The sequence below is a fragment of the Phenylobacterium sp. genome, assembly GCF_041691455.1.
Taxonomy (GTDB): Bacteria; Pseudomonadota; Alphaproteobacteria; order Caulobacterales; family Caulobacteraceae; genus Phenylobacterium.
Map to the genome: position 1 here is coordinate 1 of NZ_JBEPUO010000014.1, position 56454 is coordinate 56454.

54 protein-coding genes (1 of these 54 only partly in view) are annotated in these 56454 nt (G+C 65.9%); 11 read left to right on the forward strand and 43 right to left on the reverse strand.

Annotated elements, in window-relative coordinates:
* Both ACESMY_RS15510 and mobQ read right to left on the reverse strand, forming a co-directional pair.
* The coding region (locus tag ACESMY_RS15510; RefSeq protein WP_372785516.1) for a type IV secretory system conjugative DNA transfer family protein at positions 1–1625 on the reverse strand (1625 nt) is incomplete at its 3' end.
* A gap of 15 nt (positions 1626–1640) precedes the next feature.
* Complete coding sequence (mobQ, locus tag ACESMY_RS15515; protein ID WP_372785517.1) at positions 1641–3137, reverse strand: MobQ family relaxase; 1497 nt, start codon at positions 3135–3137, stop codon at positions 1641–1643.
* A gap of 235 nt (positions 3138–3372) precedes the next feature.
* Between mobQ and ACESMY_RS15520 the strand changes: the two genes are divergently transcribed.
* Positions 3373–4077: a hypothetical protein gene (locus ACESMY_RS15520; protein ID WP_372785518.1), complete on the forward strand. Its 705-nt coding sequence runs from the start codon at positions 3373–3375 to the stop codon at positions 4075–4077.
* On the opposite strand, the gene ACESMY_RS15525 is transcribed toward ACESMY_RS15520, so the two are convergent.
* The 8 genes from ACESMY_RS15525 to ACESMY_RS15560 all read right to left on the reverse strand — a co-directional run bounded on the left by ACESMY_RS15525 (position 4078) and on the right by ACESMY_RS15560 (position 11793).
* A complete protein-coding gene (locus ACESMY_RS15525; RefSeq protein WP_372785519.1) occupies positions 4078–4926 on the reverse strand; it encodes a cell wall hydrolase in 849 nt (282 codons plus the stop codon).
* Positions 4926–5432 (reverse strand): S26 family signal peptidase, encoded by a 507-nt coding sequence (locus ACESMY_RS15530; RefSeq protein WP_372785520.1) that lies wholly within the window; start codon positions 5430–5432, stop codon positions 4926–4928. The genes ACESMY_RS15525 and ACESMY_RS15530 overlap by 1 nt, the downstream gene beginning before the upstream one ends.
* A gap of 278 nt (positions 5433–5710) precedes the next feature.
* Positions 5711–6742 (reverse strand): ParB/RepB/Spo0J family partition protein, encoded by a 1032-nt coding sequence (locus tag ACESMY_RS15535; protein WP_372785521.1) that lies wholly within the window; start codon positions 6740–6742, stop codon positions 5711–5713.
* Between the two features lie 12 nt (positions 6743–6754).
* Complete coding sequence (locus ACESMY_RS15540) at positions 6755–7960, reverse strand: AAA family ATPase (protein WP_372785522.1); 1206 nt, start codon at positions 7958–7960, stop codon at positions 6755–6757.
* Between the two features lie 309 nt (positions 7961–8269).
* A complete protein-coding gene (locus ACESMY_RS15545; protein WP_372785523.1) occupies positions 8270–9235 on the reverse strand; it encodes a replication initiator protein A in 966 nt (321 codons plus the stop codon).
* Positions 9236–9400: 165 nt separating this feature from the next.
* Positions 9401–10207 carry a type IV toxin-antitoxin system AbiEi family antitoxin domain-containing protein gene (locus ACESMY_RS15550; RefSeq protein ID WP_372785524.1) on the reverse strand — a complete coding sequence of 269 codons (807 nt, stop codon included), beginning with the start codon at positions 10205–10207 and terminating at the stop codon, positions 9401–9403.
* A 145-nt stretch (positions 10208–10352) separates the two neighbouring features.
* Positions 10353–10718 (reverse strand): single-stranded DNA-binding protein, encoded by a 366-nt coding sequence (locus ACESMY_RS15555; protein ID WP_372785525.1) that lies wholly within the window; start codon positions 10716–10718, stop codon positions 10353–10355.
* 853 nt (positions 10719–11571) lie between these two features.
* A complete protein-coding gene (locus tag ACESMY_RS15560) occupies positions 11572–11793 on the reverse strand; it encodes a hypothetical protein (protein ID WP_372785526.1) in 222 nt (73 codons plus the stop codon).
* A 448-nt stretch (positions 11794–12241) separates the two neighbouring features.
* Here ACESMY_RS15560 and ACESMY_RS15565 point away from each other — a divergent pair, with 448 nt between their 5' ends.
* A complete protein-coding gene (locus ACESMY_RS15565) occupies positions 12242–12901 on the forward strand; it encodes a hypothetical protein (protein ID WP_372785527.1) in 660 nt (219 codons plus the stop codon).
* A 48-nt stretch (positions 12902–12949) separates the two neighbouring features.
* Here ACESMY_RS15565 and ACESMY_RS15570 read toward each other — a convergent pair whose 3' ends face one another.
* The 5 genes from ACESMY_RS15570 to ACESMY_RS15590 form a co-directional block, all read right to left on the reverse strand.
* Complete coding sequence (locus tag ACESMY_RS15570; protein WP_372785528.1) at positions 12950–13882, reverse strand: DUF2493 domain-containing protein; 933 nt, start codon at positions 13880–13882, stop codon at positions 12950–12952.
* A 345-nt stretch (positions 13883–14227) separates the two neighbouring features.
* Entirely contained in the window at positions 14228–15193 is a 966-nt protein-coding gene (locus ACESMY_RS15575) for a nucleotidyl transferase AbiEii/AbiGii toxin family protein (protein ID WP_372785529.1), read from the reverse strand.
* Entirely contained in the window at positions 15186–15782 is a 597-nt protein-coding gene (locus tag ACESMY_RS15580; protein ID WP_372785530.1) for a DUF6088 family protein, read from the reverse strand. The genes ACESMY_RS15575 and ACESMY_RS15580 overlap by 8 nt, the downstream gene beginning before the upstream one ends.
* A gap of 87 nt (positions 15783–15869) precedes the next feature.
* Positions 15870–16754, reverse strand: a complete 885-nt coding sequence (locus ACESMY_RS15585) for an ArdC family protein (RefSeq protein WP_372785531.1) — start codon at positions 16752–16754, stop codon at positions 15870–15872.
* A gap of 124 nt (positions 16755–16878) precedes the next feature.
* The gene (locus ACESMY_RS15590) at positions 16879–17199 is read right to left on the reverse strand and encodes a JAB domain-containing protein (protein WP_372785532.1); all 321 of its coding nucleotides are present in this window, start codon (positions 17197–17199) and stop codon (positions 16879–16881) included.
* A 162-nt stretch (positions 17200–17361) separates the two neighbouring features.
* Here ACESMY_RS15590 and ACESMY_RS15595 point away from each other — a divergent pair, with 162 nt between their 5' ends.
* The gene (locus ACESMY_RS15595; protein ID WP_372785533.1) at positions 17362–19665 is read left to right on the forward strand and encodes a nitric-oxide reductase large subunit; all 2304 of its coding nucleotides are present in this window, start codon (positions 17362–17364) and stop codon (positions 19663–19665) included.
* A gap of 58 nt (positions 19666–19723) precedes the next feature.
* Here ACESMY_RS15595 and ACESMY_RS15600 read toward each other — a convergent pair whose 3' ends face one another.
* Positions 19724–20944, reverse strand: coding sequence for an NnrS family protein (locus tag ACESMY_RS15600; protein ID WP_372785534.1), 1221 nt, complete (start codon positions 20942–20944; stop codon positions 19724–19726).
* A 69-nt stretch (positions 20945–21013) separates the two neighbouring features.
* Between ACESMY_RS15600 and ACESMY_RS15605 the strand changes: the two genes are divergently transcribed.
* Positions 21014–21568, forward strand: coding sequence for a lipocalin family protein (locus ACESMY_RS15605; protein WP_372785535.1), 555 nt, complete (start codon positions 21014–21016; stop codon positions 21566–21568).
* Between the two features lie 171 nt (positions 21569–21739).
* On the opposite strand, the gene ACESMY_RS15610 is transcribed toward ACESMY_RS15605, so the two are convergent.
* The 7 genes from ACESMY_RS15610 to ACESMY_RS15640 all read right to left on the reverse strand — a co-directional run bounded on the left by ACESMY_RS15610 (position 21740) and on the right by ACESMY_RS15640 (position 30904).
* The gene (locus tag ACESMY_RS15610) at positions 21740–22108 is read right to left on the reverse strand and encodes a RadC family protein (protein WP_372785536.1); all 369 of its coding nucleotides are present in this window, start codon (positions 22106–22108) and stop codon (positions 21740–21742) included.
* Entirely contained in the window at positions 22084–22497 is a 414-nt protein-coding gene (locus ACESMY_RS15615; protein ID WP_372785537.1) for a hypothetical protein, read from the reverse strand. Before ACESMY_RS15615 ends, ACESMY_RS15610 begins: the two co-directional genes overlap by 25 nt.
* Positions 22498–22652: 155 nt before the next feature.
* A complete protein-coding gene (locus ACESMY_RS15620) occupies positions 22653–26918 on the reverse strand; it encodes a strawberry notch-like NTP hydrolase domain-containing protein (protein ID WP_372785538.1) in 4266 nt (1421 codons plus the stop codon).
* Between the two features lie 103 nt (positions 26919–27021).
* Positions 27022–27447 (reverse strand): hypothetical protein, encoded by a 426-nt coding sequence (locus tag ACESMY_RS15625; RefSeq protein WP_372785539.1) that lies wholly within the window; start codon positions 27445–27447, stop codon positions 27022–27024.
* A gap of 6 nt (positions 27448–27453) precedes the next feature.
* Entirely contained in the window at positions 27454–27720 is a 267-nt protein-coding gene (locus tag ACESMY_RS15630) for a type II toxin-antitoxin system Phd/YefM family antitoxin (protein WP_372785540.1), read from the reverse strand.
* 163 nt (positions 27721–27883) lie between these two features.
* Entirely contained in the window at positions 27884–29875 is a 1992-nt protein-coding gene (locus ACESMY_RS15635; RefSeq protein ID WP_372785541.1) for a ParB/RepB/Spo0J family partition protein, read from the reverse strand.
* 30 nt (positions 29876–29905) lie between these two features.
* Positions 29906–30904 (reverse strand): toprim domain-containing protein, encoded by a 999-nt coding sequence (locus tag ACESMY_RS15640; RefSeq protein ID WP_372785542.1) that lies wholly within the window; start codon positions 30902–30904, stop codon positions 29906–29908.
* A 383-nt stretch (positions 30905–31287) separates the two neighbouring features.
* On the opposite strand from ACESMY_RS15640, the gene ACESMY_RS15645 reads away from it, so the two are divergent.
* A complete protein-coding gene (locus ACESMY_RS15645; protein WP_372785543.1) occupies positions 31288–31650 on the forward strand; it encodes a hypothetical protein in 363 nt (120 codons plus the stop codon).
* A 278-nt stretch (positions 31651–31928) separates the two neighbouring features.
* Here the strand turns inward: ACESMY_RS15645 and ACESMY_RS15650 are convergent, their stop codons facing one another.
* The 17 genes from ACESMY_RS15650 to ACESMY_RS15730 all read right to left on the reverse strand — a co-directional run bounded on the left by ACESMY_RS15650 (position 31929) and on the right by ACESMY_RS15730 (position 45162).
* Positions 31929–32315: a DUF302 domain-containing protein gene (locus ACESMY_RS15650; protein WP_372785544.1), complete on the reverse strand. Its 387-nt coding sequence runs from the start codon at positions 32313–32315 to the stop codon at positions 31929–31931.
* A 34-nt stretch (positions 32316–32349) separates the two neighbouring features.
* Positions 32350–32898, reverse strand: a complete 549-nt coding sequence (locus tag ACESMY_RS15655; RefSeq protein ID WP_372785545.1) for a Spy/CpxP family protein refolding chaperone — start codon at positions 32896–32898, stop codon at positions 32350–32352.
* A gap of 135 nt (positions 32899–33033) precedes the next feature.
* Positions 33034–33357: a hypothetical protein gene (locus tag ACESMY_RS15660; RefSeq protein ID WP_372785546.1), complete on the reverse strand. Its 324-nt coding sequence runs from the start codon at positions 33355–33357 to the stop codon at positions 33034–33036.
* Positions 33350–33817, reverse strand: a complete 468-nt coding sequence (locus ACESMY_RS15665; RefSeq protein WP_372785547.1) for a mobile mystery protein A — start codon at positions 33815–33817, stop codon at positions 33350–33352. Before ACESMY_RS15665 ends, ACESMY_RS15660 begins: the two co-directional genes overlap by 8 nt.
* A 110-nt stretch (positions 33818–33927) precedes the next feature.
* Positions 33928–35430, reverse strand: coding sequence for a helix-turn-helix domain-containing protein (locus ACESMY_RS15670; protein WP_372785548.1), 1503 nt, complete (start codon positions 35428–35430; stop codon positions 33928–33930).
* A gap of 377 nt (positions 35431–35807) precedes the next feature.
* Entirely contained in the window at positions 35808–36059 is a 252-nt protein-coding gene (locus ACESMY_RS15675; protein ID WP_372785549.1) for a DUF2274 domain-containing protein, read from the reverse strand.
* A complete protein-coding gene (locus tag ACESMY_RS15680; RefSeq protein WP_372785550.1) occupies positions 36022–36396 on the reverse strand; it encodes a hypothetical protein in 375 nt (124 codons plus the stop codon). Before ACESMY_RS15680 ends, ACESMY_RS15675 begins: the two co-directional genes overlap by 38 nt.
* Positions 36397–36408: 12 nt before the next feature.
* Positions 36409–37656, reverse strand: coding sequence for a TrbI/VirB10 family protein (locus tag ACESMY_RS15685; protein WP_372785551.1), 1248 nt, complete (start codon positions 37654–37656; stop codon positions 36409–36411).
* A gap of 1 nt (position 37657) precedes the next feature.
* The gene (gene trbG / locus ACESMY_RS15690) at positions 37658–38650 is read right to left on the reverse strand and encodes a P-type conjugative transfer protein TrbG (protein WP_372785552.1); all 993 of its coding nucleotides are present in this window, start codon (positions 38648–38650) and stop codon (positions 37658–37660) included.
* A gap of 2 nt (positions 38651–38652) precedes the next feature.
* A complete protein-coding gene (trbF, locus tag ACESMY_RS15695) occupies positions 38653–39339 on the reverse strand; it encodes a conjugal transfer protein TrbF (RefSeq protein WP_372785553.1) in 687 nt (228 codons plus the stop codon).
* A gap of 18 nt (positions 39340–39357) precedes the next feature.
* Positions 39358–40638: a P-type conjugative transfer protein TrbL gene (gene trbL / locus ACESMY_RS15700; protein ID WP_372785554.1), complete on the reverse strand. Its 1281-nt coding sequence runs from the start codon at positions 40636–40638 to the stop codon at positions 39358–39360.
* Between the two features lie 21 nt (positions 40639–40659).
* Positions 40660–40923, reverse strand: a complete 264-nt coding sequence (locus ACESMY_RS15705; RefSeq protein WP_372785555.1) for an EexN family lipoprotein — start codon at positions 40921–40923, stop codon at positions 40660–40662.
* Positions 40923–41642, reverse strand: coding sequence for a conjugal transfer protein TrbJ (locus tag ACESMY_RS15710; protein ID WP_372785556.1), 720 nt, complete (start codon positions 41640–41642; stop codon positions 40923–40925). Before ACESMY_RS15710 ends, ACESMY_RS15705 begins: the two co-directional genes overlap by 1 nt.
* The gene (locus tag ACESMY_RS15715) at positions 41635–41991 is read right to left on the reverse strand and encodes a hypothetical protein (protein WP_372785557.1); all 357 of its coding nucleotides are present in this window, start codon (positions 41989–41991) and stop codon (positions 41635–41637) included. The genes ACESMY_RS15710 and ACESMY_RS15715 overlap by 8 nt, the downstream gene beginning before the upstream one ends.
* Positions 41988–44456, reverse strand: coding sequence for a conjugal transfer protein TrbE (gene trbE / locus ACESMY_RS15720; protein ID WP_372785558.1), 2469 nt, complete (start codon positions 44454–44456; stop codon positions 41988–41990). The genes ACESMY_RS15715 and trbE overlap by 4 nt, the downstream gene beginning before the upstream one ends.
* Before the next feature lie 81 nt (positions 44457–44537).
* A complete protein-coding gene (locus ACESMY_RS15725; protein ID WP_372785559.1) occupies positions 44538–44804 on the reverse strand; it encodes a VirB3 family type IV secretion system protein in 267 nt (88 codons plus the stop codon).
* Position 44805: 1 nt separating this feature from the next.
* A complete protein-coding gene (locus tag ACESMY_RS15730; RefSeq protein WP_372785560.1) occupies positions 44806–45162 on the reverse strand; it encodes a TrbC/VirB2 family protein in 357 nt (118 codons plus the stop codon).
* Between the two features lie 336 nt (positions 45163–45498).
* Here ACESMY_RS15730 and ACESMY_RS15735 point away from each other — a divergent pair, with 336 nt between their 5' ends.
* From ACESMY_RS15735 to ACESMY_RS15745, 3 genes are all read left to right on the forward strand, one after another.
* Complete coding sequence (locus tag ACESMY_RS15735; protein WP_372785561.1) at positions 45499–46845, forward strand: APC family permease; 1347 nt, start codon at positions 45499–45501, stop codon at positions 46843–46845.
* Positions 46846–47056: 211 nt separating this feature from the next.
* Entirely contained in the window at positions 47057–48280 is a 1224-nt protein-coding gene (locus tag ACESMY_RS15740; RefSeq protein ID WP_372785562.1) for a hypothetical protein, read from the forward strand.
* Positions 48281–48457: 177 nt separating this feature from the next.
* Positions 48458–48838: a hypothetical protein gene (locus tag ACESMY_RS15745; RefSeq protein WP_372785563.1), complete on the forward strand. Its 381-nt coding sequence runs from the start codon at positions 48458–48460 to the stop codon at positions 48836–48838.
* Between the two features lie 34 nt (positions 48839–48872).
* Here ACESMY_RS15745 and ACESMY_RS15750 read toward each other — a convergent pair whose 3' ends face one another.
* The 3 genes from ACESMY_RS15750 to ACESMY_RS15760 all read right to left on the reverse strand — a co-directional run bounded on the left by ACESMY_RS15750 (position 48873) and on the right by ACESMY_RS15760 (position 53310).
* Positions 48873–49550, reverse strand: a complete 678-nt coding sequence (locus tag ACESMY_RS15750; RefSeq protein WP_372785564.1) for an L-2-amino-thiazoline-4-carboxylic acid hydrolase — start codon at positions 49548–49550, stop codon at positions 48873–48875.
* Positions 49551–49621: 71 nt separating this feature from the next.
* Positions 49622–51952 carry a heavy metal translocating P-type ATPase gene (locus ACESMY_RS15755; protein WP_372785565.1) on the reverse strand — a complete coding sequence of 777 codons (2331 nt, stop codon included), beginning with the start codon at positions 51950–51952 and terminating at the stop codon, positions 49622–49624.
* 209 nt (positions 51953–52161) lie between these two features.
* The gene (locus tag ACESMY_RS15760; RefSeq protein WP_372785566.1) at positions 52162–53310 is read right to left on the reverse strand and encodes an alkene reductase; all 1149 of its coding nucleotides are present in this window, start codon (positions 53308–53310) and stop codon (positions 52162–52164) included.
* 328 nt (positions 53311–53638) lie between these two features.
* On the opposite strand from ACESMY_RS15760, the gene ACESMY_RS15765 reads away from it, so the two are divergent.
* The 3 genes from ACESMY_RS15765 to ACESMY_RS15775 form a co-directional block, all read left to right on the forward strand.
* A complete protein-coding gene (locus ACESMY_RS15765) occupies positions 53639–54487 on the forward strand; it encodes a slipin family protein (RefSeq protein WP_372785567.1) in 849 nt (282 codons plus the stop codon).
* A 77-nt stretch (positions 54488–54564) separates the two neighbouring features.
* A complete protein-coding gene (locus ACESMY_RS15770; RefSeq protein ID WP_372785568.1) occupies positions 54565–55044 on the forward strand; it encodes a hypothetical protein in 480 nt (159 codons plus the stop codon).
* Positions 55045–55491: 447 nt separating this feature from the next.
* Positions 55492–56454 carry the start of a GH36-type glycosyl hydrolase domain-containing protein gene (locus ACESMY_RS15775; protein WP_372785569.1) on the forward strand. 7584 nt of this gene lie beyond the right edge of the window, so only the first 963 of its 8547 coding nucleotides appear in the window; its start codon is at positions 55492–55494; its stop codon lies beyond the right edge, outside the window.

Sequence of the window (56454 nt, forward strand, 5' to 3'; positions counted from 1 at the left end):
ACGTCCTCCTCGGAGAGGATGTAGCGCTGCTGCTCCGACTGGGAGGTCGAGCGGTTCGCGCGCCCAAAAAGGCTGCGCGGATCGCTGTAACTTTCGCGCATCTCCAGCGCCTTGCCCGCCCGGCGCGTCACCTTGTCGATGCTGGTCGGCTCCGAGGTCGCGAAGCAGGCGGTGATGTGCATGTTGTCGAACAGCGGCGTCTTGTCCCCGTACTTGGAGAAGACGTCATTGAAGCTCTGGCAGATCAGGTGGGCGGTGATCCCGTAGCCGGCCATCTCGCCCATGGCGTTTTCCAGGAACGGAAGACTGCCGAGCTTCGGAAATTCGTCGAGCAGCAGCAGGAGCCGGTGCAGCTTGCGCCGGCGACGGCTGTCGAAGTGCTCGTGCTCCATCAGGCTGTTGATGGTCTGGCGCGTGAACACCCGCACCAGGAAGGCCAGGCGGTCGGCATGGGCCTGCGGCGTGATGATGTAGAAGGACACCGGCGCCTCGGAGCAGACCAGGTCGCCGATGGAGAAGTCCGACCAGCTGGTCGCGTACTCCACCAAAGGATCCGCCCACAGCGACAGTGAAGCTCGGCAAGTAGCCAGGACGTTGGATTTCACGCGCTCGTCCATGGTCGAGAGCGCTGTCGCCCCCAGCAGGACCTCGGGGTGGATCTCTGGGATCGGCGCGCCCTCGGCGTCGCGCGCGAGCCCGTCGGCTGCCTGATAGTTCGGCCGCCAGCGATGCTGGGTGTTCATCATCGCGTGCAGAGTCGGTTCGATGTTGATCAGCAGCCGGCGGACATGGGCCAGGTTCTTCTTGGTGTCCTCCTCGCTGTAGAGGACGTGCAGGATGATCGCGGTGAAGAAGTCCGTCGCGCTCTGGTCCCAGAAGTTCAGGTCGCCGGCCTTGCGGCCCAAGGGATCGACCAGGATCCCGACCACGTTCTGGATATCGGCGATCTCCATCGGCCCCTTGCGGACCTCGAACAGCGGATTCCACCGGACGGTGTTGGGGTCGGTCGGGGAGAAATAGAAGACGTGACTGAACGTCTTCCGGTGATCGGCGGTGATGTGCCAAAGCTCGCCCTTGCGATCATAGATGAAGGCGCTGTGCGGCCAGGCGATCAGGGTCGGGACCACATGCCCGGCCCCCTTCCCGCTCCGCGAGGCGCCTACGATGATCGCGTGCTCGATCCCGCCATAGGTCAGGTATCGACCGTTGAAACGGCCGAGCACGCGGCCGCTGATCTGACCGCTGGATTGTCCGCCCGGGCCAAAGAGTTTGGCGCGCCGCACGTCATCGACGTCGGCCCAGGCGTCCCGGCCAAAAGCCTTGGGTTCACGCTGCGATCGGCGGGTCAGCAGCGCCGCCGCCATCACGGGCCCCATCGCGACGGCCAAACCCGCCAGGCCCGCCAGATCGAACGGCTTCGGGTAGCTTGGCTGGAAGCGCATGTACCAGCCGGCGAATGACCAGGGCGCGTAGACCCGCACCGCACCGAGGTCGAAGGCGCCGGCCCCGAACTCGCGCGGATAGCCGTAGGTCTGCGCCACCATCTGGGTGGCCAGCGTCAGGCCAAGAAGGATCGACAGGGCCGCCAAAGGCAGGATGATCGAGGCGCGTGTTAAACCGTTCATGGTCCCTCCGCCGCCCTAAAGGCCCGGAATGAAGCCACGTCCGATGACGCGCCCCAGTCCTCGGTTGAGCCGCTCGACGGCCTGTTGACGGGCTGGCGCCGGGAAGCCCATCACCGCCTCCCGCGCAGGGCCGCCGATGTCGCGGATGAAGCGGGTTTCGTCGGGGACCTTGGCCGGCACACGAAGCTCGCCCTGCCCCAACGCCTGGGCAACCCGCAGGTCGTTGAACGTCCGCGTGGCGCCCGCGATCCGCTTGTCCGCGCGTTTAACTTTGCGCTCCAGGGTCCGCTTGCGACGAGCGACATCGGCGGCGGTTTCCAGCTGCGGGCCCCGGCGCGCCGCCACATAGGCCTGGCCCTGCGGCGAACGCGCCCAGGCCGCGCGAACCTCAAGCTGCAGGTCAGCCTGCCGGAGCGCCGAGCGCGCCCGTGCAATAGCGTTCAGCTCGGCGTGTTTCGCCCAGATCATCCGGGCCGGATTGCGCACCCATTGGACCAGGTTCAACCGCTTGGACCGCACCCCGGCGACGCGCCCTTCGACGCGGGCGAGCCGCGCCTTGGCAACCGCGCGCTCACGCGCCGCCTCCGCCGTCAGGGCCCGTTCTATCTGGCCGGCGGTCTCGATCTTCGGCCCACCCAAGCCTGCCCGCTCAGCGGCCCAGCCATCCCGCTCGGCGACCATGCGCACCCGCATCTGCTCGGCCTCCTTGACCAGTTTGGCGACCGGAACCGAGATCAGGGGCACGGCTTCAACAAGCCGATCGGCGGTCTCCTGAAAGTCCCGCCGAAGCTCAGCCCGCTTGCGGTTATGGGCGGCCGTGTCGCGGTTCTGCTCGCCCCGTTCAGAGGCGATGTTCTTGCGCTCCAAGGCCGAAGCCGTGGGTCCAAGGTGGACGCCCGGCTCGCGATCAACACCCCGCTCGGCGAGGGACCGATGCGAGACCTGCGGGGCGTCTGGGCCAAGGTGCCGACGCAGGTGCTGGTTCTGCGTTTCGGCCCACGCCGCGCGCCACTTACGCACCGCCTGCGGGCTCCACCATTCCGGCGGCTTTCGCCCGAACCCCGAGGGTCCGACAGAGCGCGTCGTGACCAGCACATGGGCGTGGAAATTGCGCTGATCGCCCTCTTTTCCGGGCCGGTGCATCGCCACATCAGCGATCATCCCCTGCCCCACCAAGTGTTCTGAAACGAAGTCACGGACCAGCTCGCGGCGTTGGTGGAAGTCGAGTTCATGGGGCAGGGAAAGCAGCAACTCCCTCGCGGGCACGGCGTCCTTGCGGCGCTCCGCCGCCTCGGCCGCGTTCCACAATATTTGACGATCCTGGTAGGCGGCCGGCGCGTCCGTCGGCGTCATGATCGCAGCAAATTCGATGTCGGCCTTCGCCCCGAAATCGAACTCCATCGCCAGGCGATCATCGACCAGCCGGTCACCTGACCGGTAGGCGGCAGCGGCCACGGCCGAACGACCGGCAGCGCGCTGGATGGTCTGAACTGCCAAACGGTACTGAGCCACGCTAACCCCCTTTGACCGCCTGGCGGTCGGATCGCTAAGGGCCCCGGCCCTTGGCTCGAACCCTCGGCCGGCGCAGGCCGATCTGGGGTTCGAGGGTGTCGGGCGGAGCCTGACCGCGGGGGTCGATGGGCGTAGCCCAAACGACCCGTAACTGCGCCATTGTCCGTAATTACTGTTCTGCCATGGATAGACCATGACGGGCGTTATTGATAGGTTTCGGCCGTTAGGGGCTTTTATGACAACCACGGTGTTCGCCATGACTACGGTCGATAAGCGTCGAAGAAACACTCGCCCGTCGAAATATCGCCCGCGAACCGAGGCGCAGAAGGAGCAACGGCGCGAGCTTTGGATCGCCCGGACCGAAGACCGCGAGCAGGGTCGGCGGGTCTCAGAAGAAGACGCGCTGAAGCTCCGATTGGACGAGCTGGAAAACGCGCTTCGCGATGCCGGCCATGACGGCGTGCATCGCCGCCGCCACGCCACGCCGCTCGAAGATATCGCGGACGACGAGCAGCGTTTCCTGGTGCTCAAGGCCCGCGTCGAACGGCTAGAAGCCCTGTGGTCGATCAACCAGCGCAAGCGGGAAACCCGCGCCAAAATCATCATCGGCGGCGCGCTATTGGCCGAAGCCGGCGACGATCTCCTGGCCGGTGACGCCGAGCTCCTCGCACGCCTGGTCGACATCATCGACCGTCGCGTCGAAGGCATCCGCGACCGCCTCACCGTGCGCGAGCTGCTGGGCAATGTGCCGCTATCGCTGCGCCCCGGAGGCGACGTTGAAGAGAGCCCCGAGAGCGCCCTCCAGGCCGAAGGTGCGACCCTCCCAGACTTCGATCTGATGGCGCAGTCGGCGATGGCCGACGAGCCGGTCACGAGCTTGCTGCCCAGCGACGTCGATGCGGACTATGCCGACCTCGATGGTTCCTGGCAGGCCGCGTGATCACTGCCGCCACGCAGTCACGGTCCCGTCCTGCCGAACGAAGATCGCTCGGGCGCCATCCGCCGGTTGAGGCCGGCGATCACCGCCCTCGCCTGCCCCGTCCGGAGTCTCCGTAGGCGCCGCCACGGCGGCAGCGACAGGCGCCACGAGGGCACGGTTCTCGCCCGCGAAGATCGCGCCGCCGGCGGACTGCCAAGGGTCGGATGCCGCACGGCCACGAGGCGCCGCGGCCGACCGCCCGGCGCCAGGCGTCGAGCCCCCTCCCCTGCCCGCTTCCACATAGAAGCTATGCGCGCCAATCACTGCCGAAGGCGGGGCGCCCCCGAAGTTCACCAAGCCGGCCGAGACCTCGCCGCGGGCAGCCCGTCCGGCCACGATCTGCGGATTCTGGAAGAACCTGGCGCCATTGGTGGGGTCGGGTAACCGGCCCTCCAGGGCCAGGTTGATGATGGTGTCGATCCGCGCCTGCCGGGCCTCCGAAACCGTGGGCAGGCTGCGCCAGCTGCCCCCCGCACGCATCACCGGCTCGAACTGGCGCCGAGCGTTGACGACTGCCTCGACCGACCCGCCCCAACGGCCATCGGCGAGGCGGTTGATGATCGTGTAGACGACGCCCGCCAGGCCACTGTCGCCCTGGTTCGCGGCCTCGGCATAGGCGACCCGCGCGATGGCCTCCCGGGCCTCGGGCGAGGAGACCAGCGTGGCCAGGGACCGGGCGGGCGGAGTGGCGCCCGCAAACGGCGTGGCGGGGGCATACACCCCTGGACAGTTCACGCCGGTTGGGACGGGCTGAGCCGTCTCGCCCCGGGTCAGCAGGGCGCAAAGAGCAGCAAGGGCCGCTGGATCCATCATCGGTCTCCAGAGGAGTGGGTTGAGGGGCTCAGCGGCCGGAAGACGCCGAGGATCTCGCGCGTCGTCACCGGCCCGAAATAGCGGCTGTCGAAGCTGTTCGGGATGCGTGTCGAGAACACGAAGAACTCGCCGCGCGCCAGCGCGCGGCAACCGGCCCAACGGGGCAGACCCACACCCCGGCTGTCATGGGTGAGCACCGGCGCACGACGGACCCCGTTGATCGTCAGCGCCCCGCCATCGGTGCAGACGTGATCGCCCTCCCCGGCGGCAATCGCCTTCAGGATTGGAATCCGGCGCAGGTAATCCATCTGCCCATCGGCGTAGGGAAAGGCCGGCGCGGGCGCCTGAAAAGCGATGATCGCGCCACGCGCGGGAGGGCCCAGGGTGCGGACATAGAGCCCCAAAGGCTCGCTTGGGCTGCGGTTCCAGAGGAGCGCCGGCTGCGGCAGGCTGGCGCCGAGGACCGCCGCTGCGGCGACAGGAAGAATCGCCCACGCCGCCAAGGCGGGGGTCAGCCCCCTCGCCGGGCGGACGGACGATTTTCTCATGATGACTTGGCCTTGCCTTCGCGCTCGCAACCGAGCCACAGGCTCGTCAGCGCTTCAGGCCAAGATGTGGCTCATGCCCGGTGTTTGTGGGCTTCGGACGCCCTCTCGGGCGCACCGGCCGGTCACTGATACCCCGACGATTTGCAGAAGTTGCCAATTGGCAACTCGGCGACATTGGAGGGGACGAGGCACCCGCTTAGGGGCCGGAATCCCGAAGTTGCCAATTGGCAACTTCAGCCCTTGGGCCGCATCCGGAGCAGCTCGCGCTGGAAGGCCTCGGCGAAATCCGCGTTGCTGGCGTCGGCATCAAGCGCCAGTTCCAGGACCACCTTCTTCGACCCCTTGCGCGCCAGGGTGAACAGGGTCGCGCCCGCTGCGTTGATCACCGCCGTGACCGGCTTGCCCGCCTTGGCCGCAGGTTTCGCGTCACCAGCCGCGGCGCGTTTCAGGAGCGCCAGGACCTTCGGGGCGTCCAAAGGACCCTGGCCTTTGGCGATCATTTCCGCTTGCTGAACCCCCAGGCGCTTGGCCTCGGCCATCACCCGAGGGCGCGACGCACCGTCAGCCAGGAGGGGTTTGATCTCGCGGGCATGGTTCTCGCGGAGCTGCCGCACATCGCCGAAGGCCTCGACGACGTCGGTCGGCAGCTTGGCGAGGTCGAGAAAGCGCGACAGCCAGGCCTTTGGCACTTCCAGCCGCTCGGCCATCCGCTGTGCGGTGCCGCCGTAGAAGGTTTCAACGGCGTGGCGGTAGTCCAGGGCCCGCTCGTAGTCGCTGATGTCCTTGCGTGACCGGTTCTCGACATCGGCGAGACGGAAGGCCTGCTCATCGGTGAGTTCGCGCTCCTCGACGAGGTAGCGGATATCGCGATGCTCGACATTCTTGAGGTAGCTGACCGCCCAGTGGCGGCGTGCGCCACAAATGACCTCGAAATCGTAGTCCGGGTCGCGCTCGACCCGCCGCACGATCGCGGGAAACTCCTGCTCCCCCTGGGAGCGAAGGCTCTCAAGGAGATCGCCGCAGACGCTCTCGTTGAGGAGGTCGTAGCGGCGATTGTGCCGCTCCCACATCCGGCATCGGGCCGGATCGACCAGCTTGAGCGTCTTTTCCTTGATGTCGCCGGCTGTGACACGGGCAAGCCCGGTCAGCCGCGTGGTCAAGCGCTCGGTTGCGGGCGCCCCGCGCTCCAGCGTCGGGGTTTCAGTGACCGCTGGGGCCACCAGGCCCGCGAGGATCGAGCGGTTCTTGCCTGTGGTGGATGCCATGACCGCCCTCCCCTACCCTAAGCCCAGCCGGCGAAGGTCCGGCCTATGGCTGGGCCACGCCTTGCGGATCAGAAGCTCGATCTCGCCATTCAGGCGGTCGAGGTTGTTTCGGCAGCGCTCATAGGTCTTCGTCGCCGGACCCGTCAGCTCATAGACGGTGCGCAGCTGCACATTGGCATTGTCGATCTCGGCGGAGTCGAGCAGCGAGGCCGACAGCATGTCGGCGCCAAACACCGCCTCCATCATGTCGCGGATCTGGGTGTGGGCGCTCTTGCCCTCATCGACCTTGGTCGCGACGACGCGGAGGAAATGATAGCCCCGCGCGCCTAGATGGTTCTGCATGACCTCCAGGGTCTCCACGATCATCCGCAGGAAGTGGGCGGTCGAGGCAAAGTCCACGGTCGAAGGCGGCGTCGGGATCAAAAGGGCGTTGGCGGCGCGCAATACCGCCAGCGACAGCATCCCCAGCGCCGGCGGCGGATCCAGTAGGACCACGTCATAGTCGACGGCCATACCCTCGACGCCGCGACGCAGGCGATCCAGGGCGTCCGGATTACCGCGAAGACGCGCCGCCGCCTCATATTCCGCCTGGTATAGCCCGAGGTTCGCGGGGATCAGATCAATGCCCGGCCAAGCGGTAGCCCGCAGGCCATACTTGAGGTCCGGTTCTCCGCCGTGACGGAAGAAGGGGAGGAGGGTCTCCTCGTCGTCGATATCGATGTCGGGATTGAACCCGAAGATGGTCGTGGTGCTCGCCTGGCTATCGCAATCGATCACCGCGACCCGGTAGCCCTTGAGCGCGAGGTACTGCGCCACATGACAGGTGAGGGTGCTCTTGCCGACGCCGCCCTTGAAGTTCTGAACCGCCAGGACGATCGGCGGATCCTCGGACCCACGACGTGGCCGGGTCCCAAAGACATCACGCATATGGTTGATCTCGGCCAGGCTGTAGCCTTCCCGCCGCCTCGAGGCGCTAAGCCTGGGGGCGGGGAGGCGGCCATCGGCCTCGGCCTGGCGGATCGCTTCAGAGGTCCGGCCCACCATCTCGGCGGCCTTGGTGATCGTGAACCGCAGATCGACGATCTTCTCTTCACCGGGCGCGAACACTGTGGCCCGCAGCCGGGTGATGACGTCATGGGCCCGGTCGCTGAGCGCGGTCATGGCGTCGAGGAGGACGGGTCCCGAGGCCGCACTTTCCGCGAGTGCAAGTTTCGCCATGGCCTCCTCCTTTGCAAATATCCAACGAGATAGCTGGAATTTGCCAAGTTTTCGGTCAGATACAATGAAGAATGAGTTAACAGCGCGCCGAGCTTGAACCCTCATGGTTCAAAGCGACGGCAAGCCAGCCTGTCCGCCGCGCCCCGTTAGAGAATTTCTTAGGGACAAAGTTAGACAGAGTTAGAGGCCGCGAAATGCTCAGGAAACCCATACGATACAGGGGTTTCTGAAAAGCCTCGGTCACCAATACCCCGAGCCGAAGGTCACTGATACCCCGTGTCTCGGGTCACCGTTCCCCCGTGGAATAGGTCACCGATCCCCCGAGGGTGGGACCTTGCGCTTCTCAAACATGCCATCGACGGCGAGCGCGCGGGCATCCTCGCGGGCTCGGCGCTCCGAATCAGCGGCCAGGCGCGCCAGATCCGCCTTAAGCGCGGCGCGCTCGACGGCGTCACGGCGGATGAAGTGGACGGCCGGCGAGTTGTCCGCGGCGTTGACGAAACTGACGTCGTATTCGGGCAGGTCGTTGGCGGCGACGATCCGCTTGAGCAGGTAGTTGAACTGCTTCAGCGGGCTCTCACTGCCGGTCTTTTCGTGCAGCACGCTAACCCGGCACGTCCAGCCCGACGCCTGATCGCCGGCGTGCTTGCGGGCGATCCGATAGATGGCCCGCTCGACACCGCCGGAGAGCGCGAAATAGTCAGCGTGGAGGGTCAGCAGCGACCGATCCTTGATGACCCCCTCATAGACCCAGTTGGACAAGGTGAGGGTCAGGCCCTTCGGGGCGCCGGTGACAGCGTCCGACTCCAGCATCCATTCGTCGAGCCAGCCAAACTGCGCTTTGGTGTTGCGCTTGGTCCCACGGATCGAGGTCTGGATGGTCGTCGCCTCCAGCCGCTGAAGGGCGGCCTGGAGTTCCCGATAGCCCTTGCCGCCCGTGTCGCGCTTGATCGCCTTGAGCAGATCATAGGTCGTGGTGTGCAGGGTCCGGGGCAGGTCGTTCTCGCCGGCCTCCCGCATCTGATTGATGCGTGAGGTCGCCCAGATCAGGATGTCGGCGTCCCAGATGGTGGCGATGCCGAAAGCGGGATTGGCGCTGACGTGGACCCAGACCTCGCCGTCGGGGCTGGTGTATTCGATCGGCTTCAGGCGCTTGCGCTTGGACAGCGAAAAGAACGGCCGCTCCATGACCTCGCGCTGATCCTTCAACGGCAGGCTGTTCATCCGAGGGACGAACAGATCGAACTCCTGCTGTCGAATCGCGCGCTTAGACATCACCAACCCCACCACGCGAGACGATCTTGGGGAAGGGCAGGGGCCTTGACCCCAGAAGTTGCCAATTGGCAACTTCTTCGAAAACGCCCGCCACGGGCCTCGCCCGACCAGCGCCTTCAGGCGCCCTGCCGACGTGGTTCTGTGGGCCTGAGAGGACGACGGTAGTCATACGTCCCCCATCTCGCGCGGCACGGTGATGTTGTAGGTGCTGTCGAGGCGCCCGCCGGGCGCAAGGACGCGCTTGCCGCTGCCAAGGTCGATGGCGCCGCGTTCCAGGCGGCTCGCCCAGGCATGGCCGTGGCGATCGGCGAACCACAGCGCGAGGCGCTTGACCTTAACGCTGCGACAGTCGGCCAGAAGCGCATAGAGGCGCCGTGGGCTGAGCGAGGACAGGCCCTGCATCAGGACGTCGGCCTCGTGGAAGGAGGCGACCTGCGGGACGAGGTCCAAAACCTCCAGCAGGGCTCGCTCTGGCGTCGAGATGATGAGCTGGGTCTCCAGCCCCCCCGCCGAAGGGTGGGTGAAGTGTCGCTCGAACCCGCCGGCTTGCGGATCGTCGGCAAGAAGCGGGTCGGCCGTGAACAAGGTAGGCCGGTGATAGACCAGCCGGGGCCCCAGGAGCCTGCGGGCCCAGACCGGCGGCGGCGCGCGGCCGCAGAGGTGGAACGGGGTCGGCCCGTCAGGAGCGCCATAGTGGCCGAGCCCCAGCAACTCCAAAGCCGTCCGGCCACAGATCGCGAGGAGGGGAGGGCGCAGCCGCTGGAGCGACAAGACGACCGCTATGGCCGAGAGGGCCTGGTCGGATGTGTCGCCCGCGCGCTGATAGGCCCCTCGGACGGGCGCCTGAAGCCAGCCGTTTTTGACATACTTGGCCACCAGGCTTCGTGAGTAGCCATGGCGCTGCAGCCAGCGGGCGTCCGCCAGGAGGCCATCGGGCAAAAGGCGCTGAAGTTGGTTTAGTTTTCCGTCCATTCGCCAACCCACAGTGCGCGCTTTAACGACATTGTAAACCCACCGAGTTTGACAAGCGTCGAATTCGCCAACTCAAGGTGAGCGACTTACGCCGATTCCGAACCAGAGCCGAAGCCCGCCCGGCGAACCGGACGGGCTGTTGGCTTTAGGCTGCCTCGGAGACAGCGGCTTCCTGGCGATCGAGGGACTTCAGCTCATGCCGCGGCGTGGCGACCACGACCTTGGAGAAGAAGCGTTCCTGGCCGTCCTTGTCGGTGTAGCGGTCGTGCCGCGTCTCACCCTCAACGAAGACCTTGGAGCCCTTCGGCAGGCCACGGCTTTCGAGCCAACCGACCGTGCCCTGGTTCCAGATCTCGACCTGGTGCCACGTCGTGTAGTCCTTCCGCGTGCCTTCCTTCTTCGTGTAGCGGCTGGTGGCAACCCGCAGCGTTGCGACCTTCTTGCCGCCCGCCGTGGTGCGGATTTCCGCTTCGGCGCCGGTAAAACCGATGAGTTGGACCTTGTTCAGCATCGTCTTTCTCCATCTGCCGCCAAGAAAAGCCCCGGCGGCTCGCGGTCCCTGCCGCGATCACGCGACCTGCAAGGGCGGGGAAACGGTCCAGGACAAAGCCCGGGCGGGTTGGAAACCGGTCTGCACGAAGCGACAGCGAAGGAAGGCCGGAGGGTCCGCACCCGCCCGCCTCGCGCCAGCGGGGTCGGCTTTGACCTGGATCGCCCCGCCCTAGGTTGGCGAGATTGATCGCGCGGACCGCAGCCGGCCCGGGCTCCTCCAAGGCGCTGGAGACCGAGCTGAACCCACCACAATCAAGGACACCGGCCCAAACCCGCCATCGGCAAAGGCAAGAGCAGGACCGCGCGTCACACGGTCCACCTGAAGCTGGAAGGGGAGGGGCGTAACCGCCAGGGGACCAGGGCCATGACCGACCAGAGAAACAAGTCGGATTTGGCGACAAGACGACAGCCTGCCGCAGGATCCGCCGACGCGGAAGGGGATCTGCAGCGACACCATCGCACCGAACAACGGCTGGATGCGCTCGCCGACGAGGGTCAACATCGATCATGCGGTGATTGATCGACGAACCCCTTCCCACCAGCCTCGCCCCGCCCGTCGGGCGCTGGGCGTCGCGGGCTCGGAATCGGCATCAGTTTTCCATGAAAACTGACCGCGCTGAGCACCGACTGGCGCGCTCTGCGGAACGAATCACCAACCCCAAGCCTGAGTAGCCGCCGGCCCACCTGGCACTAGGGCTTGGACTTCGTTCGGCGCCTGTTCCGCCGGGCGTGCCTGAGCAAGGGTCGACACCCGCCGCCTCGCGGCGGAAGGGGAGGGGAGGGGCGCCCGCCGAAGCGGGCGTTTAGTTGGGCTAGTGACGCGTGCTCTCCGTCCGCGCGTGGATCATCTGGTGGAAGTGGGCGATAGCGGCCGTGTCGAGCTCGAAGGGGATCGCGCTGATCTCCTCCTGACGGTCCAGCTCCTCGGCGATGGCCAGAAGGTCCCAGCATTCGGCGACCACATACCAGCTGCCGGTGTCGTAGAAGTCGTGGGCGTGTTGATAAACCGCTTGAGCCATCCCCATGCTGACCATCTTTCGTCTCCCTCTTGCGCTGCCGGATCTGCGGGCTCGTTCCCGCGATCTCGCGACCGCCCAGGGCAGGTGAAAGGGAGGGGCCAAAGGTCGAATCCCCGTGGAAACCGGCCTGCAGCGCAGCGAAGGTCGGAGGATCCGCAGGGGTTCGCCTCGCTCAGGCGAGGTCGCCTTTGACCCTGACCGTCCCGTCCTAGGTTCGTGAGTTTGATCGCGGACGAGCTCGCCCCGCAGCGCCCAACCCGGGAGACGACTGACGGCTTGGTGCTGGCGCCAACATGCGGATCACCACAGCCAGACCCCTGACAACCTCAGCGCCTTGGGCGCCCCCTTGCGGAACCCATGCGCCGCTGCCTTTCGACGGGATTTAGGTGGAGGTCGATCTCGCTGATATGCGGGTATGAGGCGGTCAAGCACTGGCCCGAAAACACAGAATGGACCTTCACCGATGAGCGACATGCGCAAGGATGCCGCCCGTCCAGACGCCGCGCGGGTAGCCGCGACGGAGCTTTGGTGTGGCCTCTCGGCTGATCAGCTCGGCACTGCAACACCCGACCTGATCGTCTTTCCCGAACGTGTCAGCCAGCACGAAATCGACCAGGCAGTCGCCCGTTGTCCAGACGCCATCATCGCCGGCGCGATCTCCACGAAGGGTTTCATGCGAGGGGTGATCTGGCATCAAGGCCGCAACCAGATCGACTATCTCAAGGTCGGCAATGATGGACGCCCCGGCTCCTCGCCGTCACCGAGGCGAGAACAGCCGACCATCTACGAAAGCCATGACCTGGCGGTTGGACTCCTGATTTGCATGGACTTCGATATTCCGGCCGTTCGAGACGGGGTCATCGAGCAACTCCATCGCTCGGCGGCGCCGTTCAAAGTGCTGTGCGTGCCAGCAGATATGTACAGCGCTTGGTTTTCCACAGAGCCCATCACCCCGCCAAGGTTGGACGGAATCCATGTGGCGGTGAGCAATGGACTGGTTCATGGCGACAACCGGCTTCGGAGCTTCATCACCGATCGCAAGCGGATGAAGGATGCGAACGCGAAGCAGGTCGACAGAGAGCCAATCAGATTGTGGCTCGGTGATAACCGAGGCGCCCGATAATCCCTGACCGACGATCTGCGGCGGCCATGGGCCGCCGCAGACAGGCGCCTATGCCCGCGTTCGGATGACGACGTGGCGCACGCCCTTGTCGCCGGCCTTTTGTCCGAGATTGAGAGCCGGCCCGAAGGGTTGCAGACCCGCGCCGCGCTCGGCGTTGAGCGTATTGGCCAGAGTCAGGACGCAGACCGGATCGAGTTCGAGCATCTCGTCGTTGGCCCGGAACGGGGCGGCCCGTCCGTGACGGTCAAAATCGGCCTTGGCCAGGACTAGGGTCACGTTCTTGGACTTCGCCCACTTGATCGCCAGCTTCTCGGCGCCCTTGGCGCCGGTCGTGGCCAGGGCCATTTCCGGCCACTGCTCGCGAGCCCAGTTGAGAGCATCGAAGATGCGGCCAGCGTCCTCTGCGGTGTCTGCGAGCGGCGATCCACGGAAGGCGATGATGGTCGCCCCGGGGTCGGCGGCGGAGTGCTTTCGGGCCTTGGCTGAGCGGATGATATCCCGGGCCTCGATCTGTGCCGCAGTTGTCCGCGATGCTCGGACGTTGCCCTTCCAGGGGCTCCAGACCTCACCGGTCGCCGTCGTATAACTGGCCGCTGCGGCGTCTCGGACGAATTCGAGGGCCATGGTGGCGACATCTGCAGCGCGGGCCTTGCGGGTAGCGGTCTGGAGTTCGGTGTCAGCGATCTCCGAGCCGTCGAAGTCCCGGGTCAGTCGGTTGAGGTCATCCCTGGTGCGGTCGGCTTCGCGTTCGATCCGTTGCGCCGCCGAATGGAAGGCCCCGATCAGGCTCTCCGAAGCGATTGCCTGGAAATCCTCCAGGGCCGTGTCGATGAAGACATCGAGCACCTCGTTCATCAGGGCGTGGCCGAGTTGGATAAGCGCCTCTTCGTGAGGATGAGGGCGGGGGTCGTCGAGGGTCAGGGCCTGGGCCTCGAAGTGGGTCATCGGGCCGGTCAGTGGAGCGTGTGGAGAAAACTGCATTGCGAGACATCCTTTCGGAGTGGGGTGTGGAGCCTGTCGGCTCGACGACCGTCTCGCGCCGACGGCCCGAGGCCCCCCACAAGGGCTTTGAGCGCAGCGTCCCTTGTGGGGGGCCTCGGACGGTGGCGAGGTCTCAAGAGCCAAAGGGCTTCAGACCGCCACGCAGCTGTGTCTCGTGTGGATTTCGCGCACGTCGGGCAGGCCAAGGTGTCCACGAAGGGCCAGAAAAGGCCTGCGTCGAAAGACCCCGGACCTCCAGGTGCTGACGCGCCGCCAACACCGGCCCCTATGGGGCGGTGTGCGTGGCCGCATTGATGCGGCCCTCAAGCTCCAGGCAATGGGCCATCAGCTGATCGAAGGGTTCGGCGTCATCGAACAGCAGGCCGTCAGCGACCATGGCCTCATAGTCTGCCCCGAGGACGGCGCGGGCTTCGCCGTCCGGCGCCAGATGGATCGCGCCATGCACGGCCGCCTGATAGTCGATGACCATCTTGCCCGCGTCCTTTTCGACGAAGAACATGGCCTTGTGATCGGCGACCGCCTGGGCCAGCGCCTGGTCGGCGATGGCAGCTTCGGCAAACCCGCATCATCGAGCCGCGCCAGGTCATGCCAATGCCGAGCGAAACGGTCACCGCGCAGCCGGCCCTGGGCGCAGAAGACGTGGATGGCCGTCGCCTTCTCCCAGAAGGTGCGCTCAGCCCGCATCACCATTGGACTTGCGGTTGGAAAGACCACGCCTTCGACGAGTCCGGCGGCGTCGCAGACGACGTCGTGCAGCGCGCTGGGTTCGCCCGTGGACCGGGCGCCAAACTCCAGCATGACTGCCGGCGCGACATAGCCCGAGCCGGTAGCCAGAGGTTCGTATTCGACAAAGACCTTCTCGCCTTCGAGCCGCAACCGCGCGGGCGCCCCGTCGACCACAAATCTGGCCTGGAGGGTTGGCAGGACGTGATCCTGCACCCATTGCGGGAGCCGCTGGCCGACCGCCTTGGTCCAGCGCCGCTCTTCGCCGCGTGACGCCGGCAGGGCGTCGCCGGTCTCTCCCACCAGGTCCGGCGCGAGCGCGCGGATGTCATAGGTAAGATCGACGTCTTCGGAGAACCGCCGGATCACGCCGTAGGCCTTCGACAGCGATGTTCCACCTTTGAAGACCAGATGCTCGCCAAGCGGCGACGAGAACAGGGCGTCGAGCGCCCAGACGACCCAGATGTCTTTCTCTAACAGGTGCGCCGGCCGCCCGGACGCGGACGCGGCGACCGCCAAGGCTTCACGCCGCTCGTCGGCCGAAAGTGCAAGGAAGGCCTCAGACATGGGCGAACGACTGGCTCACCTGCTGCGCGAGCCAGGTCGGAAGCAGAGGCGCGGCCTTGGCTAGCGCCTGAAAATCCGAGGCGGGGAGGGTGCGCCGCAGGGTAAGCATTGCAGCCTCGGCCTTCGAGGGGCCAAGCCACGCCAGGGCGCGCAGGATCTCACCTCCGGGCCGCCCGGCCAGCACGAGTTGCCAGGCCGGAGCGTGCCGCATTTCGACCGATTGGCGGCCGAGCCGCAGCTTCCGGTTCGGACCCGAGGTCAGATAGACGCTGCGCACGGGCACTTGCGAGGTCAGGCCCAGGGCATTGGCCGCCGTGGCGCCGTGCGACGCGACAGTTTCGCCGCGCAGCTCGGCCAGGCCCGCCACGACCTTTTCCGTGGTGGGCGCGCGAGCCCCAAAGCGGCTCTCGACGGGCCGGACATAGAGGCCACGCCCGGCGCGCAGCAGTTTGCCCCGCCGGGCGAGCCGCGACAGCGCCTGGTCGACAGCCGCGCGCTGGCCCAGGTGCAACAAGCCCTTGGCGGTCAGCAACGCGCCCTCCGGCACGGTGCGGCTGTGTTCGAGAATCTCTTCCGTCAATCGTTGCATGGGTCACCTTATTGTCAGAAAACATAGGATCGCTTCTGACAGTTAGCAACCCGCGAGTTAGGGAATGGTTTTCACGGCTGACCGAACTCACGCCGCCAGGGATGTGGCGACCGCATCCACGCGGCTGAAGGCTTCCAAGTGGTCGACCGCCCGCTGCGCGTGGCCTGAAGCCTCCAGCAACGCCGCCGGCCGCTCCTTCAAGATCGACGCCCAGTGGGCCAGATAGGCCGCATGGCCATCCAAAAGCTGAGGGCGCAGGCCGATCCGCAAGCCCAACGCCGCCGCCCCGATCTCGGCCACCAGCTCCTCGAAAGCGTAGGCCTCGTCGCCGAACCTTGCCCCGAACTCCCGGTTCAGCCGATGCGGCGCTCCACTCCAATGGACGGCCTCATGGGCGAAGGTCGCCTGGTAGTCGTCGACCGTGTCGAACGCCTCGGGCGCCGGCAGACAGATGACGTCGCGGGCGCGGTTGTAGCAGGCCACGCCGCCGCCGAGTTCGATCTTGGCAGGAATGGCGTCCAGCAACGCGCTGCGCGCCGCGGCCCGAACGGCGGGATCGATCTTCGGAGCCCGAAGGTAGGGCTCCGGGCAATCGTTCAGCTGCTCTGCGTTGAAAACCGCGTAGGCCTTCAGGTAGTGCAGCACCCTCGGATCGTCCTCGGACGCCGCGGCCTCACCGCCGTCGAGAACGCGGGTCTTGTAGAGGATCGCCGGCGCGCTCTTAGCCCCCTTCTTGACCGGCGCCCCGATGCTCAGCGCCTGACGGAAGGTCAACCAGTAGGGCGAGGCGTAGCCGCCCACGGCGCCGGCGAACGACAGCAGCCAGGCATTGCTGCCGGTGAAGGGCTGGCCGTCGGAGCGCAGCGGCAGCCTGGGATCGGTGCAGCCGACCCACGCCTGCCTCCAGGGCGGAACACCGCGTTCGATACGCGCGATGAGATCGGCCATCATCGGCTCAAGGGGATTGGTCATGGCATCCTCAGGGGTTTTTGCGCCGGGGCTTTTCCCGGATCGCTCAACACTTTCGGTCCCTACCTTTGTCCTTTCCGGCTCAGCCGGCCGACCCGGTGCGGCGGGCTCAGTTGCGACGGAATGGCTAGATCAGTCCTAAAGCCTTGAAACTGGCGACGTCTGTTCGCCCGACGACCATGTGGTCATGCACCGCGATGCCCAGGGTCCTCGCGCCTTCGACGACCTTCCTCGTCATCTCGACGTCCGCAATCGACGGCGTCTTCGACGCAGTGTCCGGGAGGAATCTGGTTGGCAACTTACGATTGGGAGCCCGCAAAAAGTGGCCGTCCCGTGGGCCAGTCGGATCGTTGTTCACACCAGACCGGAAACACCGCCTTGACCTTGATCTAGCGCAAAGCGGGCGAAGCAAAGCTGCGGCAATGAGATCGTGGGGCGCAGTCCGCACCTAGCGATCAAGCTCGAGGCGGCAGCCAAGCCATGATGATCGCCGCGAGCGTCTCGGCATTCAAACGCCAAAACGTGTAGATGTCGGCTCATCGCTAGAAGCGCCGGAAGCGTAAATGACCGCACGGCAACGTGTGGTATAAACCATATATAGGCGGGCCACATGTCAGATTATTCGCGCGAGTTCAGCGTCAAGCGGTTGTGGATTATTTTCGCAATCACAATGATCGTGATGTTCGGCGCGCTGATTTATTTCGGACAGCAAATATATCAGACCAAGCCGCCGATCCCCGTGGCGGTGACGACCCAAGCAGGTCAGGTCCTCTACACGAGCGCGGATATCGAGCACGGCCAGAACGTGTGGCAGTCGATGGGGGGCATGGAGCAGGGCTCGATCTGGGGCCATGGCAGCTATGTCGCTCCTGACTGGAGCGCGGACTGGCTGCATCGCGAAGCAGTCGCTCTTCTGGACATCCTCGCCCGCGATGAAGGTCGAGGCGCCTATGCGACCCTGGCGGCGCCGGAACAAGCGCGCCTCCAGGCCATGCTGCGTCAGGAGATGCGCACCAACACCTACAATCCCGCGACAGGTGTCATCACCGTGAGCGCGCCGCGCGCGGAGGCCATGGCCTTGGTCGCCACGCACTTCTCAGATCTCCTGCAGGGCGGCTCTCCGCAGGGAAGGTCGCTGAGAGTGCAATACGCCCTGCCAGTGCACGGGACGATCTCGGCGACGGAGGCGCGCGACGTCGATGCCTTCTATTTCTGGACCGCGTGGTCGGCGACGACCAACCGGCCCGGCGAGACCTTCACCTACACCAGCAATTGGCCGCACGAGCCGCTGGTGGGCAATACGCCGACCGGCGGCGTCTTCATGTGGACGTTCATCTCGATCTTCGTGCTGCTGGCAAGCATCGGTGCGCTGGTCTGGTACTACGCCCGCGAGTTCGACGTCTGGCGTCAAAATGGCATCCCCGAGGGCGGGTTCTCGACGGCCGACTTCATGGTCGGGGCGGTGATCACGCCCTCCATGCGCGCGACCCTCAAATACTTCATCGTGGTGGTCGCTCTGTTCGTCGCCCAGATCGGGCTCGGCATCGTCACCGCCCACTATGCCGTGGAAGGCCAAGGCTTCTATGGCCTGCCTCTGGCGGATTATTTCCCCTACGCCGTCACCCGCACCTGGCACACCCAGCTGGCGGTGCTGTGGATCGCCACAGCCTGGCTGGCCACCGGCCTCTATGTCGCGCCGCTGCTCGGGGGTCGTGATCCGAAGTGGCAGGTGTTCGGGGTCAATTTTCTCTGGGTCAGCCTGCTGATCATCGTCGTGGGCTCGTTTGCCGGCGAATGGCTGGCGATCAACCGCTTCATCCCTGACCTGAATCTCAATTTCTGGTTCGGCGATCAGGGCTACGAATATCTCGACCTCGGCCGCTTCTGGCAGGTCTACTTGTTCGTCGGCCTGCTGCTCTGGGTCGTCCTGGTGCTGCGCGCCATGTGGCCTGCGATGAAGGCCAAGGAGACCAAGTCGCTGCTCTACCTGGTGGTGCTGTCGACGGTCTCGATTGGATTGCTGTTCGGTGCGGGGCTCGCCTATGGCCAGCACACGCACATCTCGATCATGGAGTACTGGCGCTGGTGGGTCGTCCACCTGTGGGTCGAGGGCGTATTCGAGGTCTTTGCCACCGCGATCGTCGCGGCGCTGTTCGTACGCATGGGTCTGCTGCGGGTGTCCGTGGCCACGACCTCAGTGTTGTTCGCGACCCTGATCTTTCTAGGCGGCGGGGTGTTGGGCACGTTCCACCACCTCTACTTCAGCGGCACGCCGACCGGCGTCATCGCGCTGGGCAGCGTGTTCTCTGCGCTTGAGGTTGTGCCCCTCGTCGTCGTGGGATTTGAGGCCTACAGCCGCGCGCAGCATTCGGCGGTTTCGGACTGGCAGAAGGCCTACCACTGGCCGTTCATGTTCTTCGCGGCGGTACTCGTCTGGAACCTGATCGGGGCCGGCCTTTTCGGGTTCATGATCAACCCGCCCCTGGCGCTCTATTACATGCAGGGGATGAACATGACGGCCACCCACGCCCACGCCGCGCTGTTCGGCGTCTATGGGATGCTCGGGCTGGGGCTGGTGCTGTTCTGCCTGCGCGGCCTGACCGACCCGACGCGCTGGAACAACCGGTTGCTCGCCATCAGCTTCTGGTCGCTGAACATCGGGCTGGGCATGATGGTGTTCCTGTCGCTGGCGCCCCAGGGCCTGTTGCAGACCTATGCCAGCTTCACCGAGAGCTACGCCTACGCGCGCAGCGCCGAGTTCATCCACAGCCCGGCCATGCAGTTCCTGGTCTGGGTGAGGGTGCCGGGCGATCTGGTGTTCAGCGTCGGCGTGTTCGCGTTCGCGGCCTTCCTGGTCCAAGCCCTGTGGTCATCGCGCGCGACCGCTGCGCCGAAGCTCGCGCCCGGCAAGTAGGCCTGCGGGGGGCGGCCGTTCACGTCTTGTCTGTCGCCGAAGGCACCTCCTGCCCAGATCAAGAGGTGAGCGGCTTGGCCGTCGTGAGCATGCGGCCGTAAACGATGGCGAAGCCCGCAAACGCGCATGTCCAGGCCAGGCCCGACGCAGAGAGCAGCCAGGCGTGGGCCGCGCCGGTGAACGGCGCGGCGACGCGTAGCAGCGCAGCGAGATTAATCGCCAAGTAGATCATGGTCGTCGCGCCACCTGCTGTGAGCGGACGGCCAGTATGGCCGCGCGTTGCCCGGGTCATAACGGCCAGCGTCATGACGCCGACCGCGCCCACCGTCACAGCGTGGATCCCGGCGGTGAGCGGCACGAGCGCCGGATCAAGGACTGCCGCGCCCAGCAGGAGAAGGCCTGTCGCGAGCCAGCCGTAGCCCAGATGCAGGATCCAGACGAGGGGCTCGCGCGCCGCAGCCCAGCCGCGCCAGCGCGCCAGCCGGAAGAGATTGGCCGCACCCGCGCCCAACAAGGCAGCGCCCGTGAGCAGGACATCGGGAAAGGCGACCCAGGCTGCTGCTGCGAGGCCGGTCAGGATCACCACCCCGGTGTCAAAGATCGACGCGGCGGCGGGCTCCCGGAGGATCTTGCGGGCATGCAACCAGTTGCGCGTGAAGCTAGGCGTGAGGCGCCCGCCGATCAGGGTGATCAACACGCAGGCCGAGCCTAGGGCGAGCCGCACACCGAAGTCGTTAAGGCCGTTCGTCTGCCGCAAGTGGAACGCCACATTTGCCAAGGCAAAGAGACTGACCAGGACGCAGACTGGAAGGTTGCGCCAGTTCCGGCCGGCCAGCACCTCGCGCCAGACGATGGCGGCAAAGGCGACCAGGAAGGCGCTGTCGATGACGGAAGCGAGGGGACCGAGGACTGGCGCGTAGAGCATGGAGGCGCGCCCCGCCACCCATAGTGCGACTAGGCCGCCCAGCGGCGCGCCGATGACCGGCATGCGGCCCGTCCAGTTGGGGATAGCCGTCGTCAGGAACCCAGCCATGACGGCGGCCAGGAACCCGAAGATCATTTCATGGACATGCCAGTCGCGGGTGAAGGCTTCCGGGCCACCGTGCAAGAAGCTGGAGAGCCACATGGGAACGACCAGGGCGCTCCATAGTGCGCCCAACAGGAAGAAGGGGCGGAAGCCGAAGCTGAAAAGGGCTGGGCCGGCGTAAGGGCGACGGGTGGCGGCGGTGGACATGGCGACGCCATGAGCCCGATCTTGGCCAAGCGCCTTGATGCTCATCAATCCGTGTCGGCGGGGCCGGCCAAGAAGGCGCGCGGAACCAAGGCGAGGGGAGGCTATTGTGGAGCTATGAAGTCCCATCGCCCGCTCGCCGCTCTGGCCCTGATCTCCCTCGCCGCCATGAGCCTGGCCGCCTGCGCCTCGATAACGGCTGGTCCCGTGGGGAACCCCGCCGTGCCGCAACCCGCCAAACCCGTCGATCTGAAGCGCTACGCCGGCCTTTGGTATGAAATGGCGCGCTACGAAAACCGGTTCGAACGCAACTGCGACGCCGTAACCGCGGCCTATCGCGCTCTGCCAAACGGCATGATCGAGGTCCTAAACAGTTGCCACAAAGGGTTTGTCGGCGGACCGCTGAAGGTCGCCAAGGGCCGCGCCAAGCTGGTGGCGGGATCGCAAGACGCCAAGCTCAAGGTCTCGTTCTTCGGACCTTTCTTCGGCGACTACTGGGTGCTCGATCACGCCGACGACTATAGCTGGTCGATCGTCGGCGAGCCTTCCGGCCGCTATCTGTGGATCCTGACCCGGGCCGCCAAGCCCGACGCCGCAACGCGAGATATTCTTCTGAGCCGGGTGAAGACGCTCGGCTACGACGTGCGCCTTATCCGCCTGACCGCGCACTAGGAATCGCCCTACGGGCGATGGCTGCTCCGGCGAAAACAACGAATTCAATCGTCAGCGGTAAGGTTGGTCGAGCGCAATCAAGATAGTGGCTGTCGTCACTCGCGACCAGTTCGTAACTCCAGCTATTGAGCCTGGCGACATGCCCACATGATCGACGCGGGCCCGCGGCTGTCACAAAAGTCCCAACGCCTTGAAGCTGGCGACGTCTGTTCGCCCGACAATCATGTGGTCATGCACTGCGATGCCCAGGGTCCGGGCAGCGTCGACGACCTTTCTCGTCATCTCGACGTCCGCCGCCGACGGCGTCTGGTCGCCGGATGGATGATTGTGCACCAGGATCAAGGCGCTGGCCGACAGCTCCAGCGCCCGGCGTATGACCTCCCGCGGATAAACGGGGGCATGATCGACGGTGCCGTGATTCATGATCTCGTCCGTGATTAGCTGGTTCCGTTTGTCGAGGAAGAGCACCCGGAACGCCTCGCGTTCGTAGTGAGCCATAGTTAGTTTCAGGTAGCTTATAAGGACTGACCACGAGGACATGACCGAGCGTCCCAGCAGCTCCGACGCGGCGAGGCGGCGAGGCGGCGAGTGGCGTCGTAGATCAGCTGCAGGTCGAGAGCGACGCCGGCGTCGACGATCTTGCACAGAGCGGCGAAGTCGGCGGCCAGGACCCTTCGCAGACAGCCAAAACGGCCCAGCAGCGCCGCGGCGTTGGCCGCAGCGCCGCAAGGCATGGACCGCGAGAGCAGGAGTTCGAGCGTCTCAGCATCGTTGAGAGCAGCAAGACCGCCGGCTTCGGCTCTTGCCCGAAGCGATGCGGTCGAAGTGACGGCGCGCGAGGGGCCGGCACAGCGCGCGGCCACCTCGCCAACGCCTGGAAGGTCGCCGAAGAGATCGGGTGCCTGACGATGAGGGGAGAGCTTGGACATGGAAGCCTTGGGTCGTCGGCGCCGGACCTTTTCCCGGGTCGCTCAACCCCCTCGGTCCCTGCCTTTGTCCTTTCCCGGCGCAGCCGGTTAGCCGGCGTGCCGACGCCAGGCGCAGGAGGGCCGCGACTCCCAAAGCCCACGGCCCCCAAAGTCACTCAGGCGGCGGCCGGGAGCAGCGTCTGCGGCGGCCACTTCGCCAGCAGCGCCGACAGCACCTGCGGCTTCTCAACCGGCACGAAGACGCGCGGCGTGTAGTTGATGATCTCGACGAAACAGCCGAGCAACGTGAAGGCCGAGCGGTCTGCGGCGGCCCCCACCACCTCGATCCGGTGACGATCCATCACCTTGGCGCGTCTTAGCCAAAACCCGCCGGTCAGCATGATCGAGGTGTTTTCAGTCAGGACGAGGTGGGCGGCATTCGAGCCTTCGCCGACCACGCTGGCCACATCACTCAGGCCCAGCGCGATCTTCAGGCCCGGAACCTGGCCGGCGTCGAGCACCCGGCCGAGCCAACGGCGACCGTCCGGCGCCTTGAGGCGCCGGACCGAGGCTTGCTTGGCGGGCAGGCTCTCCCACACCGGCAGGAGGAGGCCGGTCACCAGCACCAGCTCGCGCGTGATCCAGGGATCGGCCGCGGCGATCTCCGCGTCCCAGGCAGCCTGCCAGATCGGTTCAGGCACGATCTCCCAGGCCGATTCCTCATAGATCTTGAGGGGCGAGACGCCGCGCTTCTCCGGCCGGATGATCCGCACCGCGGGCACCAGGCGGTCGTCATCGTCGGTCGTGGTCAGGCCCTTCACCACCAGGCCGGCCCGGCCCGAACGGGCATTGACCACATACTCCAGAGCCTCGGGGTTCAACCCGTGCAGCGCCTCTCCGGCGCTGGTTAGCACCCGCCGCGTGCGAACCTCGAAGGTCATGATCTTGGTCTGCGCGCCGGTCAGGGTGTCGGTGCGGATCACCTCCTCCGACTTGATCGCGAGGTCGTCGGCAACGATGTCCTCCATCCCCCGGTCGAGGGCACCGGAGGCCGATGCCCGTTCGAGGATGCTCGCCAGGATCTCGTCGAAGGCGGTGAAGAGACCGTTCTGGTCCTCGATCCGCAGCGCCAGCAGGCGATTGAGGAAGGTGTTCATCGCCGGCATGTCGTCGGATTTCTTGAGATTGCCATCGGTATCCAGCAGCTTCAGCCCGGTCCTGGTCTCAAACGTCTCGCGGCTCATGGCCTCGACCGACCCGAAGTGCAGGGCCACGAAGAAGGCCTGCAGAGCGCGATGCGCCCACGGGCTTTCCAGGTTGTCCGCCGGCCGAAACAGCCCGTTGCCCGCCGAACGACGCTCCCCACGGGTCAGGGCGCCCAAACTGTCGAGCCGCCGAGCGATGGTGCTGAGGAACCGCTTCTCCCCATGGATGTCGGTCGTTACCGGCCGGAACAGCGGCGCATGGGCCTGGTTGGTCCGGTGCGAGCGACCAAGGCCCTGGATGGCGCCGTCCGCGCGCCAGCCGGGTTCGACCAGATAGTGGGCCCGTCGCTGCTGGTTCGCCGTACCCAGGTCGGCGTGGTAGCTGCGCCCGGTGCCGCCGGCGTCGGAGAACACCAACACCCGCTTCTTGCCGGACATGAAGGCGTCGGTCTCGGCCTTGGCCGCCGAGGCGCCGCGACGCTCGACGACACGCCGGCCGCCGCGCAACACGACCCGGCGCGCCCGGCCGGTGATCTCGGCCACTGCGTCGGTTCCCAGCGTGTCGAGGACCGCGTCCAGCACCCCGCAAACGGCCGGAAGGCACGCGAGGTGGGTGACGAGTTCTTCGCGCAGCCGCAGCGCCTCCTGGCTGGCGACCGGCACGCCATCAACCATGACCGGGATCATGGTGACATTGCCCTCCTCGTCCTCGATCGCCTGCATGGCGGTGACCGGAAAGGCCCCCATCAGATAGTCGAGAACCTGGTCCTTCGGCGTCATGTCGATGGTCAGGTTGTTCCACTCCTCCGGCGGAATCTCGGCCAGCCGGCGTTCCATCACCGCCTCGTTGGTCGAGACGATCTGCACCACGGAAGAGCGGCCCTGCGCCAGATCGGTCCTGATCGCGGCAATCAGGGTCGGGGCTTTGAGGCCCGCGAGCAGGTGCCCGAAGAACCGCAGCTTCGCCCCCTCGAAGGCCGAGAGCACCGCCGAAGCCGCCTGACCATTGGTCGCCTTGCCGTCCTCGGTGAGGCCAACCGCCTCCAGGGCCGCCCGCAGATTCTGATGGATCAGCTGGTAGGCATCGGCCCAGGCGTTCCAGATCTCGATGTCCTGAGCGGCGAGGGGGTGGCGCAGCGCCTCGTACTCGACGCCGTCGAAGGACAGGGAGCGAGCGATGTAGAGCCCGAGCGCCTTCAGCTCACGCGCGATCAGCTCCATCACCGCCACACCGCCCTTGTCGACGGCCTCCATGAAGGCGTCGCGGGTGTTAAACGGCGCCTCCGGCCCGCCCCAGAGCCCAAGCCGCGCGGCATAGGCGAGGTTCTCCGGCGTCGTCGCGCCGGTCGCCGAGACGTAGAGGATCCGGGCGCCGGGCAGGCGGTTCTGCAACGCCAGGCCGGCCATGCCCTGCTGCGAGGCCCTCTTCGGCCCGCGCGAGCCTTTGCCGCCGCCGGCGGCGTTGGCCATCGCGTGCGCCTCGTCGAACACGATCACACCATCAAAGTCCGCGCCCAGCCAGCTGACGATCTGATCGAGCCGAGACGGGCGATCTCCCCGGGCCGGCTGACGCAGGGTCGCGTAGGTGGTGAAGAGGATGCCGCGGTCCAGGCGGATGGCGTCGGCCTGCTTCCAGGCGCTCTGCGGCGTGATGTCGGAGCCAGCGCCGCCGATGGCGTTCCAATCGCGCCGGGCGTCCTCAAGCAGGGCGTCGTTCCGCGAGAACCACACGGCCCGAACCCGGCCCTGGGCCATGTTGTCGGCGATGACCCCGGCGATCTGACGGCCCTTGCCGCAGCCGGTGCCGTCGCCAAGGAAGAAGCCGCGCCGAAACTGCACCGCGCCCTGGGTGCCCTCGGCCACCAGGTGGACCAGGTGGGCGGCCTCGCCGAGCACCCAGGCGCCCGGCAGGCTGCTCGCATGAGCCTCGCCGGCATAGATGATGGTCTCCATCTGGGCGTCGGACACCAGGCCGTGCTCGACGATCCCGGCCGGCAACACCGGGCGATAACTCGGGGCGGGCGGAGAGACCGAGGCCATCGGCCCGGATTCCACGAGCGGGGAGGGGTGCGGCCGCGCCTGGGCCAGATCGACCCGCCCGAGCGCGTAGGCCTGATAGAGGCCGACATCGTGGCCTTCGCCGGACCAGTCCTTCACCGCATAGGCGACCGGCGCCGTGGTCGACAGGAACCCCAGCCGTGACGAGGGTGTCGCCAGCGCCCGGGCCCGAGGCGTCAGGAAGGCGACGTTGGAGACGGCTCGAAACTGGCGAGGCTGAGCCGTGGGGCGAGCAGCGACCCCCGCCGCCAGACGGGCGGCGTCGGCCAGGGTCTCGCAAGCCTGAACCGGGCAGGGGGAGGGGACGCTCCCCTCGGCGCGGTCGATCACCAGAAGCCCGGTCTCGACCGAGGTTCCGTGCTTGGCATAGGCCCGTTGCGGGAACACCAGCATCGCGATGAGGCGGCCTCGGCGGCCCAGAGCCTGCATGGCGCCGGCGTCCTCGAAGAGCCGGGTCGGCACGATCGCCGAGAGCCTGCCGCCTTCGGCCAGGCAATCAAGCGCGGCGTGCAGATGGCCCTCCAGTTGCTGAAACGGCGGATTGGCGATGACGGCATGGAAGCTGCCGGAGCCCGGCAGGATGTCCTTCAACAGGACCGCGTCGTGGCGCGTGCGCGAGGCTCCGGGAAAGAGCCCGTCGAGAATCTCGGCCCGCCCCGGGGCCAGTTCGTTGAGGTCGAGCACCGCGCCGCACGCCTCGGCGACGATGGCGAGCAGGCCCGTCCCGGCCGACGGCTCAAGCACCCGGTCGCCGGGCCGGATCTGAGCGGCGGCCACGGCCAGGGCGCTAAGCTCCGGCGGCGTGGAGAACTGATCGAGCGCCACCTGCTCTTCGCTGCGCCGCGTGTGGGTCAGGGTCAGCTCGGTAACGCTGGCCAGTAGAGCGACGATCTCGGCGGGCGCGTCCTCGAGCCGGCTGATCTGCGGCGCCAGGCGGCGCAGCTGCAACACCACGGCGGCTTCCATGGCGTCGTAGGCATCGCGCCAGCACCAGGCGCCGTCGGCGTCGGAGCTCCCGAAGGACATGGTCATCACCCCCGCCACCAGCTTTCGGTCGAGCGCCCGCGAGCGGTTGAGATGGGGAACCATGGCCCGCGCGGCGGCCAGGATGTTGGCGGCCTTGTCAGAGGCGGAACCAGAAACCTGGGCCTGGGCGAAAAGCGGAAGGAAGGCGTTCATGGGAAAGCGTCCAGATCACCCGCGGCGGAGGGCTCCTCCCTCCCGTCCCGTCAGGCTCACCTGACGCCTCCCTCCCTCCATCCTTTGGGCAGGCAGATGATCGTCAGCGAGGGGTCCGGCCCAACGCTCCCGCCTGCGCGCATTCGAGCACGCTTAGGCGAATTTTCTCGTAAAGCTTCGGCGGCAGGTGGCCGTAGGCGATCTCGCCGCCTGGGTCGGGGGCAAGGTCGAAGCCCGGCCAGGCAAACTCGTTGACCTCATCGACAACCACCCAGGACCTCGCATCATCGAGGCCCAGATGCTGCTTCACGCGGGGCGGAAGTTCCACAGCCTGCGTGTCCACAGTGGGCTCGGAATGCGTGATCGGCGCGACAAGGACCAGGGTCAGACCATCAGTCGTGCGGTGATGCGACAGGACGATCGCGCAGGGCCTGGGATAGCGAGCGTTGTCGCGCCCCAGATCATGTTCTCGTTTCCAGAGGTAGTTGAAGCGAATGACGAGGCCAGCTTCTGGATCCGGAATAGCCACGCAATCCTACTCGTCCATCAGGTCATTGAGATGGTCGTGTCGAGGATCCATCCGCGCCGTGCTCAGGGCGTGAATCGTTTCGGTGCTCAGTTCGTGAGCCCAGAAGGCCCGGGTCGCCAAGCTCTTGAGGCGAATGTAATCATCGTAGTCGTGCTTGGAAATCAGGACTTCGGTGACACGGCTATGATGGGTCACCGCGACAGGCTCACGCTGGGCGGCCTGGCGGTATCGTGAAAAGCGTTTGGCGACCTCAGTCGCGGGAACTTCCAGCATAGCGGCCTCCAAGGCCCGTAAAATGCGGATTTTCCGCACTATTGCAACCATAATTTTTGCGCACGAGCGTTCCTGGCCCCACGTGCAAAGCGGCCCAGATTGCGAAAAGCCCCGCCGGCTGGCGCCGACGGGGCTCTCTGGTTCAGCGTTGACGATCAGCCGATCAGGCCGCCAGTTGTCCCTCCGAGGGCTGGGCCGTTTCCGGCGCCTCGGAAGGCTCTTCGTCCGCCGCCGGCTCCTCGACCTCGTCCTCCAGGGAAGCGTGGCTCTCCCAGGACAGGGCCGACGGCGCCCATTGCCGTTCTGCGGCGGCCTGGGCCACGAAGCAGACCAGCTCGTCCTTCTTCAGGGTCCGCGCCCGATCGTCCGAAGCATCCATCTCCTCAAGCAACGCCATCAGCTGCTTCTTGGAGTGAACCGCCAGATAGCCGGCGTCCGGCGTCCAGTGGCTGGCGATGTCGGACCCGCAAAGTTCGGCGATCTCGGCCGCCTCGGCGCGGGCGGCGTGACGGATCGAGCTGGTGCGCGCTTCGCGGACATCGAGCGAGATGGCCACCAGCTCGGCCAGCAGCGCCATCTTCTCCCCGTGCGCCAACCCCTCGATCCAGGCGATCGGCCGAAGGCCAGAGGTCTTGTAAGCCTCGCGACGCGCCTCAAGCCTGGCCCGCACCTCACCGTCAAGCGCCGGAATGGCCGGGGTTTGGCCACGGCGATAGCCGCTCGCCGAGACCGTCACCGCTGACGCCTCGGCCGAGGCCCCACCGTGCAGCGCCAGATGCTTGAACAGCTGGGCCAGCAGGGAGGTCAGCGCGACGCTGGGGTTGTCCGCCAGATCACGGATCAGGCCGCGCGTGGCGACGTCGGTGCGAGTCTCGTGGAAGACGTGACTGGCGCCTTCCACATCGACGTCGGCCTTGGGAAACTCAACGTCGGGCTGGCTGCGCCCATAGCGTCCGTCGAGACCCCCGCCTTCGCCGGTCTCCGCCTCCTCATCGGCCTCGTCCTGGGCGACTGCCGGATTGGAGAAGAAGCTGGCGACGACGCCGACCTCGGCATCCGGAGACAGGATCACCGCTCCGATCGTGCCGCCCTCGAGCGAGGCCGCGGCCAGGCGCCGCTCGGCCTGCAGCAAGGCCAACAGGCTCTCGATCTCGTCAGCGGCCAGATCTGCGCCGGCCAGGGCCTCGTGCGCCTCCCTGACAACCTGTTGGGCTTCCTTGTAGGTAGCTCGGGCGGTCTCGCTCATCCCCGCGACGTGGACGTAGGGCAGGTTGAAGAAGCCGTCGGGCGCGCGATAGCCGCGGCTCTGGCCGATGAACACGAACAGGCCTTCGGCCTGCAGCGCGGTCACCAGCGGCTCCGTGCGCTGGCGCCAGAGTTCGGTCAGCGTATCGGGGTCCAACAGGACGTCGGGAAGCTCGCCGAACAGGTCGGATTCGACCCGCCCGCCGATGGCCGCGTAGCGCTGCGGCCCCACCAGGGCGAAGCGCGGATCGTTGACATCGGTTCGGCCCCGCTCGACGCGGGCGGCAAGCTGATAGTCCTGCAAATAGCCATCGAGGGCGGTCTGGGCGATGTCGGCCTGCTCGTCGGCGTCGGTGATCCGGGCCAGCTGACGGGCCTGTTTCAAGGTGATCTTGCCCAGACGCAGGGCCTTCAACGCCTTGGCGTGCAGCCCGGCCAGGGCCGACAGACGCTTGATCTCCAGTTCGTCATAGCCGAGCGCGCCGGCGATGGCGGCTGTGTCCATCTTCGACTTGCGCAGCTTGCCGATGGCGACGATCACGTCGGCGATGTGAACGGGCGTGCGCTCAGCAGCGGTGAGGATGGTGGCCGCGGCCTGGCCTTCGCGGGTGGAGAACACCTCGCACTTCACCGGCCAGTCCGGCGCGATCCGCCCAGCGTCCAGGAGCTTGCGGAGCGCCAGCAGCCGGCGGCGGCCGTCCAGCACCATGAAGGGCCGCTCCTTCCTGGCGCCGGGTCGCACGCACAGGGGCACGACGACGTCAGCCTTGAAGATGGTTTCGGCTAGCCGATCGATCTCGTCATCGGCCGGCTCCTTGGCGCGAAGATTCTCCGGCGCGATCTCAAGGTCACAGAGGGGAACGAACTGGGTGTTGGGAACGCCAGCGGGGGTTTCAGCAGCGGGGGTCATGGGGATCATCTCCGGCGTCAGAGGCGAGGGTCATCCTGCCCCTTGGCGCACCCCCTCCAGCCCTCCCTCTCTCCTTTCAGCAGGCAGCAGGTCTGACCCTGCCGCCGGCGGGCGGGGTGCCGACCCTGGCGGCGTCACCGGCCCTTCAGCCTCCGCCTCGTTCCAGTCGCCGAAGGCGCCCGGGGGAAACTCGACCCAGGCCTTCAGGCCAGCCCGCACCAATTTGGCGCGCAAGTGCTCGGCTGAAGCCTCGCCATCCTTGCCGCGATCCGCGGCGATCAGCACAGAGCGCACGCCGGGCGGCGGGATCCAGCTTCGCAGGTTGCGGGTCGACATCAGCGACCAGGCCGGAAGCGAGAACCGCTCACTGGCCGACAGCGTGGTGAAAAACCCTTCGGCGACCAGCATCTCCGGCGCCGCCTCATCGATCCGCACCGCCGCCCCGGCGGGCACGGCGCCAACCGTCTTGCGGTTCAGGCGCAGGTCCGCCGCCCGATGGGCGTTGGGCGCGAGATAGGTCACCTCGACGGCCGTGAACGCGCCCGTTGCATCACTGACGCCCACCAGGAGGGCGGGCCGATGATGGCGGCTCTCAGCCGCATAGGCCGAGACCGGCGCATGGCCGCAATGGCGAAGCACCTGCGGTCCTGGCAGGGCGCGCGTGATCGCCCGCAGCCGGCAATGGCGTTCGGAAAGGGTGTTCGGCACGGCTTTCCCAGCCTCCCATATCCGCCGCGCGGCGTTCAATCGCTCGATCGTCGTCCCGGGGTTCGCGGCCGCCGAGACCCGGCGCGACTGGCTAAGGGTGGTGGGCGCATTGTGGGCGTCTACCAAGCCCTCGCCGCGCAGGTGATCGAGCACCGCGCGCCAGTCGCCATCCCCGAAGGTGTGGACGATGATCCGCCCCTCCTTCAGCAGCAGCGAGACGGACCGGTCGGCGGCGCTGTGGCCCGGCGCTGGAATGTTCGCCCTCTGGCCGCGATCGTAGAGATCGCCGCCCAGGGCCTGGACGATGGGTCTCAAGGACATGGCGACCTCCCGGAACTGCCTGACCAAAGTTCACCCACCCCAGGCCTGCCTCCGCCCTTTCCGTCCGCGGCCGTCGGCCGCTCGGGATCTGACCCTGGGGGGCGTTGCGGGGGCATCCCCCGCTGGTGGGGGTAGGGGCAGGCCGCAACGCCTGCGACTCAGGGGGAGGGCGCTCCCCCACCAAATCCACAGACAGACCCTGATCCTGGCCAATCACTCGCCGAACCGGACGTCGCCCCACGGCATCGCAACTCACAGGCTTGAAATTGAGGCGGTAGCCCGGGAAATGGCGGCGCAAAATCGTCACAGGCAACGATCAGGAGGGCGACAGCCATGTGCTTTTATAGCAAGATAAGCCCATCATGAGTTTGGGGCATTCCGTGATGAACACTGATCAGATCGCGGGGGACGAGGGCCGGAGCGAAGAAGCCTGGGTCATCGGCGCCAACCCTGAGCTGGCCATCCGGGCCCGCAATGTCTCGATGTACCTTGAGCGCGGCGGCTCCCTGAAAGAGGTCCGGCTGACCGAGAGCGAACACGGCGACTGGAGCGTCTGGCTGCGCCTAGCCGGTCGCACCGGAGAATACCGGCTCACCAAATTCAAGTCCGACGCCCCCAAGCTCTATCGCGACGTCAGCCTGGCGGTCGCCGCCTGCCGCGATGATTTCGGCTATTTCGGACCGATCATCCTATCGACCGACCGCCATCCGGCTGACGCGCCCGGGCAGAAGCTGGGCGCCGCCTAAGTCATGTCCTCATGAAGCTGAGGGCGTTCGTGAGGTCGCGGCTGTGAGCCGGGCCTGGGGCGAGGACCGATAAGCAGACGGCGGGAATGTACACTATGAGTGGTGGAAAAGGGACGTTCCGCTCGCCGTGTTCCAACGACTATTACGCGCCAGAGGCGGTCCGGTGGAGGCTGTCACTCGCCAACGGTTCTCCGCATCCGGTCTGGAGCCGAAACTCATAGTCAACTGCGCGCGGTCAGGGGCGTCGGCGTCAAAATCATCCCCGACCGGCGAGGCTTCTACAAGCGTTCGAGCGCCGCCTTCAGCTTCTCACCGACGATGGTGGCCTGCGCCTTGAGCGCCTGGTTGTCGATGGACTGCATCGAGGCGGCCGGATCAATTGCGGCGACTTCAATCATGCCGTCGTCCGCTTTTTGCACGATAACATTGCAGGGCAACATCAGGCCTACCTTGTCCTCCAGTAACAGGGCCTCGTGGGCCAGGGCTGGGTTGCAGGCGCCGAGGATGAGGTAGGGACGGAACTCGACACCGATCTTGGCCTTCAGCGTCTCGCGGATGTCGATCTCGCTAATGACACCAAAACCCTCGTGGGCCAGCGCCGCCTTCACCTTGACGACAGCGTCATCGAAAGGCGCGTCAAGGGTCTTGGAGAAATAGTAGCTCATGGCAGGTCCGATCAACTGGGATGCGGCCGACGATCTAATGCGCCATCCCGCCACAAAGGCTTTTGTCGGCCATGACCCGCTGCTCCGGGGTCAAGACACGATATAGGCCTGAGACCGCCACCCGAACCTTTTGTAGCGCCTTCAGGTGATCCTTCATCATCATCTCATGATGCGCGAGGCGCTCAGGGAGTGGCTTGGACATCATCGCCGCCATCATGCCGCCGCCGCCCATCATCCCCGGCGTCGCGTCCGGCTTCATGGGCATCTGCATGCCGGCGGGCATGGAGTGCGCTCCAACGTTCCCGGCCGCCGCGAAGGCGTTCCAGGCTCTGAGTTGCCTGTCGGAGATGTTGAGTTCAGCCTTCAGGCCTGACAGGCGCTGCTCGGACAGGCCCATGCAGTGCATGGGCCCCATGTCCATCATGCCACCCTTTGCGGCGGGGCCGGCTGGTGCGGCAGGCGCAGTAGTCTGGTCGGGAGCCGGGCTGTGATCGTGGGGCGGCGCGGGCTGTTCCGCAGCATAGGTCGACGTGGCCAACCCGAGGACTACGACGAGCAACAGGGGCTTGAGTGACATGGACATGGAACGTGGCTTTCTGGACCAGGATGGACCGATCAGCGCAGTATTCACAGACCTGTCCCCGCATCCTTGATCTGTCGCAAACCCTCCGGTTCAGTCCTTTGACACTCAGCCCAGCTGGAAGCCGGCCGACGCCGCCTATAACCGCGCGAACGCCACGAGCGGCTCGAGGTCAAATCCATCGGCGACCTTGAGGGCGGCGATATAGTCTGCGCGGGTTTCGCCCGGGTCTGTCAGTTCGGCACGGCCCCACGTAAACGCCTCGCGGCCCAGCCGCCCCGCCAAAAAGGTCGGCCGACAGACGGCGTGGCGTACCCAGCGCAGGCCGGCGGCGATGTTGGCCCGCTCCGCCCGGTTGAGATCGTCGCCGGTGACAATCCAGGTCGGGATCAGCCCGACCCGCTCTTCCGGGGTGCGGTTGGTGGCGGCATCATCGCCGCCGTGCAGATCGTCCTCAGTCAAGGCCGGCTCGCCAGACCTCACGGGGATCGAGCTCGTTCTCGATGAATCGCCGCAGGCGATCATCCTCGTCGGCGTCGTTCACCGACTGGTCCTCCAGGGCCATGGAATAGCTGATTGCCGCAAGCTCCCGGCGCGCCACCTCGCGCGCCGCGCTCTCATAGGTCCGCGCCAGCGGCTCGCGAGGCACAAAGGTGTAGACCAGCTCGCAGTTCAGGGCCTCGGCCACACGGCGCAGACTGCTGAGCTGGATCGTGCCCTCCCGTTCGGACCGTTCAAGCTTCTGGACGGTCGGCTGGGAGACCCCCAGACGGCCGCCCAGCTGTTCGGCGGTCATGCCGAAGGCGTCGCGGATAGCCCGGATCCAGCCTCGCGCAGGGCGCATCGAATTGAGCGCCCGATAGGGCGCCAGCACGCGGTCGAGCGAGCGACGGGCCTCGGCGGAAGATTGACGACGGTGCATAATATACCCTGTGGGCTGTTCTAGACGACCACAAAACCACCCTATAGGCTATTTATCAACGACTCGACTATAGCCTGTGGGCCATACGCTTGCCGCCGGCTCGATACTGATCATCGCTTGCGCACCGTGAGCACGACCCGGTCGACAAAGACGCCGACGGTCCCGGCGGCAAGCTTGATGGCATCGACATAGTCGCGCTTGATGCGGTCGGCGGCGATACCGGTCGGGGTCGATAGGGTGATCACCCCGTCGCTGATGCCGTGGAAGCCGATGGCGCCAAACCAGCTGCCGTGAGCACCCATCCTGATCAGCCTGAGGATCTCGGCGTTGATCTCCGGCCACGGGGCTTCATCGGCGCCCGGCGCGAACATCAGCGGCAGCGGCGCCGGTTTTGGGGCCGCCGTTACGTCTGGCAGCGGGATTTCCCCCTTCACCCGCATGATCCGGGCAAGGTTCAGGCGCAGATCGGGCGCGCCCTGGGCGGTTCGGGTGACCATCCAGCCGAAGTATTTGCAAGGGCTCTGGATGGCCGGGTCTTCCAGCGCGATGGCCAGCATCGCGATCACGCGTGGCCCGTGGCGGGCCCAGCCCCAACCGACTGACAGGGCGTTGTTGCGTTCGATCTCAGGAAGCCAGGTTTCCGCCGCCGCGGCGATCCGGGCCACATCGGCAGGCCCCGCGCTGGCCGGGTCGGCGAGGATATGATCCCCCACCAGTGAGGCCAGCCTGGGACAGACCTGTACGGCGGCCCTGAGCTCCTGGCGCACCATTTCCGCCGCCGCGGAGGGTGCAGATCGCGCGCCGCCCAAGCCGCTTGCTCCCTCCGGAGAGCAAATGGCGCTGGACGTGCCGTCGCTGTGGTGTTGGCCCGAGGATCCTTTGCGGTTGCCGGTCGCGGGAGGCGCAGCCGGACGCGCGAAGGAAGAACTTCGCGGCGAAGGCGCGTCCTTATCCTGTACAGAGGAACTGTCGTTCTTATGGGACTGTTCTAGGCGCCGGGTTATAGGCGCCTGGGCGGCATATCTCTGCGCAAACACCACGGGCTCAAGATACTGGGCTCTGCGAGCTTGCGCCGCCTCGCGGAACGCGGTGTCAGCAGCCTCCATTTCGTCCAGGCGCACCACCAGCGGGGCCAGGTCATAGGCTTCGACGCCGGCGGGGCGGTTAGCGCGATTGTAGTCGCGAACCATATAGCCGGCCGCCTCCAGGCCGCGCCGGTTGGCCCGCGCCGTGCTCTCGCTGCAGCCGAGGTAGTCGGCGATCAGCGCCGTGCTCGGCCACACGCAGGCGACGTCCTTCTCCAGGCGGTCCTGATTGAGATGCTCGACATAGAGCAGCAGGGTCATCCGCTGCTGAATGGTGAGCACAGGCGTGCCCTTCAGCACGGCCGCGGCGATGCGGGCTATGCTTTCGCCCGGGCTCCAACGCCAGGCGCGGGCCTGCTCGCAGACCGCGTCGAAGTTGGGGGCTCGCTTGGCGAAACCTGGTCGCCAGTCGTCCTCGGATAATGCGCTTTGCATGTCGTCCCTTCGTGCTGGGACGAGGCCGTTTCGACGGTGCGAAACCGGCAGGCAGAAGACAACAGGTCTCCTATTCGGGCCTTGACGACGCAAAAAGCGCCTTCTAGGTTGGTCCCGATCAATCAAGCCGCTACCACACGGCGCCTGCGATTTCCGAAAGCCTCCAGCGTCAACTGGGGGCTTTCGCCGTTTTCGGGTCTCGTCTAGGTCAAACTGAATTCCTGAAGTGCGACGGGGCGCGCGCAGAGGATCTGGCGCGCGACTCAGTCGGGCTCAGCGTTCAGTGAGTCTGGGCGAAGCTGAAGGCTTGGAATTGCACCATTTCGACCAAAAAGGGCCGATTCGGGCGGTTGACGGATATTCAGAAACGAGTCCATGACAACCGACTCGGGGATCTACCGCTTGTGGTCAGAGGACCTCACGGGGCCAGCCGTGGTAGGTCGACGGCGGCGATCGGCGCGGGACCAACGCTACGACGTCCCGCTGACCGGGTTCGCCTTACGCCACGCCTGGAAGCCTCGATCCGCCTCCATGAAGGTCGACAGGATGTGGGGCACGAGTTGTTCGCGCGCGATGTCCTGGGCGTTGCTCTGGGCGTAAGCCCGCTGATAGTCGACCAGATCGACGGCAAGCTTGCCGCGCAGCCGCAGGCGCAGGTCCGTCACCTTCTCCTCGAGGTCGAGCTTAGCCAGAGACAGGGTAGGCTTGGCGGGTCGCGTCATGGGCGTCTCCTTTGATGGACTGAAGGAAGCGGACGATCGCGGCGAAGGCGAAGTCCGTCAGCTTGAGATTGAGACCGTCGGCGTGCCTGCGAATGCGCTCGCAGAGCGGCCGGGACAGACGCACCGACACCCGGTCCTTGGCCCCGCGCACTGCGGGGAAAGCGATCTCGACGCCGCTCTCCAGCGCCTCCACCAACTCTCGAAACGCGCGCTCATAAAGGAGCCGCACACAGCCGCGAGGATTCTTGCGCGTATTCAGTCGTTCGGCGGCCGACACCATGTCCTGGTGCAGGCCTTCGGACAGGAACAGCCCGAGCTTCTCTGCGGTCTGGGTCACTGGAACTCTCTCTTACGGGTAGGGGGCGAGGATCATGTCCTTGTTGACGATGACCTGGAGGGGCCAGCCAGCGCGCACGGTGATCGTGGCTTGGCGGTTCAGATCACGCTCAGTGATCTTTTGACCGGTCTGCTGGGCCTGGTTGGAGATGCCGCTCGCGGCGCTATTGACCACCAGGCCGCCAGAGCTTCGGGCGCCGGCGTCCTGGGCGGACGCCGCGCCGATGCTGAAAATCGTTGAAAGCAGGATGCCGCGCGCCAGCTGGCCGAAGTGCCCGTCCGTGCGGTCGCGAAGGCCGCTGGCGCCGGCCAGGTCGGCCCCGGTCATCGAGCCGATATTGATCGAGCGGCCGTCGGGCATAACGATCCGGTTCCAGGCAATCAACGCCCGCTCCTGACCGTAGGCGACCTGGCTGTCATATTGACCGATCAGCCGGGCGCCCTGCGGGATCAGCACGGTGCGCCCGGTGACGTGGTCGTAAACCGGCCGGGTCACCTGGGCGATCACCTCGCCCGGCAGATCGGAGTTGATCGCGGTGATGAGGGCGGCCGAGATCAGGGTTCCCGCCTTCACCTCCCACGGACTGAGCGGCGGTAGCAGCGGATTGGCCAGGTAGTCTTCGGACCGGGAGCCGGCCAGAAACTGGCGTTTGGCGCCCTGGCCATTCTGCGGCTGCACCTCCGCCGCCCGCTCGGTCGCGCCCTCGCTCCGGGGTGCGGCCCGGCCAGCGAACCCCGCCGCGGGCGCGGCCACATCCCTATCGGCCACCTGCGTCGGCTGTCCGCCGAAGAAGGGGCCGGCGGCGCGCGCTGCGTGGACCTGATCGCGAGCCTCCTGAACGGCCGGGTCCACCGGCGGCGCAGGCGGCGCGGTAGCGACGCCGGCCGCCGGCTGTCCCGCGATGTCCCCACCGGCCGGGGGCAGGGTGGCCATGCCAGGCGCGGAGGCCTGCAGGCCCGGATCGCCGTATCCCCGCGCGAAGCGGTTGGCGATCTCGGGACGCTGCGGCGTCTGGGTGTCGGCCGCCGCTTGCGGATCCTGATCCTTGGCCGCCCGCGTGTGGGAGCCGCCAAAGCCGAGATAGAACCCCAAGGCCACGACGCTGGCCAGCGCGGCGGAGCCGGCCAGCAGGTATTTGCGATTCCAACGGGTCACTGGCGGACGTGGGCCGGTCAGCACGCTGGCCGGTGAGGCCTTGCGCTCCGGCGCAGCCATCGGTCCTTCGCTCTCGGAGGGCGGGTCGGGGGGCAGATGGCTCATCTCAGTGCGCCCCGCCTGTGCGGGATATCCGCACCACGACCTGGCGGCCCTCGCCGAGCCGCAGTTCCGCGACGTCGATCATCCGGTCGACGACGTAGTAGCCGTTGGCGAACCGGTAGTTGACCAGCTCGGCCTGCTTGTTCGGGCCGATCAGGAAGAGCGGCGGCGCCTCTGTGGCCGCGAGGTCGGCGGGGAACTGGATGTAGGTCTTCAGGCCATCGTCAAAGACCCGTAGGGGCTGCCAACGGGGTCCGCGGCGGGCTCCGATTGGTTGGATCCGATAGGAGAAGTTCAGGCGATCGATGGCGATACTGCTGGCCACGACCGCCTGGTCGGCCGCCGCGCGGGCCGCCTGCGCGTCGCGCATCTCTTCCTGCGGATAGTTCCAGCTGATCACGCTCGTATAGGTCTCGCCCTCATGGCTGACCGCTTCGAGCAGATAGGTCCGCTGGTCCGTGGTCAGGATGATGTTGGTCCGCAGGCCGCCGCGGATCGGCTTGACGAAGACGATCACCTGCTGGCCGGCCCCGGCGCCCTGGACCGTTTCGCCGAGCACCCATCGAACCGTGTCGCCGGCCGCCTTGGAGATCAGCTTTTCACCCGGCCGAAGGGTGATCGCGGTCAGAAACCGCGGGCTGGTGTGGACCACATAGAGCCGCCCCGGCTCGAAGTCGTAGTAGAGCGCGGCATTGAGGTAAGCCCCGGCCGAGGGCAACGACCGCGCGGCGTCATTGCCCGCCTGAACGGTCCGCAGCACCGGCGAAGCATAGGTCGCGCGGCGCACGGGCCGGCGGCGGGGCGTCTGTACCGGCACGACCGTGGCGGCTGCTCGTGGCGCCGCGACCACCACGGCCAAGGCGCGGGGTGGCGCGACGGGCGGAACGGCCCGCGCAGGCGCCGGCTGAATCTGGGCCGAGACGTCGGAACTACTCGCGAGGGCGAGCCCGATGGCGAGGCTGGTGGCGCCGCAGACCCGGAGGAATTCGTGTGTCATGACTAAAACTCCCGGCTCCACTGAAACGAGGTGATGTAGATGCCGAGGGGATTGGCCCGGAGTTCGGCCTCGTTTTTCGGCGCGTTGATCTTGGCGGTGAACAGGCCCGTCCAGTTCTCGGTGGCGCGCGTGGCGCCCTGGTCGAAGGTCGTCTCCCGCCACTGCACCTGGTAGGTGTTGGGACTGCGGGCGAGGACGGAGACGATCTCGACACTGACCGCCTGGGCGCCGGCGTTGGCGAAGGGGTCGTGGGTCTTGGCGTAGTCGTTGAGCTGACCGATGGCGGAGCCCGCCACGAACCGATAGGCGGCAGTCCAGTTGTCGCGGATGACGATCGCATCGATGCTTTTGGAGCGGGTCCGCGTCACCCAGTCGGCCAGGAAGTAGCCGGTCTCCGCCGTCGATGGCTTGTAGCTTTGCCCGGCGACCTCGATTCGACCCGGCCTGCCGTACTTGTCGATCGGGACCACGAAGGTGGCGATGTTGGTGTTGCTGGCCTGGTAGATGAACCCGCCAAGCGACAGCGCCGCCAGGCCCAGCGCGCAGAAGGCGGCAAGGCGCCAGTTCTTCGCCTGCGCCACGGCCGAGCCGATGCGATTGTCCCACTCCTGCGCGGCGCGCTGATAGGGGCTCTCGACCGGCGCGGAGCTGCCGTAACGGTCTTGCGGTCTCCTGAAGGCGTTCAACATGGCGGTTCTCCAGGGGCTCTAGGACTTGGGTTCATCGTCGGGACGGATCGGCGAGGCCGACATCCCGGGGCTGTTCGAGTCACCGCTGGCGGCCGCGGTCGCCGCGCTGGTGCGCGCCGCCGCGCCCAACCCGCTCCGGCGGGCCTGGGCTCGCGCGACGATCGGCGACGTAGAGTCGGCGTCGCTTGCGGGGGCTTCCGGCCTGGACGCCGACGGGCCGCTCGAATCCTGCGCGGGCGCGCTGCGGCTGGTAGAGGCCTGGCTTGGAGTGGAAGCCGGCCCTTGGCTGGGAGGCGGGCTCGGGCCGCCGCCGCCAGGGGCTCCTCCTCCTGACGACAGGCCGCCAGACGCGGCACGGGCTGCGGCCACCTTGGCGCCGCCAGCGGCGGCGCCAGAAGCGATGGCGCCACCCGCCATTCGAGCCGCAAGGCCGACGCCGGCGACGCCGGCAGCGACACCCGCCGCGCCCATCAAGGCGCTGCCGGCGTTGAGCTGCGGGCCGCCACTGATCAGCGCCCCTGCGATGGCGGGGATCTTCAGCGCCAGCATCACCATGACGACCGCCCCGAGGAGCAGGCCGACGTCCTCGTTAATGTCGGGAGCGGCCGAGACCGTGTAGCTGTCGAATACCGTGGTGCCGAGACTGACCACGATGGCCAGCGCCATCAGCTTGATGCCAACCGAGATGACGTAGCCGATCGCGCGTTCGCTCATGAAGGACGTCTGGGTAAGCACACCGAACGGCACCGTCACGAAGGCGATCAAGGTGACGATGTGGAATTCGATGATCGTCACCACGATCTCGATGGCGAGGATGACAAAGGCGATCAGGATTCCGATGGCAGCGACCAAAGCCATCAAGACCACGTCGATATGGGCGAAGAACTCGATGGGTCCCGGAGCCACCTCTTTGACGTAGAGCATGAGGCCCTTGACCACCTCGATGCCCGAAATCACGATCTTGGAGGGTGAAGTCGTGAAGTCCGCCAAGCTCATCGCTCCGCCACCCGCCTTGAGACCGAGCGCGGCAAAGCCGTTGACGACCGTCTTTGTCAGACTCGCCCACTGAGTGACGAGGAAGGCGAAGAAACCCACGAGCAGTACCTTGCGGACGAGCGAGGCCAGTACGTTCTGGTTTTCATCGATCGCCCAAAGCAGCGCCGTGATGGTGATGCTGATGACGACGAGTGCCGCCAGCGTTCCTGCCACGTCGCCTTGGATCAGCCCGAAGCCTGCATCCACCTGGCTGCGGAAGCGGTTCAGAAAGTCGTCGAGTGCTGCGGGATCAGCGGTTGCCATCATCGTCTCCTGGACACGCGCCTAAAGGTGGCCGGGGTTTTCGACGCGGCTGCGAGGCTTCTTGAGGTCCCAGAAGCGGTTGCTCTCGACTTCGCTCGCTGCGGCTAGGGCGTTCACGCAGTTGGCGGACTTGCCGAGGCCGCTCGGATTATTGCGGCATCGCTCGAGCATCGCCCCTCGCTCATCGGCATGGGCGAGGTAGTAGGCCTTGTCGTGGGTGGGCCCAGCCGGGTTACATCCGGCGAGCGTCAGCGCGACCAGGCCCAAGAATCCGACACGGCGCACTACAGATCCCCCGGGTTCTTCACGCAGCTGGCGGGGTGCTGGACGTTCCAGTACCGCTGACTCTCGGCGGCCCCCGCCGCTCGGGCGCCTTGCGCTTGCGCCTCGGCGGTCTGCTGAGCCCGCCCCTGAGTGATCAGGATGGTCTGGAGCTGGTTGAGCTGGGTACTGAGGCTCGCCAGCAACTGATTGGTCGCCTGGATAGCTGCCGTCTGCCCCGCGGCGTTCTGGGAAGCGGCGACCGCCGCGTTGACGGCTCCGGCGGTCGTCGGCTGGGAGCGAACGATCAGGTTCTGGGTTGCCATCGCCTCCTGGAGGGTCTGGCGGCTGTTAGCCTGCCATCCAGCTAGCGCCTGGCGCGTCTGCGCAAAGCTCATCCCCTTCAGGTCGGTCGGATAGACCTGCTGAAACTGCTGAGCGAGATTCTGGCCCTGGTAGCCGATGCCCTGCGCGGTCTGGAGAAGTTGAGTGGCCTCAGATGCGATCTGTTGCAGCGGACCCGTGACGTCGACGCCAAGCTTTTGCAGCATGGCCGCCTGACTGGCGACCTGTTGCTGGAGTTGCGTGATCATCTGGAGCTGTTGCTCCACCTGCTTGATGGCTTGGACGATCGCCTGCGGATCGATGACAGCGATCTGCGCCTGCGCCGGCGGCGGCGCGGTCGTGCTGAAACCGAGACTGAGGGCCGCGACAGCGGCGGTAGTGGCGACGAGCCTACGCATGGGATGAGTCATCCGAGCGGGGTGGGGAAGGGGAAGTGACCAGCGGTCCAGAAGCGTCCACGCGCTCGACGAGCGGCTCGGTCAGCGCACGGAACAGGGCCGCGGCGGCGAACAGCACAATCCCGAACACGAGGAGGAAGAAGTTGTGGTGCAACGGCGTCGCGAAGATCGCGACGAAGCCGGGCGCGCACAGGGCCAGGAACAGGAGCCGCCGACGCCGGCGTGTCCGGCTCCAGCGCGCCGGCACCCGTGTGGCAAAACCCGCGAAGGCGTTGATCCAGGGCGCGACGGGAGGCTGGAGGCCAGGATGGGCCTCGGTCGTTTCATCGGGTTGGCGAGGTATGGTCATGCGACCCTCGCCTCGACGAGTTGGTCGCGGAGATATTTCGCGACGGCCGGGTGTCCGACCGCTGCGAAGTATGCCGGCGCAAACCCGGCCCGCCCGTGTTCCTCAAGGAGGGCCGTGATGAGCTGCTGATCGCCGGGCGAAGAGGCGCCCACGGTCGCCAAGGCCAGGGGCCCAAGACCCAGCTCGAACAGCCGGTTGCCGGTGCTCGACTGATAGTAATATTCCCGCTTGGGCGTGGCGTTGGCGATGATCCTGACCTGCTGCGCGTTCAGGCCGAACGCCTCGTAGAGCGCCAGGATCTGTGGCGTCTGGGCATCAGGGTTGGGCAGGAAGACCCGGGTCGGACAGTTCTCTATGAGCGCCGGCGCGATCGATGAGTTGGCGATGTCCGCCAGGCTCTGGGTGGCGAAGACCACGGCGACGTTGAATTTGCGCAACGTCTTCAGCCATTCACGGATCTTCGCGGCGAAGGCTCCCGGATCCAGAAAGAGCCAGGCCTCATCAAGGACCAGCAATGTCGGCCGACCGTCGAACCGCTTCTCCAGGCTGCGGAAGATGTAGGTCAGGACCGGGGCTAGCGCGGCCTTGCTGGTCATCAGGTCCGACATCTCGAACGTCTGCCAACGGGCGTCCGACAAGAGGTTTTGCTGGGCGTCGAGCAGATGGCCGTGCGGCCCGCTAAGGGTGAAGGGCGCCAAGGCCGCCTTCACTGTGTGGTCCTGGATGGTCGCCGCCAGCAGCGTCAGGGTGCGCTGGTCGCGGGGGCCGGCCGCGAGATTCTTTATCGCGCCCCAGATCTCTTCTTTTACCGGCGGCGTGATCTCCACGCCCTCGGCGGCGACCAGATCCTGCACCCACTCCTGCGCCCAGGCGCGATCCTCGGCGCCGTCGATCTCGGCCAGCGGCTGAAAAGCCAGTTCGCTCTGATCGCCGCCAAGATGGAAGAACTGCCCGCCGGTGAGCAGCGTCGCCGCGCGAGAACTGGCGCCCTTGTCGAAGAAGAACACCTGGGCTTCGGGATAGCGGAGCCACTGGGTGGCGATCGTATTGAGCAGCACCGATTTGCCGGCGCCGGTCGGACCCACCACCATGGTGTGGCCGACGTCCCCCTGGTGCAGATCGAAGCGGAACGGGGTCGATCCAGCGGTTCGGGTGACCATAAGGGCTGGCTGGCTGCCGGGATGGCCACGTTTGGCGCACTCGGCAGTGAGGTGTTCATTACGCGTAGGCCCGGGCCAGATGGCCGACATCGGCATCATGTCGCAAAGGTTCAGGGAGGAGACGAAGGGGCGCCGCAAGTCGGCATAGGCTTGCCCCGGCAGGCTTCCGAGCCAGGCCTCGACCGCATTGATGTCCTCGACCTTGCAGACGAAGCCGACACGGTTGATGGTGCCTTCCACTTCGCGGACCCGGTCGGCCAGCCGGTCAGGATCGCGGTCCATCAGAGTGACGGTCGGGGTGAAATAGCCGATGGAGGCAAAGTCGCCGCCGAGGATCGCCAAGGCGGCATCGGCATCGTCGGTTTTGGCGGTCGCGTCCGGGTCCTCCAGCTGGGAGGGCTCGTGGGTGATGGCTTCCTTGAGCAGGGCCATGACCCCCTTGCGCTTGGCGAACCAGCGTTTGCGCAACGTAGTCACGGCCCTCCGGGCGTCTTCCTTGTCGAGCGGCAGATAGCGGCACACCCAGCGATAGCCGACGCCCAACTCGTTGAGGCGGTCGAGCAGGCCAGGGGACGAGGTCGTCGGGTAGGCGCGTACGGAAATCGTGCGGATGAAACTCTTCCCTAGCCTGGGAAAAAGCCCGCCCTGGAAGTCATCGTCGGTGAGGAAGGCGTCGAGATAGGCCGGCGTTTCGGGAGTGCGGACGTAGTGCGGCTTGGTCGAAACGCACCCGTGCAAATAGGTGAGCGTCTCATCGTCGGAGAGCTCCCGGACGCGAGGCATGATGGCGGTCAGGATATCGACAACCTGGCGAACCGTGCCGAGGAAGTCATTGAGGGCCGCGCGATACATACCGGCCGCGCCGCGGCCGGACGGCGCGTTCTCCAGCAGCAGGCTCTCGGCGGTGCTGATCGCCTCCTCGGGCGGCAGGTAGGTGAGGGTCAGGAAGTAGCGGCTCTCGAAGTGCCGCTCCTCCGCCTCAAACGCCACACGCCGTTCGTCCTCGATGAGGTCAGACACGGGATCGGGAAATTCACCCGCCGGATAATCCTGGGAGGCGGCACGAAGCGCCTCGATGTGCAGACACCAGCGCGAGCCTAAGCGGCGAAGGGCGTTGTTGAGCTGGGCGCGGATCGCCACAAGGCTGGCATCCGTCGAGCTGGCGAGGTCTGGGCCCCGAAAGCTCAGGGTCTTCTGGAAGCTGCCGTCCTTGTTCAGGACGAGACCCGGGCCGATCAGCGCGACCCATGGAAGATGGTCGAACAGGCGCTCAGCCTTCGGGCGGTATTCCTTCAAATAGAGCAACGTGAAGTCTCCTCCGAAGAAGCCGAGTGCCAGCGTCGGGCTGGCGCCGTGGAGACAGAAAGGCGGGGGGAGGGGAGCCCATCAGGCGTCCCAGTAGGGCCTTTGCCGGATGTGGCGGCCGAGCACGTCGAAGAAGTAGGGGTCGCGTTTGGTCAGCCAGTAGGCGCAGACGTGGACGGCAAGGCCCAAGGGAATGCCGATCATCGGGACCTGGAGCCCCAAGGCGAGCGTCGCGGTCACGGTGCCGTTCAACACCGCGATCATCCGTGGCACGCCGCCGATGGTCACCGGCTCGGACAGCGAACTGTGGAAGCCGATCTCGAAGCCTTCGATCCGGGATCCCGCCATACTAAAACACCGCCCCGGCGGTCAGGTTGAAGAAGCTGGTCACAAACGTCGTCGCCGTGAATGCGATGGCCAGACCGAATACAATCCCGATGCCCTTGCGCATGGCCGAGCCGCCCTCGGCGAAAGCAAAGCCGAGCCCGGTGATGACGATGGCGATCACGCCGATTGCCTTGGCCACGGGTCCTGCGAGCGAATTCATGATTGTCGTCAGCGGCCCTTCCCAGGGCATGGCTGTGCCGCCGCCAGCCGCCCAGGCTGGCTCTGCCATCACGAGAGCAGCCCCGATGGCGAGCAGCACAACCACCCCCATCGGGTGGCCCAAAGTGAACCCACGACGATTTCTGGAGATGGGTCTCATCGCTGGAATCCTTCCGTCTCGACAGCCCGTGAAGGCCGGGCCGCCCAACCGTGGGTTGACGAAGACGAGGGGTCAAGGCGTTTTATTGCCAAAAAAGCCCTAAATGTGCATATGTTAGTGATTTAGAGCTGTGCTGCCGGACACGGCTGGGCGTGCACTCCGACGACCCATCAGGTCGGCGCGCGATGGCGCGCTCTTTCGAAGCTTTGGTCCGTTTCCGCTACGTAAGGGGCCATTTAAGGGCGGATGCCCGAGTTCTGTGGGCTGTTGATTCGCTTGGCTATATGGATCGCCTGATCAGGCCGCCCACGACCTCGCTCGGTAAGCCGCGCGCCCATGGCAAGGAAGCAGGATATCATCGACGATCATCAGCACTACCGGAAGAACAGTCTGACGCTGTGGGGCGCGGTATCCATGGGCGCCGGGGTCATGATCGGGGCAGGAATCTTCGCCCTCACCGGGCAGGTTGCGGAATTCGCCGGAGCGCTATTCCCGCTCGCCTTTGTAGTCGCTGCGATCATCAGCAGCTTCGCCGCCTACACCTACATCAAGATGTCGAACGCCTACCCTTCGGCGGGAGGCATCGCCATGGTGTTGAGCAAGGCCTACGGACGGTCGACGCTCACCGGCGGTTGCGCCCTACTGATGGCGTTCTCAATGATCATCAACGAAAGCCTGGTGGCCCGTACCTTCGGGACATACGTCCTGCGGCTATTCGACGTTGGCAGCCATCGGCTCCTGGTCCCGGCCCTGGCGCTTGCCCTGATCATCGCAGCCTTCCTGATCAACATCGCCGGCAACCGGGTCATCGGCGGCGTCTCGAAGGTAGCGGCGGTGCTGAAGATCGGCGGAATTGCAGTGTTCGCCATTGCCGCCCTATGGGTCAGCGGCGTGGACTATGAAGCCGTCTCAGCGCCGACAGCGACAAAGGGGGTCTCGGCGGGAGGATTTCTGGCTGGAGTGGCCTTGGCGATCCTCGCCTACAAGGGCTTCACAACCATCACCAACAGCGGCGGCGAAGTCGTCAACCCGCACAAGAACGTTGGCCGGGCGATCCTGATTTCCCTGGCGATCTGTTTCGTCGTTTACATTCTGGTGGCCTTGGCGGTCGGCTCCTCGCTGAGCATCGATCAGATTATCGCAGCCAAGAACTACTCCCTCGCTGAAGCGGCTCGTCCGGCCTTTGGGAGCCTGGGGGTGCAGTTCACGGTTCTGATCGCCGTGATCGCGACCGGGTCAGGGCTGCTGGCCAGTATGTTTGCCGTTTCTCGCATGTTGGTCATGTTGACCGAGATGCGCCTGATCCCTCACAGCCATCTCGGCCTGTCGGGCGAGAACATCCAGCATCACCTGCTGGTCTACACCGCGGCGGTTGCCAGCCTTCTAGCCGTTTTCTTCGACCTGTCGCGGATCGCCTCGCTCGGCGCGATCTTCTATCTGGTGATGGACATCGCCATCCACTGGGGCGTGTTCCGGCGCCTGAGGCGCGAAATCGGCGCCCATGCGAGCGTGCTGATCGTCGCCATTGTCTTGGACGCTGTGGTGCTATCGGCTTTTCTGATCGTAAAGTTCCGCGCTGACCCGGTTATCATTCTGATTGCGACCATAGGGATCGCCACGATTTTCGCCTTCGAGAAAATCTACATCAGCCGCACGCCGGCTACACCGGAAATGGCCTCTTAATTCAAGCGCTGGAAACGGTTGCGATATCACGGTGGGTCTGGCGCTTGCCTCAGCATCGGGCCCCTCCACCGCGCGATAGTTCACCCACTGATCGAAAGCGAGCCTATGGTCTGGGCGTATTGGAGCAGTCGTCGTGAGTTCAAATTCTGTCGAGCCGACCACGACGACCAGGCGGGCCGAGCAGCTTAACCATGGATGCTTTTGCGTCACCTTGGACCGCCAGCTTCTAGCCGCCGCTCTGGACGACGAAGTCGGGCACGTGGGCTTCGCGGCCCAACTCGCCGCCTCCCATCAAACCTTGTTTTCCAATGTACCCATGTTCGTGCCGGCCGACGCCATGGCTGAAATGGAGAGGGTCGTCACCGCGATTGAGTGTGCAGCGAAGAGCCCAGATTACGTCGCGACAGTTCTGGCGCGCGCGCCCGCAATCGCCCAGACGGACTTCGGGCCGCTGGGCGCTTTCATGGGCTACGACTTCCACCTGACGCCTGATGGTCCCAAATTGATCGAGGTCAACACCAACGCCGGTGGCGCGTTTCTCAACGCCTTCCTGGCGCGGGCCCAGCGCACCTGCTGCGCGGAAATCCTGCCCAGCACCGCAGCGCAGGAAGCGGTGTTTGACGCCAAGGTCGCGTCGATGTTTGTCGAGGAATGGCGGCGTCAGGGCAGGGCGGGAGCCCCTGGACGTATCGCGATCGTCGACGACGCCCCCGAGCAACAGCATCTCTATGCCGAGTTTGAACTCGCAAGAGCCTTACTGATTGGCCAAGGCCTCGATGCCGTCATCGCAGACCCAATGGACTTCGAGCTCCGCGACGGTCGCCTCTATGTCGGAGACCAGCAGATCGACCTCGTCTATAACCGCCTCGTTGATTTTGCCTTTGAAGAGCCGCGACACGCCGTGCTGCGCGCGGCCTATCTGGGAGGCGAGGTCGTCGTAACGCCCAACCCCCACATCCACGCCACGCTCGCCGATAAACGTAACCTGATGGAACTGGCCGACGCCGAGGGGCTGAAGTCCTGGGGGCTGACGCCGGCCCAGATCGCGTCACTTCACAACGCTCTGCTTATGACAACAGTGGTTTCGGCGGACAACGCTGACGACCTGTGGCGCGACCGAAGCGCGCTGTTCTTCAAGCCTGCTGGTGGGCACGGCAGCAAGGCAGCCTATCGCGGCGATAAGGTTACGCGGAAGGTCTGGGAACAGATTATAGCTGGCGGCTACGTGGCCCAGGCCTTTGCCGCGCCAGGCCTTCGACGCCTAAGCGAGGCTGGCGAACCTATTGAGCTCAAGGTCGATGTGAGGCTCTACACCTATGCCGGTGAAGTATTGCTGGCGGCGGCGCGGCTCTATCAAGGCCAGACGACGAACATGCGCACACCGGGCGGTGGCTTCGCGCCCGTTCTGACGGTCGCGGCGGACGTCATGGCCTGACCACCATTCAGCCCTCGCATCGAGCGCCGGCACTGAGCGTTTCACCTTCCGTGGCGCGCCGCCGCCGCTACCGCAGACGGACCAAAGCAGCGGGATCTATACCCGCAAGCTCATGAACTGATCGATCAATCCCATGATGTGCCCGACCGGCGCGAGCCCTCTAAGAAGGAAACCGGCATGTCTGACGATGGCTCCCAACCCGCCGACGACCCGTTTAGGCTGCGAAAGCGCGCGCTCGCCAGATGGGACAATGAGGGCGGAGCCGAACCGGACGGGCCGCAAGCAGCTTCCGTCTCCGTCGAAGCCGAAGCCCCCATGCCCGACAATGGCGCCGCCGAGATCGCGTCTCTGCATGTCCGGATTATCGCGCTCGAAAACCTGTTGATCACCTTGCTCGCCACGGCCTCGGATCGGCAGTTGGAATTGGCCGGCGAGATGGCCGCCTACATCGCGCCCCGCCCGGGCTTCACCCATCATGCGCTGACGACGCGGGCAGCCGCTCACATGATCGACTTGGTCGAGCGCGCCTCGCGCTTTCGCGATTTGGAGCCCTCCTAGACAAGGCGGCCGTCAGGCGGGCAACTATCGCAAGTTACTGAGTGCGCGTGTTCGTCAGCCGAAAATCACATCGGCCATCGCCGCGGACGAGCGTCTTGGTTCGGACGAGCTTTTCGTGAGTCAGCTCGGCAAGCGCATAGTCGAGACTGCACCAGGACGCGGTGCAGAGGTCGACGGCGCCTTCCTTGCGGAAATAGTTCGCAATTGGGCACCTGACGACATCGAAGGCCGTGCCTTTATCAGCGGAGACGGCCTCAATGAGGTAGCCCGGTGCGTTGAATGGAAAGCTCAGGGACAAGGTCGGCAGCGCCCCACCCCTGCCGACAGCGAAGGCGAGCGACGTCGTCTTGCCGGGTGTCAGACGGGCGAGGCCGAGCGCGATCACCGACCAGAGCCGGTAGACCCTCCAGGCCGCGTCAGCGACGAGGTTGATCGCGTACTCGCGGTCCGTACCAACCGTCAGCAGCGCCTCGAAAAATGACATCGTGAAGCAGGCGAGCCGGACATTCATCCGGCTCCCAACCGTGGGCTCGAGAGGCAGCCGCTTTGCGCGTTGGGCATAGTCGACCCACGCTTGCTTTAGCAGGCCATCCACATCCTCCCGAGTGAAGCGACCGCGATCTGGTGATTGCGGCGCCCGGTTCCGGCCGACCAGGACATGACGCGCCGCACGGGACGCCAATGGCTGGTATATGAATTTCACATAGTCCATCTCACACCATCCCTCCGCACGACTTGCGGCATTGGCGGAAGTGGCCGCCGCCTCGACGCAATAGGGGCCCGCTAAAGCTTCAGCGTCCGCAGACGCAGCGCGTTGGCGATGACGGACACGGAGCTGAGCGACATCGCCAGGGCGGCGACGATCGGGCTGAGAAGGAGGCCGAAAGCCGGGTAGAGGACGCCAGCCGCGATCGGGATGCCGATGGCATTGTAGGCGAACGCGAACACCAGATTTTGGCGGATATTGTCCATCGTGGCTCGGCTAAGGACGATGGCCCGGGCGATGCCCGCAAGGTCGCCTTTGACCAAGGTGATGCCAGCGCTCTGGATCGCGACTTCGGTCCCTGTTCCCATGGCGACACCAACAGCAGCCTCGGCCAGGGCAGGCGCATCGTTCACGCCATCCCCGGCCATGGCGACGATACGCCCCTCGGCGGTCAGCTTCTTGACGATGCGGTGCTTGTCCTGTGGCAGGACGTCGGCTTCGACCTCCTTGATGCCAAGCTTTCTCGCCACGGCTTCGGCCGTCGTCTTGTTGTCGCCGGTCAGCATCACGATGCGGATGCCGTCTTGTCGCAGGGTGTCGAGAGCGGCTTGGGTGGTTGATTTGATCGGGTCGGCGATCGCGATCACACCGCCAGGCTTGCCGTCTACGGCGAGAAAGAGAGCCGTTGCCCCGTCGCCGCGAAGTTCATCGGCCCTCTTCTCAAGGTCGCCAAGCGCGACCCCCAGATCAGCCATCAGATTGGCATTGCCAAGGGCCACGGACCGACCGCTGACCTTGCCGGACACCCCCTTGCCGGTGACCGAAGCAAAGTCGGTCGCCTCCTGGATCGAAGCCTTCTTATCACCTGCCGCGGTGACGATCGCCGCTGCAAGCGGGTGCTCGCTGGACCGCTCCAGGCTGGCGGCCAACGACAGGATCTCCGCCTCCGTCAGGCCCTTCGCTGCGACGATGGCGGTGACTTTGGGTTTGCCCTCCGTCAATGTGCCGGTCTTGTCCACCACGAGGGTGTCGACCTTCTCCATGCGTTCAAGGGCTTCGGCCGACTTGATCAGCACCCCAGCGCCGGCGCCCTTGCCAACGCCGACGCCAATGGACATCGGGGTGGCCAGGCCAAGCGCGCAGGGACAGGCGATGATCAGGACCGAAACCGCTGCGATCACGGCATAGGAAAACGCCGGAGCGGGTCCCCAAATGGCCCAGGCAATGAAGGTGACGACCGCTGCGCCGAGCACGGCCGGGACGAAGTAGCCGGAGACCTTATCGGCCATCCTTTGAATCGGCGCCCGACTCCGCTGGGCTTCTGACACCATCGTCACGATGCGGGCGAGCATGGTGTCCGAACCCACCTTGTCGGCGCGCATGATCATGGCGCCCGTGCCGTTGACGGTCCCGCCGATCAGCTTGTCGCCGGGCTGCTTGGCGGCAGGCATCGACTCGCCTGTGACCATGGACTCATCCACGGCGCCCTTGCCCTCAAGAACTTCACCATCGACCGGCACGCCGTCGCCGGGCCGCACCCGAAGATGATCGCCAACCTGCACCAGCTCGAGCGCCACTTCTTCGTCGGCGCCGCCAGCCGCAATGCGGTGAGCTGTCTTGGGCGCCAGTTTCAGCAATGCGCGGATTGCGCCGCCGGTCTGCTCGCGGGCACGCAGCTCAAGCACCTGGCCCAGCAGGACGAGTACGGTAATCACCGCGGCAGCTTCGAAATAGACGGCCACCGTGCCGCCCATTCCGCGGAACCCGGCGGGGAACAGTCCCGGCGCCAAGGTGGCGACGACGCTGTAGAGGTAGGCGGCGCCAGTCCCCAGCGCGATCAGGCTGAACATGTTCAGACTTCGGTGCACGATCGATGCCCAAGCCCGCTCGAAGAACGGCCACCCGGCCCAAAGGACCACAGGCGTGGACAGAGCGAACTGGATCCAGGTCGAGATCAGCGGCGGGACGAGCTTATGCAGGCCAAGGCCGGGGATGTGCCCGCCCATCTCCAGGATGAACACCGGCGCGGCGAGAACCAGGCCGATCCAGAACCGGCGGCTCATATCCGCGAGTTCGGGATTTGGACCGCTATCAGCTGTGATGGTCAGCGGTTCCAGCGCCATCCCGCAGATGGGACAAGCTCCTGGCGCATTGCGCCGGATCTGCGGGTGCATCGGGCAGGTGTAGATCGTCCCAGCGGGCGCGTCCTCGGTCGGTTTCGGCTTCAGATAGCGGTCTGGATCGGCCTTGAACTTGCCAAGGCATCCCACCGAGCAGAAGTGAAAGGCGGCCCCAGCGTGCTCGGCGCGGTGCGGGGTCTTAGACGGATCGACCGTCATCCCGCACACAGGGTCTTTGACGCTCGTAGCCAGGGTAGGTGGGGCGTCGATCTGGGCCTGGTCGGTCATGGTATCCTCCGCCGTATATCTGTGTCCCGATAGGCTGGGTGGGGTGCTACTCGCTTGCCGCCACCCAACCAGAGCCCACGACTGCCGAGACAGCGCCGATCGCTTCCACCAAGCGGCCGTTTCGGACCAGATCGAACCGTCACTGTGTCTCGCCGCAATTGTCTGCGCCGTGCCGACGGATCAAGCATCAGCGCCGGCGTCATTCCCGCTCATGCGGCGGCGCTTGGGGCCAGGATCGCGGATGCTTGAACCTGAGCGAGCGTCGGGTAGTCGGTGTATCCATGGGCGCCACCGCCGTAGAAGGTCGCCGGATTCATCAGCGGGTTCAGCGCCGCGGTCTCCTCAAGCCGCCTCACAAGATCGGGATTGGCGATGAAGAGCCGACCAAAAGAGACCAGATCCGCCCGGCCGCCGGCCACGGCGTTGATGGCCATCTGGCGGTCGTAACCATTGTTGACCATCCATATGCCCTCGAAGCGGTTGCGGAGGCCGACGTAGTCAAACGGAAGGCTATCCCGGGCGCCCCCAGTCTCTCCTTCCACCACATGCACGTAGGCCAGGCGAAGGGGGCTGAGCCGGTCGATCACATGATCGAAAAGCGGCTGAGGATCGCGGTCGTGCGAGTCGCCGGCGGTGGAAACAGGCGAAATCCGAACGCCGAGGCGGTCCGCGCCGATGGCCTTCGCGCAGGCCTCGGTGACTTCGAGCAGCAGCCGCGCGCGGTTTTCGATCGACCCGCCATAGGCGTCGGTCCGATCGTTGGTTCCGCTGCGCAGAAAGGCGTCGAGCAGGTAGCCGTGCGCGCCATGTAATTCCACGCCGTCAAAACCAGCGTCGAGAGCCCGCAACGAGGCATGCCGGAAGTCCGCGATGATCCCCGGAATTTCCTCCAGCTCGAGCGCCCGTGGCGTTGAGCAATCGACGAAGCCCTGACCGGCGATGAAGGTCTTGGTGTTCGCCCGTATGGCCGAGGGACCAACTGGCGCCAGACCATCCTTTTGGAAGCTTGTGTGCGAGACCCGGCCCGTGTGCCACAGCTGCACCACGATGGTCCCGCCCTCGGCATGGACCGCGTCTGTCACCTTGCGCCAGCCAGCGACTTGTTGGTCGGTGTAGCAACCTGGCGTCCCGGAATAGCCCTGGGCTTGAGCCGAAATCTGGGTCGCTTCGGCGATGATCAGGCCGGCAGACGCGCGCTGACTATAATACTCGGCCGCGAACGGGCTGGGCACGAGGCCCGGGCCGGCGCGATTGCGGGTCAAGGGGGCCATAACGATGCGATTGGACAGCTGGAAGGCTCCAACCTCCGGACGCTCAAACAGGGCGTGAGCGGTGCGCGTCCGGTAGGTGCGGGGCATGGTGGGAAGCTTAAGCCCACAAGGGAGCAATCAGTCAGGATCGGAAACTACTCACTGGCCGGAACATTCTGTCGCGTTGTGCTCAGCTCACGCGGGCATGCCAATTGGCCACTTTTCCGATCCTTCAGTTTGGCCCCCAAGTCATCGTCCTTTGGCCCGTGAGTAATTTCCGATCCTAGCGGGGCCGCACCCCGTGATCTCAGTATGCGATCGCCGCATCCGAATTCGAGGACGCTGGCGGCGAGATCGACGCATCGCATCCTTTTCGCCGCCAGGAGCACGCCAACCTGTTCACCGGCCAAGCTGACTCTCGAAGGGACCGCCCGCCATGTTGGCCTCCACCGTTGTCGCCTTACCAATCCTGGTCTTCGCCGTGGTTGTCGCGATGATCTTCGCCTTCGCGGCGGTGAAGATTCTGCGCCAGTACGAGCGCGCTGTGGTGTTCACACTGGGCAAGTTTCAGGCTGTGAAGGGGCCTGGCCTGGTGCTGATGATCCCCTTCATCCAGGAGATGGTTCGCGTCGACCTGCGCATCCAGGTGATCGAGATCCCCACCCAGGACGTCATCTCACGGGACAACGTCTCGATGAAGGTCGATGCGGTGCTGTACTTCCGGGTCGTCGATCCCGAGCGCGCGATCATCCAGGTGCAGGACTACCTGCCCGCGACCAACATGCTGGCCCAGACGACCCTGCGCGCTGTGTTGGGGCAACATGAGCTCGATGAGATGCTGTCGGAGCGCAAGAAGCTCAGCACCGACGTCCAGAGCATCCTCGACACCCAGACCGAGACCTGGGGCATCAAGGTCAGCAACGTCGAGATCCGCACTGTCGAGCTGACCGAGAACATGGTCCGAGCGATCGCCAAACAGGCCGAGGCCGAGCGCGACCGCAGAGCCAAGATCATCCACGCAGAAGCTGAGTTCCAGGCCTCGCAGACGCTGGTCAACGCCGCCACGATCCTGTCGAGCATCCCGGCCGCCATGCAGCTGCGCTACCTGCAGACCCTCACCGAAATCGGCGCCGAACAGAACTCGACCATCATCTTTCCGATGCCGATCGACATCATCAAGCCGTTCCTGCAGCTGTTCGACAAGGCGGAAGACACGCCTGATCCCAAGCATGCCAACGGCGCCCACCGCCGTGCGCCGGCAAAGCCGTCGGTCGCGGTGCAGTGACCTAGATCCTCATCTTCACAAAAAAGCACCGCCGACCTCAGTCTTCGAACTGGGCGCGACGGAGCGAAGGAGCCGAAATGGCAGCCGCATCCGCACCGACCCGCCTAAGCGATCAGTTCAACGCCTTTCTGCGCAGCGCCCTATGGCTCGACAGGGACGAGACGCCCCTCAGCGTCCTGTCCGCACTGGCGCGCCTGGACGTCGATCCCTGGGAGGAAGCCGCTCAACTCGCGGCGCTGCCGGAGCCGTCTGCCTCGGCAAGGCTCGCCGCCATGCTAGCCAACCTCCCCGGCGGGCCATCCATTCGCCGCGACCTGGACGCTATCTGCGTCCGCTCCATAAGCCTGCTGTCGTGTCCTGCCGGCCCCGAGCGATCCAATGGCGCGGCGCCCAGCAACCTGGGCGTTCGCTCTGGCGCCTTCCTGTTTCTGGTTCTCGGAACCTGGATGGTGGCGCTCACGCTGATGGCCGCACAAGGCCCCGCGGGCGGCGCGCGGCCTGCGGGCCCCGCGGCGCATGCGTCCGGTCTTCCAGCCATCGCCTCCCGAGCGCCCTGACCTGACGCCAGCCGCGCGCCAGGTGTGCGTGGCCGTCGCTTGCGGCCATCGAAACCCCCATCGCGCGCCGCCGCGTAGGTAATTTCCGATCCTGTCAGGCACACCCGTGCGGACCGCATGGTCTGCTGGTTCGCCGACGGCGCGCCACGCGGTCGCGGACGTCGCAACCCGTCATCGTCAACCGCCCTGGGCGCTGCCGCCAGCCACGCCGTCCACCAGTCGCGGCTCGGGTTGGCGCACATTGGAGATCGAAATGCCGCCTCGCCTCGACCGGTCGCGATCCGAGCCCGCCAAGGGCAAGTCGCTGCGGGACTGGGGCGCCAGCCGCACCGTCCCGAGCGCGGGCCGAGCGAACCCTCACGTGGGGCTTCGGCGGCGCGATCTCGAACGCAGGCCTGCGCTCGCACCTAAGACCCCTCGGGATGTTGAGCCTTGAGACGCCGAGCCTTGAAGCGGCCCCGCCTGCGCCTGGGCTGGCATGACGGCTTCCAACAGGGGGAGGCGCCGATTCGCGCGGAGCTGTTCAGCGTCGAGCGCCTCGAACAGCACGCCGAAAGCCTTGCGGCGGCGCAGGGCGTCGCCTCGGGCTCGCCGCGGGGATTGCCCCTTGATCGACGGCTTCGCGACAACACCAGGGTGCTCGGAGAGACCTACCGCACCATCGCCCAGGCGTACCGCGCCCATCAACCGATCACGCCAGCGGCGGAATGGCTGCTCGACAATTTCCACGTCGTCGAAGAGCAAGTCCGCGAGATCAGGCATGACCTGCCGCCGGGTTACTACCGTAAACTGCCGAAGCTGACCGAAGGTCCTTTGCAAGGCTACCCGCGGGTCATCGGGATCGCCTGGGCCTTCGTCGCCCACACCGACAGCGCCTTCGATGTCCAGAAGCTGACCCGCTTCGTCGCGGCGTACCAGCGTATCCAGCCGCTCACCATCGGCGAGCTGTGGGCGCTGGCGATCAGCGTGCGCATCACCCTGGTGGAAAACCTGCGTCGCTTGGCGCAGACGGTCGGTGCGCGGATGACGGCCGGCCGCCTGGCCGACGAGTTTGCAGATCGGATCTTGGGGACCGCCGACCGCGATCCCGAGACCGACAGCGACGCACAGGCCAGCCTCAACAGCGCGCCCTGGACGATGGCGTTCGGCGTGCAGCTGGCGATGCGGCTTCGCGACCGCGATCCCACGTCGACCCCTTCGCTGCGGTGGCTTGAGGCCAAGCTGGCCGGCGCCGGGAGTTCTACTGCTGAGATCGTCCGCGACGAGGTTCAGCGCCAGGGTGCGTCGAACGTCACCGTGCGCAACGTGATCACCAGCATGCGACTGGTGTCGATGGTGAACTGGGCGGAGTTTTTCGAAAGCGTCAGTCCGGTCGACGCCATCCTGCGGGCCGGCAGCGACTTCGCCGCG

Excerpts from the sequence above, each read along its gene's own strand:
- ACESMY_RS15520 (WP_372785518.1), top strand. The coding sequence starts at position 3,373 with ATGACAACCACGGTGTTCGCCATGACTACGGTCGATAAGCGTCGAAGA.
- ACESMY_RS15525 (WP_372785519.1), bottom strand. The coding sequence starts at position 4,926 with ATGGATCCAGCGGCCCTTGCTGCTCTTTGCGCCCTGCTGACCCGGGGC.
- ACESMY_RS15535 (WP_372785521.1), bottom strand. The coding sequence starts at position 6,742 with ATGGCATCCACCACAGGCAAGAACCGCTCGATCCTCGCGGGCCTGGTG.
- ACESMY_RS15540 (WP_372785522.1), bottom strand. The coding sequence starts at position 7,960 with ATGGCGAAACTTGCACTCGCGGAAAGTGCGGCCTCGGGACCCGTCCTC.
- ACESMY_RS15545 (WP_372785523.1), bottom strand. The coding sequence starts at position 9,235 with ATGTCTAAGCGCGCGATTCGACAGCAGGAGTTCGATCTGTTCGTCCCT.
- ACESMY_RS15550 (WP_372785524.1), bottom strand. The coding sequence starts at position 10,207 with ATGGACGGAAAACTAAACCAACTTCAGCGCCTTTTGCCCGATGGCCTC.
- ACESMY_RS15555 (WP_372785525.1), bottom strand. The coding sequence starts at position 10,718 with ATGCTGAACAAGGTCCAACTCATCGGTTTTACCGGCGCCGAAGCGGAA.
- ACESMY_RS15560 (WP_372785526.1), bottom strand. The coding sequence starts at position 11,793 with ATGGTCAGCATGGGGATGGCTCAAGCGGTTTATCAACACGCCCACGAC.
- ACESMY_RS15565 (WP_372785527.1), top strand. The coding sequence starts at position 12,242 with ATGAGCGACATGCGCAAGGATGCCGCCCGTCCAGACGCCGCGCGGGTA.
- ACESMY_RS15570 (WP_372785528.1), bottom strand. The coding sequence starts at position 13,882 with ATGCAGTTTTCTCCACACGCTCCACTGACCGGCCCGATGACCCACTTC.
- ACESMY_RS15575 (WP_372785529.1), bottom strand. The coding sequence starts at position 15,193 with ATGTCTGAGGCCTTCCTTGCACTTTCGGCCGACGAGCGGCGTGAAGCC.
- ACESMY_RS15580 (WP_372785530.1), bottom strand. The coding sequence starts at position 15,782 with ATGCAACGATTGACGGAAGAGATTCTCGAACACAGCCGCACCGTGCCG.
- ACESMY_RS15585 (WP_372785531.1), bottom strand. The coding sequence starts at position 16,754 with ATGACCAATCCCCTTGAGCCGATGATGGCCGATCTCATCGCGCGTATC.
- ACESMY_RS15595 (WP_372785533.1), top strand. The coding sequence starts at position 17,362 with ATGTCAGATTATTCGCGCGAGTTCAGCGTCAAGCGGTTGTGGATTATT.
- ACESMY_RS15600 (WP_372785534.1), bottom strand. The coding sequence starts at position 20,944 with ATGAGCATCAAGGCGCTTGGCCAAGATCGGGCTCATGGCGTCGCCATG.
- ACESMY_RS15605 (WP_372785535.1), top strand. The coding sequence starts at position 21,014 with ATGAAGTCCCATCGCCCGCTCGCCGCTCTGGCCCTGATCTCCCTCGCC.
- ACESMY_RS15610 (WP_372785536.1), bottom strand. The coding sequence starts at position 22,108 with ATGTCCTCGTGGTCAGTCCTTATAAGCTACCTGAAACTAACTATGGCT.
- ACESMY_RS15615 (WP_372785537.1), bottom strand. The coding sequence starts at position 22,497 with ATGTCCAAGCTCTCCCCTCATCGTCAGGCACCCGATCTCTTCGGCGAC.
- ACESMY_RS15620 (WP_372785538.1), bottom strand. The coding sequence starts at position 26,918 with ATGAACGCCTTCCTTCCGCTTTTCGCCCAGGCCCAGGTTTCTGGTTCC.
- ACESMY_RS15630 (WP_372785540.1), bottom strand. The coding sequence starts at position 27,720 with ATGCTGGAAGTTCCCGCGACTGAGGTCGCCAAACGCTTTTCACGATAC.
- ACESMY_RS15635 (WP_372785541.1), bottom strand. The coding sequence starts at position 29,875 with ATGACCCCCGCTGCTGAAACCCCCGCTGGCGTTCCCAACACCCAGTTC.
- ACESMY_RS15640 (WP_372785542.1), bottom strand. The coding sequence starts at position 30,904 with ATGTCCTTGAGACCCATCGTCCAGGCCCTGGGCGGCGATCTCTACGAT.
- ACESMY_RS15645 (WP_372785543.1), top strand. The coding sequence starts at position 31,288 with ATGAACACTGATCAGATCGCGGGGGACGAGGGCCGGAGCGAAGAAGCC.
- ACESMY_RS15650 (WP_372785544.1), bottom strand. The coding sequence starts at position 32,315 with ATGAGCTACTATTTCTCCAAGACCCTTGACGCGCCTTTCGATGACGCT.
- ACESMY_RS15655 (WP_372785545.1), bottom strand. The coding sequence starts at position 32,898 with ATGTCCATGTCACTCAAGCCCCTGTTGCTCGTCGTAGTCCTCGGGTTG.
- ACESMY_RS15665 (WP_372785547.1), bottom strand. The coding sequence starts at position 33,817 with ATGCACCGTCGTCAATCTTCCGCCGAGGCCCGTCGCTCGCTCGACCGC.
- ACESMY_RS15675 (WP_372785549.1), bottom strand. The coding sequence starts at position 36,059 with ATGACGCGACCCGCCAAGCCTACCCTGTCTCTGGCTAAGCTCGACCTC.
- ACESMY_RS15685 (WP_372785551.1), bottom strand. The coding sequence starts at position 37,656 with ATGAGCCATCTGCCCCCCGACCCGCCCTCCGAGAGCGAAGGACCGATG.
- trbG (WP_372785552.1), bottom strand. The coding sequence starts at position 38,650 with ATGACACACGAATTCCTCCGGGTCTGCGGCGCCACCAGCCTCGCCATC.
- trbF (WP_372785553.1), bottom strand. The coding sequence starts at position 39,339 with ATGTTGAACGCCTTCAGGAGACCGCAAGACCGTTACGGCAGCTCCGCG.
- trbL (WP_372785554.1), bottom strand. The coding sequence starts at position 40,638 with ATGGCAACCGCTGATCCCGCAGCACTCGACGACTTTCTGAACCGCTTC.
- ACESMY_RS15710 (WP_372785556.1), bottom strand. The coding sequence starts at position 41,642 with ATGCGTAGGCTCGTCGCCACTACCGCCGCTGTCGCGGCCCTCAGTCTC.
- ACESMY_RS15715 (WP_372785557.1), bottom strand. The coding sequence starts at position 41,991 with ATGACCATACCTCGCCAACCCGATGAAACGACCGAGGCCCATCCTGGC.
- ACESMY_RS15725 (WP_372785559.1), bottom strand. The coding sequence starts at position 44,804 with ATGGCGGGATCCCGGATCGAAGGCTTCGAGATCGGCTTCCACAGTTCG.
- ACESMY_RS15730 (WP_372785560.1), bottom strand. The coding sequence starts at position 45,162 with ATGAGACCCATCTCCAGAAATCGTCGTGGGTTCACTTTGGGCCACCCG.
- ACESMY_RS15735 (WP_372785561.1), top strand. The coding sequence starts at position 45,499 with ATGGCAAGGAAGCAGGATATCATCGACGATCATCAGCACTACCGGAAG.
- ACESMY_RS15745 (WP_372785563.1), top strand. The coding sequence starts at position 48,458 with ATGTCTGACGATGGCTCCCAACCCGCCGACGACCCGTTTAGGCTGCGA.
- ACESMY_RS15750 (WP_372785564.1), bottom strand. The coding sequence starts at position 49,550 with ATGGACTATGTGAAATTCATATACCAGCCATTGGCGTCCCGTGCGGCG.
- ACESMY_RS15755 (WP_372785565.1), bottom strand. The coding sequence starts at position 51,952 with ATGACCGACCAGGCCCAGATCGACGCCCCACCTACCCTGGCTACGAGC.
- ACESMY_RS15760 (WP_372785566.1), bottom strand. The coding sequence starts at position 53,310 with ATGCCCCGCACCTACCGGACGCGCACCGCTCACGCCCTGTTTGAGCGT.
- ACESMY_RS15765 (WP_372785567.1), top strand. The coding sequence starts at position 53,639 with ATGTTGGCCTCCACCGTTGTCGCCTTACCAATCCTGGTCTTCGCCGTG.
- ACESMY_RS15770 (WP_372785568.1), top strand. The coding sequence starts at position 54,565 with ATGGCAGCCGCATCCGCACCGACCCGCCTAAGCGATCAGTTCAACGCC.